Raw genomic sequence first — 56,935 nt, forward strand, 5'->3', positions numbered from 1 at the left:
AAACGACCTTGCACTTGTAACCAAAACAGTCGACGCCCTAAGCGAGAGAGCAGATCTCACCGGTGTTCTCCTGCACGCCGATCAAGGATTTCAGTACACCTCTAACGCCTATAACCGCAAGCTTGAGAAGCTCGGGGCCATTGGCAGCCACTCTAGACGTGGAAACTGCTATGATAATGCCTGCATCGAGTCGTTCTTTTCACATCTGAAAACGGAAAAGATTTATCTTGTTCGTCCGCAAACGATGTCTGAATTGGGACAAGCGGTCGAAGAATACGTGTCGTTCTACAACAACGAACGCTTCCAGAAGAAGCTAAACGACCGTTCCCCGGTGGAATACCGTGAAACCGTCGCAGCATAGAGTTGTCTTTTGATAGATGTCTACTTGACGGGGTTATGACCATCATCGCGGCCTTTAATGAGATAATGTTCTTGTCATCCGACAACAACTATTCCTTTCATTAGACGAACGATTATTTGCCCATCTGCAACGCTTTGATCGTGGAGTCAATTCCCTTCCGGAACGGCGTTGCCACGACCGGACCGACGAACCGTTCGTACTTGTCGCGGCTTAGCGTCAGCGGTTCTTCGGTTAAGTACAGCATTTCCACGACCTCTTTCATAACGGGCAGGCCGATTCCGAGCAGGGATAAGCCTACCTTCTTCAACGATATGACCGGCTTGACGCTGCCGCTTGACGCTTGCGCGATCTTCACGATATCCCGCCCGGCGATTAACCCGGACCCCGGGATATTCCAATTCTGCTCGTAGGCGAAGTCCCTGCCGGCCAACTCGACGATCATGGCCGCCGCGTCCGGTAAATAGATAAACTCGCGGGGAGTATGCATGTTGCCGATATAGAACGCCATCTTGCCGGCAGCGATCGCTTCCAGCGTCGAGCCCAAATACGAGGCTTCGTTGGCCGTAGGGCCGTAATAATCGGGCAGCCGGGCAATCAGCACCTTGGCCTTGTTCCACCGCTTGCTGAACAGCATCCGTTCATAATCCAAGCGAACTTTACCCTTGCGCGTATGCGGCTGCTTGGGATGCTCCTCGGTTACCAAATCGGCTTGTCTCCTGCCGTATGGGTAAATGCCGTCGATCGCGACGACTCGGACGGCCATCCGCTCCGCGGCTTCCATTACCGATTCGCCCAACGGAATCAGCTTGCTCGCCATTTCGTGGTAAGGTACATTCGCGCAATGGAACCATACGTCCGCGCCGTTTGCTTGAGAAACGATATCGTCGGGCCGCATCGCATCCCCGACCGCAAGCGTCAAATGTCCGGGATGGCCTAGCCGACCGGCGAACTGCTCCAATTTCTGACGGGAACGCCCGAACGCTATCGTATCGATCCCTCGTCTCACCAGTTCCTCCGTAATCGCGGCTCCCGTTCCGCCGGTTGCTCCAATTACCATCGCCTTCATCTTAGTCATATCGCCACGTCTCCTTCAATTTTTTTCAGCTCGTGTATGCTGCTCGCCTTACGGATTCTCGGTTTTTGTTTTAGAGGTCGGGAAGATTGCCTGACTTGGTGCCTACCTGGTACGGCGTCGTGACACCCTCGTAATTGAGCATCATGCTCATGCCCGTCGAGGCATGCTTGAGATTGTGGCAATGCGCCATCCAGAGGCCCGGATTGTTAGCTTCCAAATACAGCTCGTAAATCTCGCCTTTCTTCGTTAAGAGCGTATCTAGATACACCGGGCTGCCATGCAAAGCAACGCCATTTCTGCTCAGGACGCGAAACACATGCCCGTGAATGTGGAAAGGATGGTCGCCCCCGCCTTCGTTGGAGACGGTAATGAGAATACGATCGCCTTTCTTCACGGTCATTGGAGGAATCTCATGGAAGGACTTTCCGTTAATCGACTTGGTGAATAGCGTCTGGCCCAGCTTGAGCTCGAAATGCCGATCGGGCGCGGCCAACGGGGCGAGATCGTCAAGTAATGGCGTGCCGTAAGCGACGAACGAGAACAGCTGCCCGTCTTCCGAATGCTGCGGTTGGCTTCCGCTGCCGATCGTAATCGGCAAGCCCTCGGCCGCGGGACTATTGACGACGACTTGACCCGACACCGGAACTTTAATGAGCAAATCATAACGCTGTCCGGCTCCTATCGGAATAATCGTTCCGTCCAGCAGCCCGGGGTCGTGCACATCATGTCCATCCATAGCCAGGACCCGGAAAGGCGCCCCGTCGACGTCGAATGTCATCGTTTCATTGCCCGCATTGATCAACCTGAGCCTGATATATTCGCCCGGTTTGCCCGGGACCGCCGGCCCCTTCGCGCTTCCGTTCGCCAGCATGGCTGAGCCTAGTTGTTGATAAAGGACTGTCGCCTCCGATGTCGAAGAATCGGGTTCCGGCCGTTGCTTAGGGGCAAGATCAACGCCCCCCAGAAGTCCTTTGCTTGCCTGAATCGAACTCATCTGGTGGGAATGGTACCAGTACGTGCCCGGGGTCGTTGCGATAAACGCATACGTGAACTGTCCTCCCGGCCGAACGGCGTCTTGCGTGACTCCCGCAATGCCGTCCTGCGAGCACGGTACCGCGATCCCGTGCCAATGGATCGTAACGCCGTCCTCGATATCCTTGTTACGCAGCGTAACGACGACTCGATCACCCTCGGTAACGCGAAGCTCGGGACCTGGAGACGAGCCGTTGAAGGTCCAGGCCTCGACCGTCTTGCCGTTATCCAACCTCACCGTCGTCCGTGCCGCCGTCAGATCGAACTTACGAATCGGACCCGACGATTGCGGGGCCGTGAGCGCGGCACAAGATACCATGCCCGCTTCGGAATCGGAAGGGGCCATGCTCGCCATATCCATGTGTTCCGTGCGCGTCATTCCCGCCATGTCGGCCATGTTAGCCATGTTGACCTCATCCGGATTCTGAAGCCGCATCTGCCAAAAATACGTGCTCAATGCCGCTGCGGTCAGAAGAACCACGATTAAAGGCAATCCAATATAAACCAGTCGTTTTGCGCCTTTTCTTCTAGCCAAGCGCCATCCCCCCTTAAAATAATGAAATTTTCGCTTATCGTTGTTCTTTGCCGGATCGCGCAAGAAGCGTTAACGAATCAGTTCGCCGCCTCGGCTGTTGTCTTGAGCACAGCGAGCCAGGCTTCAAGCGAGGATGCGAGTGCTGCCCGCATCCCATCGGGGTCGGCTGCCACGGGCGGGCCGTCCCAAGACTCCGTGGTATGTACGATAACCCCTGTAGGCGTGGGCGTGAAGTTCCACACGTGAATGCCCTCGATTCCTAACGCCGGACCACCCCATACAATTCTTCGCACCGGGACGACCTCGCGGATGGTCGAGGCAATCTTCAGCCCATGAGTCTCCCAATGGAACACGCTTTCGACCGCAACCGGACCGGATAGCCGCGCTTCAGAGATGTCTTTCTGCCAAGTCGGCCACTGCTCGATGTCCGTCTGGATCTTCCATACAATCTCTGGAGCCGCATTGATTTCAATGGAAAGGTCGACGATGACCGGCGCTTCCCGGTCGACATCGACCGTGCTCGCCTGTAAATTGACTTCCTTCATCATCTCCGATCCCTTCCCGTTGCTTGCTTCATATCCCATCGATTTCCCCATTTTCCTCTACCTCGATTCGTTTGATTGAATTTTTGTTAGTGATTGATCAATTACTAATGTATAAAGAAGGATGTTCGCCTCACCATTGCGCGGACGGCTCCTTCCCTTGTGACCTGTATCGTCTCGCTTCGCTTATTCAGCATTGTAATTGATCAATCACTAATATGTGATTTCACTATAACGAATAGTTAGTGATTGGTCAATAACTAATTTTGAAAATCTGCCGCTCAGCCCTCCATTAATTCGGGCAGATTAATCGCGACGGCCACGTTGCACAGCACTCCGCGTGCGAGGAACAGCATCGCTCGTTCTTCGGCATTCTCCATGCCCGCATCGCGAAAAGCCGCTAGAACCATATCGCGGATTTCCTTATATGCGTTGCGCATCGTTTGCCGGATGGCGTCCTCTCGAATGGTCTGAGCCTGCATCTGCAAGAGCATCTCGTTCTGGTACATCGCCTGAATGTTCACGTACTCCTGAACAAGCTTAGTTTCCAGCAATTCAGGTGGAGTCGTCTCCATCACCTTGCGGAACGATTCGATAACCCGGTTCCAAGATGCCTCCAGTGCGGCTAACAGGAGCGCTTCTTTGGTCGCGAAGAATCGGAATACATAAGGCTGCGAGATGCTCGCTCGTTCGGCCACCTGCGCGGTCGTAGCCCGAAAATAGCCGACTTCGGCGAACACTTCGATCGCTGAAGAAATGATATCCGATTTGCGATTTACCGAAGTCGCTTCGATTTTATCCAATGTTGTTCTCCTCCCGTCGAAAGTGATTGATCAATTAATAAACTCAGTATACATAGGCTGCCGCGACAATGCAACCGTCTGGCGGTTGATTACCGATTCAGAACCGCCGTATTCTACGCTGAACATAAGAAGCGCCTCCACTATTCGTCACCATGGGGGGCCGCGAAGCAGATGCGTCGCCATGCCGAGAATATCCGTGCCGACGCCTTCCGTCTCACCGGGCAAATAATGCCCTCCACTCTGGACCGCCTCGTTCACATCAGGTAACATCACATAAAGCAAAACGACAGCCTGTTTTAAGTCAGCTGCCGCCGTGCTAGCGCTATCGTTCCGTAATCGATTTAATTCTGCTGGTTATTGGTCTGTACAATACCTTTCAAGATGACATCAATCCCCCAATAAAACCGCTCTTTTGAATCGGTATCTCCCGAGAACAGCTCCTCTTTCAGACTATGAATCAGTGGGAAGCGAACCGAATCCGAAAGTTGGTAGGAGCGCTGGATATCTGTCATCTGTTCGTCCCCATGCTTGGATCTAGCTGCATGTTCGAAAGCGATTGAAGAAACATGCAACAATAACAGATCCAATCCCCATGCCGCGCAGGTGGACGTAACCCCGCCCTTTTGCAGGATTGCAAGCAAGTGTTCGCTTAACCGAAATGCATGGTTTCCGATTGGTATCGCTTGAAGCGACAACTCGGCAAGACCGGGTTGCTCGATTAGAAGCATTACATATGCATCCAGTGCCTGAAACAGCTGCTCCTTCCAATTTTCATCTGTGCGCTCAGGCAGGATAAGTTGCCCGAGTCCGTGATCCAGCACATATGAACTCAGCTCCTGCAAATTCTTCACATAAACATAGAGCGAGGAAGGTCCGGTATCAAGCGCTTTGGCCACTTTCCGCATACTCATGCCCGAGCCGCCCTCTTCTTTTAGCAACTCGTAGGCCGTTTTCACGATCAATTCATGGCTTAATGGTTCTTTAGCCGGACGATCCCGACGACTGATAATTACTCGTTTTGGCTTCATCATACTTTCCTTATAACATGCCCACTTCGAATCGTAAATCTATTCGGCAGGTACAGATTCGTTAGACCGTTCAAGGTATGAATTCATCAAATCACTAAGCTTCCGGGCTGCATTTTCCGAGAAACACAGAATGAGATTGTCATTTGACTCTCGCGCCTTCTCCGAAGAATATTCGTACATTTTCTCTTCATATTCTTCGATCGCTTTAGCCTGATCCTTATTTCGTACGATCGCAACCGCAAGTTCCATTGCATCTTGCATGGCTAGATTAACGCCTTCTCCGGCAAACGGGGACATTACATGAGCTGCATCGCCGATCAGTGTTACACCTTGATTCCGTTGCCATGTGAAACCCACTGGCAGCATGTAGATTCGTCTAGGGAGAATGGAGTCTTCCGCATAGCGAATATAATTTTGAAGTGACTCATCCCAATCTTTGAAGATCTTCAGCAGCTGTTTTTTTGCTTCTTGCGGTTGATCGGCTCTTATGCCGCTTTCTTCGATCCAATGACGTTCAGCCTTGAAGCTTGCATAAACCTTAATCCTTCCGTCTCCATTCAGTTGACCTAAAATGCCTTTGTTATCGTCCAGTGCAAACATCTTGCCTCGATGATTGAATGCGGCAAGATCCGGGTGAAGATCGGCAATAACATTTAGTTCAAGCATTGTAAGACCTGAATAGCTTACGTCCGTATTCGAAAGCAATGGACGAACACGGGAGAAGGCACCGTCCGCTCCGATTACGAGATCAGCCGTTTCCACAATACCATTCTGAAAATGGAGCTCGGTTGTACCATCCGGAAGTGACACTGCCTTATCCAGCTTATATCCGAATCGAATGATTGCCGGATCTATTTTGCTTAACAGCAAATCGCAGAGTACGCCGCGGTCAATCTCTGGCCGGCCATGACCACCTGGCACTTCCTCATCGACCACTTCATCGATGTAGGCTTTCCCCGTCTTATCGAATAGCCTAAAATCTTCTCCTTCATAACGAGCCGCTTGCTGAAACTCATCATACAATCCTGCTTCTTTCAGTGCCTGCTGACCAGAATCCTCATGAATGTCAAGGGAACCTCCCCGTTCATGGCTTTTGTCTTCTCGTTCACGTTCATAAATAACAGAAGGAATTCCATTTCGCTGAAGAATCAGCGCAAGTGTAAGGCCGCCAGGGCCTCCTCCAATAATGGCGATGCGTTGTTGGTTTTGGTTTGTCGTTGTCATAATAATCTCTCCTTGGTTGTTGGGAAATTTACGAATGAACATCGTTCTTACAGCTGATAGCGATAAGGCGTATGCGGTAATAACCCATTGGATCGTGCTGAGGTTTGCATCCAGGCATCTACCAAAGATAACAAGGAACATCCCTGAAGCAACAGCAAGCCAAATCGGTATTATGTGTTTTAACTAAAAATAGGTTTGCGTTTTTTCCGTGCTATTTTTTGACGACATACCGGGCACTCACTCCTCTTTTGATTCAGTTAATTCGCTTGCTGTGGTTTTTAATTAGGTATTTCGGGAAATCCCAAACTCCACATACCCGAAGAACAGAGTTCGTTACGAACGGTGTTCGTTCATATATAAATAAAGACTACCCAAGCTTTATGAACTGAATATGAATTCGGCAATGACATCAAGTTCTTGTCACGAACCAATGACAAGAACTTGATGTCATAACATAAAATAGCTACGATTTGCGCGTCTTTTATGGGGTACTGTTCTCGTCACCCGACACGTGCCGCCTACTAGCCGACCCAAAAGGGTCGGCCAGATTAGTTTTATGACTGGCATCATCATAAAGACTGAACAAAGTCATTGTTGACTTGCCGCTCCGGGAATATTTTCCGGGCACCTGGGCACCCTATCCAATTGACATAACCGCCAGCGCTACTCGGTAAGCGCCGGAGGTCCGCGGCCTTTACCGCTTAGTCCATGCCCGAAGCAATTCATAGGCCCGACCCGTACTTACCGTCACTGGTCAGGCTCGACCGAGCAGCCGCCGCGCCGGCCGGCCAGGCCCGCCCCTGTCGGAGCCCTCCCGCGCTGGGTCAGCCCGGCGCCGAGCCTTGCGGATTGCCGCTGCCCGAGCGGCGTTTCTTCGACGCCCAGAACCGACGAAGCAACTGTCGTCCATTGATGAAGTACCAGACAATCACGGGCGCCAGCACGTTCGTGCCCAGAGTGACATAGATGACGATCCACATGAACCAGTGGGTGTTAATGATAGCGCGATACAGCCACGAATGATAGAAATCCATCGTCCCAGCCTCCTTGACAGCATTTACGAGGCTAGTATCCGCCAACGGTTTACGGCTTATACCATTTCAGGGAGGGTACGCGTATGCCGGACTCGCAGGCAGCACCGATCAAACGATTCGAGAAGGAGCTTGCCGGTAACGCCGCCGCGCTCGACGCGATTTTGGGGCAAAGCGCGGACGTGCAGCGCCGCGAATTTCAGCTATGCGGCCATCCGGACTTCCCCGGCCTGTGCTGCTTCTTGGACGGCATGGTGGACACGTCCGTCGTGGAAGAGCTGCTGAGGGCCTTGATCGTCAGCGGCAGCGAGCTGAACCGCGACCCGTCCTCCATGACGACGGCGGATGCGATCTGCGCGCGGCTGCTGTTCAACGCGTCGGCGAAAGCCTGCATTTCGGTGAAGGAAGGCATCGCGGGCATCGTGTCCGGCGATACGCTCGTCGTCATCCAGGGCATCGAAGGGGCGATTCTCGTCAGCTCGAGAGGCTGGAAGGCGCGGAGCGTCGAGGAACCCTCGTCCGAGAACAACGTCCGCGGGCCGCGTGACGGCTTCACGGAGAGCATTCGCACGAACACTGCGCTGATCCGCAGGCGGATCCGGGATCCGAAGCTGCGCATCGACGGGATGGTTATCGGGACGCGGACGCAAACGGATATCAACATCGCCTACATCCAGGACCTCGTAAAGCCCGGGCTCGTCGAGGAGGTCAAGCGGCGGCTGGCCCGCATCCGGATCGATTCGATTCTCGAAAGCGGCTACGTCGAGGAACTGATCGAGGACGCCCCATTGTCGCTGTTCAATACCATTCAGAGCACCGAGCGGCCGGACAAAACGGCGTCCGCCCTCCTCGAAGGACGGGTCGCAATCTTCATCGACAACACGCCCGTCGTGCTGATCGTGCCGACGTTTTTCTGGCAGTACATCCAGGCTCCGGACGATTATTACAACCGGTATTGGGTAGGCACCTTCTTCCGCTTCGTCCGTTACGTCGCCTTCATGATTAGCCTGTTCCTGCCGTCGCTCTATGTCATGCTCGTCTCGTTCCACCAAGAGATGATCCCCACCTCGCTGGCGCTGACGATCGCCTCCGGCCGGGAAGTCGTGCCGTTCCCCGTACTGCTCGAGGCCATCATGATGGAGCTCGCCTTCGAGCTGATGCGCGAGGCCGGCCTGCGGATGCCAAAGCCGATCGGCCAGGCGGTCAGCATCGTCGGCTCGCTCATCATCGGCCAAGCCGCCGTGCAGGCAGGCCTAGTGTCGCCGTTCATGGTCATCATCGTGGCGATTACGGCGATCTCGTCTTTCGCCATTCCCAGCTATTCGTCGTCCCTGGCGCTGCGCATCTTCCGCTTTCCGATTTTGCTGGCGTCTGGTATTTTCGGCTTGCTCGGTTTCGCGACCATGTTCTTCATGTTGGTCCTGCATGCGCTCTTGATCCGTTCGTTCGGCGAATCCTACCTGGCGCCGGCGGCTCCCTACCGCGCCTCCGATCAGCGCGACATGCTGCTGCGCCTGCCCATCTGGATGCAGGATGAACGGCCGGAATTCGCGCAGGATACGCAGCGGATGGGCGAAGGAATGAAGCCGCGGACGCCTAGCGGTGACGGGTCATGATGCGTTCCCTTCGGCTGCTGCTCGTCAGTGCGTCCCTGATGTCTCTAACCGCCTGCATGGGCGTGCGCCAGCTCAACGAATTGGCCATCGTGACGGCCGTCGGCCTGGACCTCGGCGAGAAGCCTGGCACGACCCGGCTGTCCGTTCAGATCATCCGTCCCGCGGACGCGCGCGGGCAAACCGGCGCGCCCTCCGGCGGCACCGGCGATCCGATCTATACGATTAGCGCCGAGGGGTCAAGCATTTTCCAAGCGATCCGGAACCTGGGCAGGATTTCTTCGCGAAGGGTGTACTGGGCACATAACTTCTTGATCGTCATGCGGGAGGAATACGCCAGGAAAGGACTCGAGGATATGGTCGACTTCTTCACCCGCAACCATGAGCTGCGCATGAATACATGGGTCGCGGTAACCCCCGACAAGCCGGAGGAGGTCATCTCGACCGTGACGGGCTTGGAGGTCGTGCCGGGCTCCGCCGTGGATCGGCTGTTCCGCGACAATCATATCGCCGGCCAAGCATCCGGAAGCAACATGATGAATCTGGAGGAAGCGTACTTAAGCCGGTCGACCAGCCCGCTGTTGGCCAAGCTCCAGTTGGCGTCTCGCGGCGTGTCGAACAAGAAGCCCGGCGAACACGGCTCGTTCAAGCAGGTCGAGCTGGCCGGGGCAGCGGCGTTCAAGGACGGAAAGATGGCCGGGTGGCTGAACGTCCAGGAAACGCAGGGCTCGCTGTTTTTCCTGGAAAGCTTGGAGAGCGGCATTCTACCGGTCGATTGTCCGAATAAGAAGGGAAAAGTGACATTGGAGTACAAGCGCGCGCGTCTGACAATCGATACCCAGATTCGGAACGGCCGTCCGCGGTACGCCATTCGCTTGAAGGCGGAAGCGGATATCGTCGAGAACGGGTGCAAAATGAATCTCGCCGGCAGCAAGCGCGAAATCGAAAAAGAGCTGGCTGCGGTGCTCCAGTCCGAGATCGAAAGCGTCCTCGACAAGGCACAGCATCAGTACCGGTCGGATTTCCTGAAGCTGGGGGAAACGTTTCGCAACAAGTATCCCGTGGAATGGCATCAGGTGAGGGGCAAGTGGGATACGGTGTTCGCCGAAGCGGAAACCAGCGTGCACGTGCAAACCGTCATCGTCAGCACGGTGGTCAAGGCCGCGGGAGATCGGATCCGATGACCCCTATCCGCATCTCGAACGGCATGCTCATCGCGATGATCGTCAATCTCATCTTCGTCAAATCGATCGGACTCACGCAAGGCACGCTGGCGCGCATTGTCACGCAGGACATGTGGATTGCGACCGTGCTCGGCACGCTGCAGGGCCTCGTGATCATGTACGTGACCTATCTAGCGATGCGCCGCTCGCCGCGGCTCGACTTCATCGCGCTCGGCGAACGGTTGGCGGGCAAATGGTTTTCCGTCCTCGTGGCGTTGTTGATCTTCGTTTTTTTCCTGGCGGGAAGCGGCCCGATCATGATGGCGTTCGTGTATCATTTGCTGGATTATTTCCTTCCCGAAGCGCCCTTGCCGGTCTTTCTCGTCGCCGCGCTACTCGTCGGCATGCTGGGCTGCTTCTACGGCGTGGAGGTCATGGCGCGATCCGCGTTGATCGGCTTGGTCTTCCTGTTCGCCTTGAACGTGCTGATCATCATCGGATCGACCCAAGAATTCGATATCCGGAATTTGTTGCCGGTCATGGAATCCGGCCTTCCCCGCAACTTGAACGCTAGCCTGCATTACGATGCGGACTGGGCCCTCGGTACGATGTTGGCCGCGCTGATCATGCCCATGATGAAGGATCCCGGCAAAAACGGCGGCAAAATCGGCATGCTTGGCATCGCGGCGAGCGGCATGATGATCGTCATTTGGGCTATTCTGGAGGGTGCTGTGCTGTCAGCGGAGGTGACGGGCCAATATACCCTTTCCTGCATGAAGCTGGCGCGCAACGCGCACATCGGCAATTTCCTGCAGCGGTACGAAATGATCATGATCGCCTTGTACGCCCTGCCGAGCCTGTTCGAAATCATGTTCTGCGTCTACGGCATATCCGTCAGCGCGTCAAGGATCTTCGGCATGAAGAGCAACAAAGCGATGATTCCCGTGTCAGCCGTGCTAATCGGCGCTTTCGACTACTGGTTGCTCAAGGACCACTATCGCGCGCTGGATTTCATGGAGCACCAGTGGCTGTACATCGCGCTTCCGATCGCGTTCGGATTGCCGCTGCTGATGCTCGCTATGCGACTGATGCTGGGCAAGAAGCTGGCGAACGCGCAGGCGGCGGGCGGCGGTCAAGGCCAGCAGCGGCCGGGCAGTGTCAAAGACATGCAGCCGAGTGACAAAGGCAAACAGCCAGAGCCAGCCGGCAGTACGGCCGATGGTGCGGACGGCGGCAAGGCGTACAAATGAGAGAAGCATATGAGAGAAACATAAAACAAGCCATCGGAAAATCCGATGGCTTAATTTCTTGAGTCGTAATCTACTTAATGCACACACGCTCTTCGCGCCAGGCTTCATCCCATGGCCTCAATGGCAGCCCTTTAAACGATTATAACGGCATTGTCCAAACAATTTCAGCGATCCGTACGCAAGCCTGCCGACTGTGCAATTGCAGAAGTACGTGATCAGGTTTGACGTCAATAATGGTCCCTTCAATTGCCCCTCTTGTTGTTTCGAAAAGTACACAACGGCCAATTAAGCGGCTAAGCGCCTCAACTACATAGGGATCGATGGAGGAAACCATTTTCACTTGGCTCGGGCTAAACGCACTAGGACTCACCTGACTAGGGCTAACTTGAGTTGGATTGTATGGATACAAACATTCATCACTCCTCGGGCTAGGTTCGAACCCATATTATGCATTTACGCCTGCAATGGACTGGGCGGAAATCCGCTTACCATTTTCTAAGCGTTAAGCAAATGCGGCACTTCTATTATGCCCGACAGCGGATTATGGGTTTTCTGATTCTAACCTCACCAGCCCGCCGCTCATCACGGTACCTGCATGTTACTTCCAATTCTGCTCGTAGGCAAAGTCCCTGCCGGCCAACTCGACGCCTGGTGACCAGCACCTTTACTTTGTTCCATCGCTTGCTGAACAGCATCCGTTCAATTCGACGAACTTTACCCTCAAACGTTGACCCAGTTCAGCCAAGCTCTGCTTGGTAAATGGTTTGGGCGAATCTTGTCCTTCCGTATCTCATTTCCTGGTATATCTTCTGTGCCGGTCTGCTGCGTGAATATCCGGGCTTTTTGCAACCCATTCTTTTAGACAGAACGCCCTTATGGATCATCATGCTGCTCTTATTGGGGTTAATGATCTATTTAACCTATACTGCAGGTATTACGGGAATCGGTCGTTTATCCGAATTCGTGGGGCCAGTTATTATGATTACGTTAGTCGTCAGTTTCATTTTAAATATAGTCAATGCGGATTGGCATAACCTGCTTCCGGTCTATGCCGATTCCGAGTGGAAAAACATTCTAACAGGATCGCTTGGTCCCGCTTTTTGGTTCCCGGGTCCGTTCACGTTATTGGTTGTTATTGCTTTTATGCATAACCCTAAAAAAGCACTTTCAAAATCCATGCTGGGCGTAGGCATTACCATTTTCATGGTTTTCGCCTCCACGCTTATGGTGCTTATGGTGTTTGGACCGGATTTAGCAGCCAAAATAAGATTTTCTTACTTTTTGTATGTAAGAACCATTAATATATTGAATTTCATTCAAAACATCGATATATTCTTTATGTTTATTTGTATTTTTGGGGTGACCGCCCAATTATCGTTATATTTGTTTGTCGCCAGCTATGAATTGGGACAATGGTTAAATAATAAAAATTGGCGGAGAATCATTTTATACATCGCGCCGGCGATTTTTATTATGGCTGTTTTGATCCCGGATGAGACGGCAATAACAGCTTACGATAAATTTTGGTCGTCTGTGATATTCCCCGTGTGCGGAATTGGAATTCCCCTTTTATTATGGATCATTTCGATTGTCAAAAAGAAAACGGTGCACGCATAAATTGGCAACCTCGGAAAATCTGCGCGGCGCCATTGTAGCTTGGGCCTTTGTGGCCAAGTCTCAAACAAGTCCACTCGTTTTCGCAAGCGATGAAAAGACCGACATGGCTGCATCGGATCTGTGGCCGGGCAAGGTCGTCGCCGAAGTTGCGCCTGTCGGTGGAAAAACGGAAATACGCAGCTAAATCATTCGAGGAGTTTCGTAGGGAGTATAAATCATAATGAATTCATTAAGTATCAAAGAACAGCTAAACCTTGTGAACCAAAATACGGCATGTTGGTCCATGCAGCCACCTGCAAGTGGTCGAGATTGCCATCATCATTGATATGAAATACGGAGACGGTTCCCTGATTGCCATTAAGGGTGTAAAAATAACGGCCATCCTTACTTACTCCAATATCAATTGGACGCCCTGTTGGCATACCTGCAGGCGTACTGGCAATATTCCGGACGAACGTCAATGCTCCGTTGCTATCTATACGGTAAGTTGCTATTGTGCCGCTTAAGGTATTGGAAGCGTAAGCGAATTGTTCATTCCTCGTAGTGACTACCCAGCAAGTAGCCTTCTGGCCGGTTGGCACAGATCCGCTGATAACAGTAAGTCGTCCATCGCGGCTCATTGAATACGATGAAAGCGCATTGGAGCCTTCTTCTGTAACCAAAAAGACCCCCGATGATAAAAATAAAGAGCCGAAAGGATGCAGACCATTAGATTCATTTATTATCGGCCCCGTAACCGTACCATCTTGATTGACATAAAAAATACTGAGATGACCTGTCGTTAGTTCAGAAACAACGATTCTACTGCCATCCAGATTGAATAGAATCTGCGACGGTTGAGCATTAATCGTGCTCAGAGAATGGGTGGACCCGGAAATAGGATTAAGATGGCCGTTGTTATCTACCCGAAACCCTGTGATATTCGAGGCATAATTGTTAGCGGCATTCCCAACATTGGAGACATAGAGCAGATTACCGAACACGGTTATACTATTGGGCTGGGCACCTCCAGACGGTTTTACATCCGCCAGAACGGGTATCCCGTTGTTGGTTAGGATGAAACTGCTTATACTATTACTGCCTGCGTTAACTGCAAAAAGGAAACGACCTACAGGCGATAAAGCGAGTGAGCCCTGCGAAGCAAGGGGATCGATGCCATCGTTTGTCGTAGCAGCGGAAACTTCCCTTGCACCGGTGCCTATTCCATGTGTGGGGGAAGACCCTACAAAAGTGAGCATTCCATTCTTATCCCTATAAAAAGCAACGACTTGGTTCGTTACTTCCATATTGGTCATCATGTAAACCATTCCCGGCATGATACGCTGTTCCCCCTTCCATCGGGCTGGATTTAGCCTTTCTCTGCCATCGTCTAATCGTATTCACTAGCACTAGAAATAATGAAGAGATCGTGGGCAGGTTTTAAAGTTGAACGAATTGAGTATACCGAAACGTATACTCCCGTGGAAGGAGGTCGAGCTGGCTTCTCAATTATAGAGACTTGACAATTTCCAATGCTTCTAACGGTTCCATTCTCGTTCTGTGATTAATATCTGTGACGCTTGCAATGATACGGCCGTTCTGATCGATCACATAAGTAGCAGGGACTGGCAGTTCAAACGAATCATCTCCATTTATTTCTGGTAACTTACTTAAAATGCCATGCATGAAATCGGGGAGTGTATATTTTAAGTTGTACATGTCAGCCACTTTATTTTGGTGATCACTTGCCACAATAAAACTCAGTTCTTGCTTTTCTTTTTGCGATAATGAGTGATCTGGCGTCTGAGGACTGATTGCGATAAGTTGAGCACCTGCTGACTTAATATCACTCATGATGCGCTCATAGGCTTTTAATTGCAAATTACAAAATGGACACCATTCTCCTCTGTAGAAAATGAGAATGATAGGACCTTTCTTCAATTCCTCCGACAACGTGATCCGCTTTCCGGTTGCGTCTTCCAATGTAAAATCTGGTGCCACATCTCCGAGGTTTAGTCCCTTGCCTGCACCTTTGTTACGAAGGTCCTGTAAATAATTTTCAAACACTGTCGCTGCATGCGAATTGCTTGCGTTCATATTCGCCTGAACTTCCAACTCTGACTTCAATGTTGGTTTCACAACTTATCGCTCCTTCACGGCTTAATCTACCGTTTTCCCATTTTCCGTCCTTCTCCTTCTTCTAGGGCGCGGCAAGTTTGACGCCTGTTCCATTGGTGTCCAAATGTCGAGCACCTAGCCGTTCCAGATAGATATAAAATTCACGAAGAAAAGGTCGTAAACAAATCTCTTAATTCATCAAGAATAACATTCTGGTACTCGTTGCTAACTTGATAGAGCTCTCCGATCTCCCCATAGGTTTGGTTCAATTTCTCCTTGTAACCGGTTTCCTCCTTGTCAGGATTGTTCGTTTTAAAGCGATCCATCACAGCCTGGATATAAGCCGGGCGCGCTCCCCATCTGCCTAGAACATCTCCGGACGCATTCAAGAAAACCGCGATCGGCTGATTTCGCCCGCCATTTGTGAGAAAGAGATCCATGGTTTCCAGGTGCTCTTCCATGAGCAATACTTCAGTCGAAATGCCGCTCTGCTCCATCACTCGAAACAGTAAGGGAACGTTCCAGATGACGTCTGGGCACCAATCCGTGCACAGAATCAAACAATGCAGGTCGGAGCGACTATTTGATCCGGTAAAAAATAATTTTTGTTCTTCCTGCGCCCATGTGAAATGATCGTAAATGGAGATGAACTTTTCTTTGGTATTCAGAATTTTGCTGTTTTCCATGTTTCGATTCTTCATGCCATCCATGAACTGTTGAGGCGAAATCCCATGCCCGATTTTGTGTTTCAAGTTCAATCGTGCTTTCATTTCTTCACGCACCCTCTTCATTTTTGGGACACTGCAGACTGTGGCTCGCTAGTTCGTTCAACTTGCGGCCAACTTAACTAAGGGACTGTCGTGAAGACAGCCCGATAGGTTAATTTTATTTATATACTCTTATGCGTTCTTGTATCGGATTGAATTTCTTTTCACCTGCTGAAGCAGATGGTTTACCGAACGGCATTTGGGCAGTCAGTTTCCAGCTTTCCGGCAATTTCCACTCTGCTTTTACTCGTTCATCAATCAGTGGATTGTAATGCTGCAGGTTTACGCCCAGCCCTTCTGCCTCCAGCGCCATCCAGATCACCAACTGGTGCATGCCATTTGTTTGCTGTGACCAAATCGGAAAGTGCTCTTGGTAAGAGGGAAATTGTTTCATAGAAGTATCGATGGTCGACTGATCTTCGAAGAAAAGTACTGTACCGTATCCGTTCCGAAATCCGTTCATTTTTTCCTGAGTCGAAGAAAATTGTTCGGCAGAAACGAGTGCTTTTAGAACTTCGGTTGTAATATCCCATAACTTGTTATGTTGCTCACCTAGGAGCAGAACTACGCGGGTAGTTTGATTGTTAAACGCCGATGGTGTATGTTTAACAGTTTCTTCGATTATTTCTTGGATCCTTTGATCGGAAATTGGTGACTCTTTGCTAATTCCATAAATGGAGCGCCGTTCGCGTAGTGCAGTAAATAAATCTTTGTCCAAGGTTTTCATGAGATCTCTCCTTACCCTATTTTCAATTTTCATCGATTGAATCCGATTGCGATCTCCAAAGCGGAAAAGCAGGAAACACATAGTAGCGATAGATGCGAAGTTGATTGCCGAATCAGGCTTGAATGACAACTACCTCGCGAACACGGACGCCCACTACCTTTACCTTAAGGACGAACGCGGATGATCGTTTTTCCCTTGATCCGCTCAGTCGGGTTGAAGGCTGCGATGGCTTCGTCGAGGGATGCCACCTTGCCGATGTTTGTCCGCAGCCGTCCGTCACGCACTCGCCGGGCGATCTCAATCTGTTGAGCACGGTCGGATACGACAACGAATTCGACCGCTAAGCCGTTGGCGGGCCTCACCTCGGGCGGGCCGGCAACGGTCACTAGCATGCCTCCATCCCGTACCAGACCCACAGATCGCTTCCTAATGTCGCCGCCGAAAACATCAAAAACCAGATCGACTCCGCCGACATCTTCCAACGCGTCGTTCTCAAGGTCTACGAACTCTTGCGCACCAAAATCGAGTGCCGACCGACGGTGAGCTGATCGTCCGGTGCCGATAACATAGGCGCCGGCCTGACGTGCGTGTTGTACCGCCATCGAGCCGACTGCTCCGGCCGCACCGTGCACGAGGACGCTCTGACCCGCCCGGAGGTGACCGTGCTCGAACAGACCTTGACATGCGGTCAAGCCCGTCATTGCGACGCCAGCGCCAACCGTGAAGTCAACATCGCTCGGAAGCGGCGCGAGATTGCGTGCCTCGACGACTACATACTCCGCGAGGCTCCCGTCGCGAGTCCAGTCCGTAAGACCGAACACCCGCTGTCCCACCGTCAGGCCAGTTGTGCCATAGCTGAGAGCTGTGACCACTCCGGCCACCTCATGGCCAGGGATAGACGGCGTCCTGTCCCGCCCGAGGCGATCGATCCAGGTCGAAGGCCACATCAGTTCATCCCAGGTGAATCCCGACGCATGAACCTGAACAACGACACCTCTCTGCTTAGTCTTGTCTGTTTCTCTTCCTATGATACGCCGCTAACCATTTACCGGGATTTCGATCATTTACTACAAGGGGGTTAATCGTCCTCAATTTGCACATAATTCAAGTATAAACTTTACGGATAAGAGTTCTGTAATGTAAATTACAAACTCAAATTAACGGAAATCATTTACTTGCAGAAGGCTAAAACGATTAATGACGATGCCGGGCGGTGGTTAATGTCAAAACCCTCCTCAACACATCGAGGAGGGTTTTAAAATAGGAGCTGAAGCTAAGATAAGCTTTCGAGATGAAATTTTGGCAACCCAGCTTCCTGTTGTCAAACGGCGTCTATGCCGCTTCGTAATTAAAGGGTGATGATTTGATAATCGTCCGCAATCAATTTCGAAATGCTGAGATGTCCTTCCACATCCGCGAATGTCGGGAGGCCGGCAGAGTTGACGTCCTCGGTCACGCCGAATACGTTCGCGCAGAAATTGCAAACTCCGGCTATAAGGCCCAGCCCTTTCGCGGCTTTGTAAAGGGGATTGAACATGTGGGATGGGTCCTCCAGCGCTTTGACCCAGGTCGTACCTTGGCCGTCGAAATAAATTTTCACATCGACATTAGCCTCGTGCAGCTCTTGACCATATAACAGGGCATGAGACACTCTTCCCCCTTCATTCTCCGTGGCGTGAACGATAATTGCTACTTTTTTCATGCGTGAACACTCCTTATGGTTATGATGTCTATTTCATGAGCTTATCTTAGCCGGAATGAGACGAATCCTTCTGTAATGTAGTTCACATTAAGGATGTTATTTTTCGGGTTATGCGACGACGAGTAATGCTCCGTACCCGGAAATGAGCTGGGCGGCGAAATCGACGTTGAGATTAAAAAGTCATCGCATGCTTTTCTGCATCCGATATACCCTTGCGAATAATTTCATCCGCTCGCGCTCGGTCAAAATCATGTCCTTCCACATATAAAACTTGCACATCCTGTATACCTATGATGTTAAGCACTTGTTTTAAATAAGGATGACTATGATCCATTTCAGCCAAAGGCCCATGCGAATAAATACCGCCGCTTACTTGAATATGAATAGCCTTTTTACCTTTCAAATGTCCAACGGGACCATTCTCGGCGTAATGAAACGTTTTTCCCGCGACTACAATGGAATCGATAAAGGCTTTTAGTCGAGGTGGAATACTCCAGTTCCACATCGGAGATACAATTACGTATTTATCAGCGCTCGCTATCCGATCTATAAATTGATTTAAAGCATTGATTTTTTGCTGTTCGACTTGACTCAACGCTGAAAATGGCAGTCCCCCTCGACGGATTTTTTCCCAGCCGCTAAGGATATCTCGGTCCACGATCGGAAATTCCGCTTCATATAAATTTATTTCTTGAATCTCGTCATTGGCATGCGTTTCGCAATAAGCTTTAAGGAAAGCTTGTCCGACTCGATGACCCACTGAGCGTTCAATAGGTTTTGGATTAACAGTAATGTATAGAATTTGTGCCATGTTAAATCAAAGGCTCCCTTTTCTTAAATTGATGAAATCTCAAATAAATGACATGGAGGCGCTCGAACCTTGTATGCAATGGTTATCTTCGCTTCCGATTACTTGTCGCGCTATAGGATGGGCATGTACAAGGTTGAGGTTATGTGACGCCTGCTCGGCTTACCAGTTGCCAGCATTTTGACCTCCGTCAACATATAGAATCTCTCCTGTCACGAAATGCGCGGACTCCAGATACACAAGTGCGCCAACAATATCTTGAACCTCTCCAATTCGGCCTATAGGGTGCAATTTAGACAGAAAGCCATGTGTCTCGGCCGCGTGCATAGGTGTGTTGGTTACCCCAGGCGCGATGGCGTTCACGCGGATCCCCTTATCCGCGTACTCGATCGCTAGCGATTTTGTTGCTGCGTTCAAACCTCCTTTGGTCAGTGCGGCAAGTACAGACGGCAAAGACTTGTGCGGATGGACGACAACCCCGCTTCCTGTGATGTTTACAATGTGGCCGGAACCCGCCTTCCTCATCTCCGTCACCGCACGCTGCGTAACATGGAAAAATCCCGCCAAATTAATGTCCAACATCGATGTAAAATCCTCTTTCGTGAAGTCCGTGAATGGTTTCGCAATAAAAATGCCAGCATTGTTCACCAGTGTGTCGATCCGGCCAAAGCGGGATAGCCCTTCGCCGATTAAGCGGTCTGCGATTTGGGAATCCGAAATGTCGCCGGCAACATAAGCGACATGTGCACCTGTCGGATCAATTTCACTCGCAGCCTCCGCAAGCACTTGTTCGCGGCGGCCATTAATAATTACGTTTGCTCCTCGTTTCACCAGTTCAATTGCCACTGCTTTTCCTATACCGCTGCTTCCGCCTGTAATCACGACGACTTTTCCTTGAAATTCCATCTCCCAGTCCCCTCCAATTTAGGTTTTTTCAATCACCTTGTTAGATACCCGTTGTAACTATAAAAAAGGAGTTGCCTCACCCGCAGCAACCCCCCATTTTAATACTCAAGCACGGTGCTTAGAATTATCCTCTTATGTTTATCGCCACTCCACAATCTCATTGAGATGTTGTCTTGTTTGCGGACGTTTGGGATCCTTTTGACGATATCCGAAAGCGACCATACAGGCTACACCGAAATCGTCGCCGTTAATGATCCCCTCATTTTGTAAAATAGCGGTCAACTGCTTTTTATCAAAACCTTCGATCGGACTGGAATCAATACCGATCTGAGCCGCGGCTGTCATCATGTTTCCCAATGCGATATAGGTTTGTCTGATGGACCATTCAAAAATGAGACGGTCATGATTTTCGAGTTCTGTTTCGACGAAGGATTTGTAGAAATCGTACCAATCCTGCACGACTTCTTCGGGCATATGATGAATGTCTCTCCACATTTTGTTCACGTGAGCCGAGTCGGGACGTAAGTCATCTTCTCTTCTGGCCAATATAACTACAAAATGGCTGGCAGTGGGCAGCTGTCCCGTGGCACCGCCAGAAACAGGCAGTAATTTTTCGCGAAGGGCTTCATTTTGGATCACGACAAACTTCCACGGCTCGAAACCAAATGAACTTGGAGACAATCTTCCGGTTTCCAAAATAAAGTGAAAATCATCATCCGAAATCTTTTTTGTGCTGTCGAATGCCTTGCAAGCATGTCTAAACTGGTAAGCTTTTAAAATTTCTTGTTTTTTACTCTCCGTTGCTATCATGCGGAATCAACCTTCCTTCTTATTTGATTGGCTTTGAAAACCGAAACCGTCTGTTAGGGAGCAGTCATCATTTCAACGGCGTTGACGCTGACTTTCACTCCTGAGTGGCTATGCACATGAACCGGCTTGTCTTTGGGCAGGATTTAAATACCTTCGTCGTTCAGAGTCCGATGGATTTCCGCTCCCGCATCCGGCTCCCGGCTCATGAGTTGTTACTCCAGGCTCGATGGTCGTCGCGATTGCAATTCGATCGTTTTCGACGCGGTGCGTGTTCACATGAGAATCGATCACGGGGCCGATCATACCCTGCTTGCGCTGCCGAACCTCCGTCGGGTCGATCCGCCTTCAGGAAGCACGTTATCCATCCTAACATGTAGAATTGGATTTCATTAGATCCACTTTTATATTAAAATGGACATACCACTTATATATATGGGAGGCTTGCTTTATGCCCCGGCGCACGTTATCTGCTCCTATTGAATCGAAAACGAAACAAATCTTTACTTTATTGCGCGAACAGATATTTCAAGGTGTCTATCCGGCCGGCGTTAAGCTCCCGTCGACACGGGATTTGGCAAACGAATTCGGAGTATCGCGGGCACTCATCGTGGACGTCTTTGAACAGCTGATCGCCGAAGGGTACTTGGAGGGCCGTCAAGGCTCTGGCAGCTATGTCGTTGATTTGGGCGGCAGTAAACGACAATTCCCTTCTACGCTTCAAGAAATCGATGTACCTGAAGCGTCCGTTGCGGAACCCCCGGCTCGCTTCCAAGGCATTGATTTTCGCCCGAGTTTTCCGGCTTTGGAGTACATCCCTTTCAAGAGATGGAAAGAAACCGCCATTGCCGCATTTGCCAATACTCATTCAGGAGAATTTGGTTATGACGAGGATCCTGCAGGACATTGGCAGCTTCGCGCGAATATTTGTCGGCTTTTGCTGCATACCAAGGGGATTCGGTGCCAGCCTTCCCAGGTGGTCATAACCGCCGGGGCGACCCAAGCCATATCCTTACTGACCCGGCTTTTATTGAAACCGGGCGACGCAGTAGCCATAGAAGATCCAAGCGCTACCTTCATTCAACATATTTTTGCGTCGACGGGTGCTGATCTTATACCGGTTCCCGTAGATGAACATGGCCTGCGCGTTGACGACATGCCGACTCTTCGGCACCCCAAATGCGTGTTCGTCACGCCTTCGCATCAATTTCCATTAGGCAGCATTCTTTCCATCGGGCGGCGCATGCAGCTTCTCGATTACGCCCGACAAACCGGATGTTACATCATCGAAGATGATTACGACAGCGAATTCCGTTATACAGGAATGCCGATACATGCACTGCGAGAACTCGACGCGGAACGTATCGTCTATGTCGGAACGTTCAGTAAAAACTTGTTTCCTGCGTTGCGTATCGGTTATATGGTCGTTCCGCAGGAGCTGCTAACTCCGCTTCTTCGTTTGAAGAAGCTGACAGACATGCACTGTCCGACCTTGCCGCAAATCACATTGGCGAGATTTATCTCCCAACGCCACCTGGAGCACCACATCGCCCGTATGAAGCGCATTTACAGCAAAAGACGAAAATGTCTCATTGCCGGTCTAGCCAACGTTTTCGGCAGCGGTGTGAAAATATCCGGGGATGCCGCAGGCCTGCATTTGGTCGCGGAAATGGCCGGAAGCTTATGCGACTCCCAAGTAGCCGCTCAACTCGAGGAACGCCATATTAGAATATATCCCGCAGAACGATACACCATCGTCAAAGGAAGGTACGAAGATCGGCTTATTATGGGATTTGGCAATTTGGAAGAAAATAATATTTTGGAGGGAACCAAGGCGATTGCGAAAGTCTTAAGACATAGGTTGTAAATTGGGGGTTCGAATTCAGGGAATTGCGAATCATTTATGGAGATGGTACAGAAGTTGTTGCTTCGCCGACAATGACGAAGTCATCGATGAGCACCTTGAGCCTAGGGGGAGCACGCTAATTCCATATGGGGGAGACGAACGCGTTAATGGTTGAAAATATTGGATTTAGAGATGCCGAAATTGAGGATTTACCAATTATTGTTGACATTTATAACTCGACCGTTCCAAGCAGAATGGTAACTGCCGACACTGAACCAGTATCGATAAACGATCGATTAGCCTGGTTTAATGAACATAATCCTTACCGTAGACCTTTGTGGGTTGTAGAGTATGGGGATGAAATTTTTGGTTGGGTAAGTCTTCAATCTTTCTATGGAAGGCCAGCTTATAATGCAACTGCCGAAATAAGTATCTATCTTCATGAACATTATAGAGGAAAGGGGCTGGGGAAAAAGATTTTAAACAAAGTTATAGAGGAATGTCCTAAGTTTGAAATTGATACCTTGCTTGGATTCATCTTTGGGCACAATGAGCCCAGTATTGGACTATTTTTAAGTTTTGGTTTCGAGAAATGGGCTCATTTGCCGGAAGTTGCTAACTTAGATGGGATGAAGAGAGATTTAATTATTGTCGGAAAAAAGATTTCATAACTGAAGAGCCCGCGTGGGTTAAGCCGGAGGAACCTAAGTTCATCCTGCTTATCGGCAAGTATTATCCGGGGAGAAGGAATGAACTGAATACCTCTCGGGATCCAACTCCCACTCATTCATGAAACTTGTTTTCAAGCATCGTTTTTGACAATAGTACGGACATGTGTGACGTTTTGATGATGCCATCATTGACAAGCTCGTTCATCACGCCGCTGACAGCTTCCTGGGAGGCACAGAGCATATTGGCAATCTCTTCTTGCGGAAGCGCCAGGTTAATGAGCACGTCCCCTTCTCGAATGACGCCAAATTTGACACTCAACGTACAAAACAGATGAAGAACGCGAGTTCGAAGGCCATGGATTGCGAGCTTCTCCAACTGGTCATCTCGTTCCTTCAATCGATCGCTTAGAATCTTTATTAATTTTTGCGCAAGCTGCGGCCGATGGATCATCAGTTTCTTGAACTGGTCCTCGGATAAAGAGCAAATAAGCGATGATTCCATTGTTTCGATATAAACCCGCTTTGTCCCGAGCGAGAACGAGTTTAGCTCTCCAAATAAATTCCCTCTTTCCAAGATATCAAGCGTAATTTTCTTCCCCCGTTCGTTCAGCATATAGAGTTTAAGCTTACCTTCTTTGACAAAAAAAAGTCCCTCGCGGACTTTCCCCGGGGTTTGGACCAATGTATTTTTCGGAAACCAATTGAAATGATTGATGGCATCCAGTAAATTAATCTCAATCATATCTTCGTTATTCATTCCTTCAAATATGTTAATTTGCGATAAATACCAGACCTTATTCATCGGAAAATCACTCCTCTTGTATTCTTGATAAAGCTGATAAACTCATATCCGTGCATCTCCTTAAATGTATATTCGCTCATTCTATTTTATTTTACCAACCAACTTTTATCTTATCTGTAAACCAGATTACATTTGGGGAGTGCTACTGGAAGATTGAATGTATCTGCTACTTTACGGACCGGCCGAGGCGTATCGCCAGTTGACGTCTAGGTTCGTTATTTTCGGTTAAACCAGCTTGTTACCAAAAATTAGGCAGTTGCATAGGATAAAAGGTCTTCTGTAACCTGAACTGAAAGGAGCTTGAGTATGTACCCTCACGTGCATCAATGGCAAAAAACAAGCCAACACCATTGGCCTTCGTACGAATACAACGACAACCAACGAACTTTCCAACAATATGGAAGTTTACCATTACATGATTATGGAACAAGGCCATTGGTTGTGAATATTAACCTTGCTGCCAAGCAAAACAACAATTACCGTACTGCTTTATGGACGGGGCAATATTTTCAAATCACTTTAATGAATATTAACGTAGGTGAAGACATCGGTCTGGAAATGCATCCTACAACTGACCAGTTTATACGGATTGAACAAGGTCAAGGGCTCGTTCAAATGGGCGATTCCAACGATCATTTAGATTTTCAAGCTATGGCCTATGATGATTATGCAATTGTTGTACCGGCTGGAAAATGGCACAATGTCACCAATATAGGTAAGGTTCCTCTTAAGCTTTATGTCATTTATGCACCACCTCATCATCCGTTTGGAACCGTTCAGGAGACGCGTCCATTCACCTGAGAAAACAATAGCGATCGAATAGCGGTCGATTGTCGAATGCGTGCAACGGCATAGCCTACAGCAGGAAAACTCCAAAATGTTGGCTATCCGCCCATATACATTTTGGAGTTGTTTGTTATTGGACGGATATAAACGTAGGAAATAAAACGCGACAATTTCGAACACAGATGCAAAGCTGCAATAATTAGTGTGATTACGTAATTATCTTAGCGACCAAAAACGCGATTCCCGCTGCGGCGCCGCCGACAGACGCGGTTTGAACAGCGCTTTTGAGCGGCTTTGAACCCGTGAATTTACCTTTGACATAACCGAAAATGAACAAAGCAATTAAGGTTGAGACGACGGAAACCAACAAGGCTGTAACGGCACGATGGATGAGCATATAGGGAATTAACGGAATGAGACCACCCACAATATAGGAAATCCCGATCGTTAAGGAACTGTTTCGGGCTCTTTTAGGCTCGGGTTTTTCAAGTCCAAGTTCGAGCTTCATCATGAAATCAACCCACCGATCGGAATCTGCGCTAATTTCACTTACCGCCAGCTTGACATTCCGTTCCTGAAGCCCCCACCCCCGCAATACTTCTGCGACTTCTTCCTTTTCGCGTTCCGGCATCTCGATGATCTCCCGCTTTTCTCTCTCCAATTCGTTAAAATAATGCTCCCGTTCTGTTCTCGCGGCCAAATAACCGCCGAGTCCCATGGCGATCGAACCGGCTGCAATCTCAGCAAGTCCTGCGATGACGACGATGTTCGTACCGGGGACGGAACTCGAGAGACCGGCGGCGAGCGCAAACGGAACCGTCAGTCCATCCGACATTCCGATTACGATGTCCCGAACGGCGTCAGATGCGGTGAAATGATGTTCACGATGAATGGAATGATCTGAATGGCTCATACGATTCGCTCCCTACAGTCTTAGCTTTGGTTTGAATTACTCTTGAACGGTTTGCTTTGTTCGATTCTTTTCCAGCAGATAAACGATGCCTCCGACCGCGAGCGTTGCCGCAGCGGCAAGAACCGCCGAGCCTCCGGCATGCAGCCAGAGCACGGGAAGCCATAACAAGCCGAGTGTACGGTGCACGGATCGCATCCATTTGTTCCGGATCTTAGCGATGAAATAGCCGTAACCGGTCAAGGCGAGCAAAATGGCAAACCCGGCAAGACCGGTATATACATGCTCATCGTTTATTTTCGTGACTAAGAAATAGCTCCCATGGACGGCGATCAGGATGAACGTTGCCCAGCCAAGCAGCTTATGCAGCGAATACAACAGTTTTCCGGCTTGTCGGACGAGCCTCGACGCCGACTTACGCTTCTTCTTAAACCAAAACCACGAGAAGCTCGCTGCTCCCGCAAATAAAGCGATCGTACCGAAAGTCGAAAAATAACCGCTTACTGCAGGATCTTCGCCTCTATCTGGCCGTAGTCCCCCCGGAGACGACGTCCCGTTTCCGCCTTTCGGGAAAGGATGAAGTTCTCCCTTGGATGGGGCGTAAATGTAGTAGCATACGACAAGAACGGCCGCTACGATGAGAGCGATGAACGCCGGAATCCATACTTTTTTGCTTTTGCTCATGGCAATCACCTCTGAGAAGTGGATATTGGTTTCGACGGCCGTTTAGAGGACGAATTTGGCCGGTTCACGGATAATCGCTGCTTTACCACATGAAACACATTTCCGGCCATCAGCCCGATAAAGAGATACATTAAGCCGCCATAAAGCCCATATATGATGGCTCCTGTTGCCGCTACGATTACACCGAACAAGATTTGATCCCTTGACTTGACCGGCGAAGTCGGGGGATCCGTCAACATGAAGAATCCGAAAAACAATGTTGCATTTATAAACGGTGGACGCAATGCATCCGCGGCATCCCCTAGCTGAACATATCCCAACAACAGCTGCAGCAAAAAGTATGTCCCGAAGAAGGCGAAAATTTGCGGATATTTCCGTACTCTATTCGTAATCAGGTACCCGCCGATGAGAAGAAGCAGTACGCTCCATGCGGGTAGATCACCGAAAGCTCCCCACCAGCTTTCTTCGGAATGAAACACCATCACAGCGAGAAGCAATCCGAACGCCGCTGGGTTCAATACAGGTTTTTTCATGTAGACGAGCATGTGCTTGGACGAAATGGCGAACACCGCCGTTGCCACGATTATCAGCGGTGCGGTGTGCGTACCTAAAATCAATGCGATAAGGAGCCCGGTAATGACGGCGCCATCCGGCATCATTCGTTTTCGCTTTTCGAGCAAGCAGCATACGACGTCCAATGCCAGTGACGCAATAACGCCAAGCAGGCTATTCTCGACTCCCTTTATATCTTGCGACAAAACGGAGGCCATTAGTAAATTGACAATTAAGGCCGTGATTACATAGCTCTTCGGCGTCTTTATCCATTGACCCACTGTCATTGTATGCCTCCTCCAATTCGGACAACCTGCAGTCCCGGAGTGACCAGCAATCCGTCTAATTCGGCATCTTCAATGAACCGTCGTCCCTCTTCGGCACCTAGGACAAATGCGGCGGTCGAGTACAAGTCAGCCATCATCGCATACGGTGCGATCACGCTGCAGCTGATCCAATCGTTTGGCGATTGCTTTGAAGAAGGGACGATCAAATGGTGGATCCCGTCCGTTCTGGGACTTTTGCGTTCGTAGCTCCCGGATGTACATACCGCCGCCTGGCTGATATCGGTCGTGGCAATGAAATGATCCAGATGGATCGGGTGCCGAATGCCGACTTTCCACGGCAACTCTAGTTCGTTGACGCCCTCGGCGTACAGATCGCCGCCAGCATTAATAACATAACCGGCCGCGCCGTCCAGCTTTTTCAGTTCGTGAGACGCCAGGTCGACAGCAAATCCCTTGGCTGAAGCGCCTAGATCGAGGATTATCGGTTTAAGCAAACGTAGGGTCCGGTCCTGCTCATCCAAGATGACATCTTGATAGGACACGTGCTCCGCAGCCCGGCTCTCGATAACCCCGCCCGTTAAATAATGACGATTAAAGCCATGTGCTTCCATGATACTCCCGATCGTCGGGTCGAATCTTCCTTCCGTCATCCGAGCCATCTCCAGAGCAGCATGAAGAGGTTCATACAAAAGCGGGCTGATTCGGACCGCTATTTCGCTCTGTAAGCAAGCCTTCATCAACTCGCTGTCGGCGGAAAACCGGCTGCACGCCTGCTCGACGCTGCGAAATACCTCAAAAGCACGGTCCATGGCAAGCACCATCTCCTCCCTGCTTGTCAGCTCGTTATATACGATTTTCATATCGACGACGGTACCCATCATCAGTTTGGCTTTGTGTATCGTCTTCATGCGTTCATCGCTTGCGACAGGGCATCCTGTACCGCATCCTCGAAAGCAGCCGTGCTATACGTAGCGCCGGAAACATTATCCACTTGCGGGTTTTGGGTCTGCACCACTTCGTTTGGTAAATCAACGACATCGCTTTCGGAATAGTGCATCTCGAAATCGCTGATTTCAACATCCGTGATCCGATCTTCCTTGATTGTTACCTTCACTCGTATCGAACCTCGGCGGTTGCTGCCCATCCCCATAAAGACACCGTCATTATACATCCGATTAGACGGGCTGGTGTCAATTTGGACTTGCGTCTGCGGTAGCGGCTCCATGGACGCTTGAGATGCCGTAGTAAAATAGCCCGCGGCATAAACCGCCGTAATAGCCGTTGAACAGAGTACAACCCATTTCTTGCTCATGTTGGCCACGCCCACTCCTCCAGTTCTTTCAACGTTGGTACGTCTGCTCCTCAGTATAAGCGGGCAACCTTTAAATTTTTTTAAAATCCGGCATTCTGCTACAATTAAACAAAAGCTATCTAATGGAGGTGCCGGCCTTGCGCGTGTTAATCGTTGAGGATGACGCACACCTGCTTGCTTTAATCCGCAGCGTCTTTGAGGACGGAGCTTTCCATACGGACGGCGCCGAGAATGGCGATGATGGCTACTATTTAGCGCAGCAGGCAATTCACGATCTAATCGTGCTCGATGTGATGCTCCCGGGCATGAGCGGCATTGAAATCATTCGTAAGCTACGAGCCGCTCAGGTCGGCGTTCCGATCATTTTGTTAACTGCCAAAGATGCGGTGAAGGACCGCGTGATCGGGCTAAATGCAGGTGCGGACGACTATATGGTCAAGCCGTTTGCCGTGTCCGAATTGCTTGCCCGTGCAAGAGCTGTTCTCAGAAGACGTGGCACGGTCGGACTGGATGGCGATTTGACATATGGCCCGCTCCGTCTCTCCATGGCATCGAAGAGCGCATATTGCGGCGACACCGAGTTGCATTTGACGGCCACCGAATATGAGCTGCTGGAGTTTTTCATGATTCATCGGAATCAAATTTTGACGCGCGAACAAATTTCCGACCGAGTTTGGGGCTTTGATTCGGGGGCGGCGCTTTCGGCTGTCGACGTTTACGTTCATCATCTGCGCAAAAAGCTCATGGTGAAAGAAGCGGGCGGGCTATTGCGTACGGTGCGGGGAATCGGATTTATTTTCAAAGGTGAACCGCATGTTCAATAAGGTCCGGCGAAGGCTCGTCATTCTTAATGCCGTCGTCATTTTTATCGTTCTTGCAATGCTGAGCTCGCTCTTATATGTACATCTGAGGTACAGGCTTTACCATGACACGGATGAAGTATTGAAGATGGCTCAGAGCCGCATCGCGGGCTTCCGCGATTTATCGAATATGCTCCGTTCCGATCACCCGGATCCCGAGCAAGATGAAACAACCACGTATCTGTTCTGGGACGGCGAGGGCAATCTGATCGGGCAACTGCCGGAACAGTCGTTTTCAACGGATACGGCGTTGTTGTTCAAGGCCGCTCCCAGGGGTGAAACGATTATGACGGTTACGATCGGCAATCACAGCTTCCGAGTGTTCGAGTTTCCGAATGCGCGACAGAATCCTGGCTCGATCGTCACGATCGGGATCGTTCGCAGTTTGGACGATGCGAATAGCACGCTGCGAACCTTATTGTGGGATATCTGCTCGGTCATCATCGCCGGCGTCCTCATTTCCGTACTAGCCGGCCTGTTTTTGGCTGGAAGAGCGCTTATTCCGATCCGGAATTCCTGGGATAAGCAGCAGCGTTTCGTCGCCGACGCCTCACATGAGCTTCGAACGCCAAATGCGGTCATTCACGCGCAAACGGAGATGCTTCTGCGGCAACCCGACCATACGATCGATCAGGAAAGTGCCCCTATCGCCCTCATTTTGAAAGAAAGCAAACGAATGAACAAGTTGCTGGATGACTTACTAACGCTTGCCCGCTCTGACTCCAATCAGCTCCTGATTCATCGCGCCGCGGTTCCGCTTGGTTCCCTGATTCGGGAAATCGTGGAGCAGTTCCGATTATTGACAAGCATCCGCGACGTTGATTTGTCGGCGGAGCTGCAGGAACCTCTGACCCTTTGGGGAGATGAGGGGCGGATCCGCCAGCTGCTACTTATTTTGCTGGATAATGCGCTGAAATACACCTCTTCTTCGGGGCGAATCGCTATCGCCGCCCGGAGCGAAGGCCAGCTCGTCTACATTAGCGTGACAGATAACGGGAGCGGCATTGCGGATGAAGATCTGCCTTATCTTTTTGAGCGGTTTTACCGAGGGGATAAAGCGAGGTCACGAGCAGAAGGCGGTACAGGGCTCGGTCTGTCCATAGCGCAATGGATCATGAACGCCCATGGCGGAAGCATCCGCGTTGATTCAAAGCTTGGGGAAGGAACAAAAGTGGACCTGTTGTTTCCTCGAAGAGCACGGTAAGGAACAGCCCGGCATGTACAAACGGGCTGTTCTCTTTAAACGCAGACTGTCATCTATTGTGGCTTCAATGGACAACGGCGGCCGATCCATCGTGCATACTTCTTGCGGTTCGCGCACGTCCAGCAGGTTGAGCTGCTCACCGCGTTTCAGTTTTGTCGCCACATCTCGAGAAGGTAACGTTTTCGTTACGTTGAATGCCTTGATGTTTCTCTCCTTGGACTAGTCGAATTTTTTCAGCAGCAGGATTAGCGGCTCTTCACGAGCAGTTCGACTGCTTCCTTTACCATTTTTCCCATATCGTGGTTACCCGCGGCCTGCTCGGCAAGAATGCATTGCTGCAGGTTATCCGCTACGATCTGGGCAATGGCTTTGTCCGAAGCGTTTCGTACAGCCGACAACTGTGCGACAACTTCTTTGCACGACTTGCCTTCCTCCATGAGCCTAAGCACGCCTCGTACCTGCCCCTCGATTCTGCGCAGACGCGTCTTCAGCTCATCCGTGTAGTTGTAGTCCATATTAACTTCCTCGCCTTCTCCTTTTATACCGGTATGGGTATAGTATAGAGTAAAAAAGTAAGGTTTTTCAATGTTTAGATAAACAGATTGACCTTGCCGTTCGATGCGTCGCCCAGATACGCGGCAACGCCGGCATACTCAATCCCGTCGATGAGCTCCTCCTGCTGCAGGCCGAGCAGATCCATCGTCATGGTACATGCAACGAGCTTAACCCCTTGCTCTTGAGCCAGCTCAATCAGCTGCGGCAGCGAAAGCGCATTGTGCTTCTTCATCACATGCTTGATCATCTGCGGTCCCAGGCCGCCGAAATTCATTTTGGACAAGCCAAGCTTCTTGGGTCCGCGCGGCATCATCCAGCCGAATGCCCTCTCCAGCATCCCCTTCTTAGTTTTGATTGCTTCGTCTTTCCTAAGCGCGTTCAATCCCCAGAAGGTAAAAAAGATCGTTACCTCATGGTCGTATGCCGCAGCACCGTTAGCGATGATGAACGCTGCGATGGCTTTATCCAGCTCGCCGCTGAATAGGACGATCGTTGATTTCTCTTTCATTATGAGCTTGGACCCTCTTTCTTATGAATTTATACATATACCCCTATAGGTATTATATTGGCCTGGATGAAGTGCGCCAACAACCCTCTTGCGAAAAGCCCGATGCATTTACAGGATGCTCGACCAAACTTTGACCGCGGTCAAAGCGATAAGGACGACGAGCCCATAACGAAGTACCTTTACGTTCATTTTCGCACTTAGCTTGGATCCAATCGGCGCCCCGGTCAGGCTGCCGATCACGGTGAATACTGTGGGCCATAAAGGAATGCCGCCGCCGCCGAGTTTGCCGATGACACCGCCAATCGCCGATATGAAAACGATGGCCAGCGAAGAAGCAATCGTCGTCCGTGTTGGAATGCGGAGTACGGTCAGCATGATGGGAATGAGGATAAACGCACCTCCAGCGCCCACGATGCCAGAGACGATACCGACGACGAATGCTGATCCGATGGCGACCCCTTTATTAAAACGCAGTTCAGCGGCCGGCTGATCTTCCTTTCCTCTGGCAGGAATCAGCATCAAAACGACCGCCAGTACCGCAAGAATGCCATAAATGAGATTGATTATATCCCCTTTTAGCATGCCGGAGACGAAACCGCCGATTAGGCTGCCCGCCAGGATGCTGCTCCCCATATACAGAACCAGCCCTTTGTGTACGACGCTTTCGGATCTTTTTATGGACTTATTGCGAAAAGCGATCACGCCGGCCAGCGAAGCGAAAAAGACCTGGAACATGCTGATCGAGGAAACCTCGTGGGCCGAAAAATAAGCCGCGCCCAGCAGCGCAGGCACGTAAAGCAACAGCGGATAGTTGATGATGGCTCCGCCGATTCCCAGCAGGCCGGAGAAGAAGGAACCTACCAATCCCAGTACGACCATGACGAGAAACAGCAGCATATCCACGTTTTACTCCTTCCAACCAATTTTGGAAACTACAAAAACCTGTATACGAAAAAGCTGCTGATGCGTATAATAAGACCAAGTAAATTCATATGAAATGAGTGAATAGACGTGCTTAGGATGCTGAAAAGCTTGTTTATCGATAAATGCCCCGTGTGCGCGGAGCGGCTGATTGCACAAACCGATGCCGTCTGCTGCACTAAAGCATGCCCGGATGGTCATTATAAAGAAGAGAGCTACCGCACCCTCGGCGTACGGGTGGTCTATGACGGGCTAAAATAAGCGATTACGCCATGCGTGTTCGCTTATTTTATATTCCTTATACCTTCTTCACGTAAAACTTATAGATGCCGTTCTCTTCCTCGTGCTTGATCAGCTCATGTTTCGTTTGTTTGACCCAAGCTTGAAAATCATTCACGGAACCTTTGTCCGTGGACAGCACTTCCATCACTTGCCCGGCTTCCAGCTTATCAAGCGCCTTCTTAGCCCGGACGATCGGCATTGGGCAGGCAAGCCCCTTCGTATCGACTACCAGATTTGCTTGCATCTTCTCTATTCCTCCCTTATTGATCGTGCACTGCGCAGCGGTTCGGTCCAATTTCCATTTCGCGCTGTTCGTCTTCGCTGGGCGTTATTTTACCCATATTCGTGTGGCGGATTTCCTGATAGGCATTCGGCTGCGGCGGCAGATTTTCCGTTACCGTCCGGCGGAACGCATCCTCCTCCTGAATGTTCAAGCCGAGGTTATAGCGGTACAGATCCGACAGTCGGGCCATCACGCGTCCGCCTTCGCCCAATTCAGTCACCTTGCCGAAGTGAGCTGGCAGCACAATCAGGTCCCCGGACAGCTTCTTGTACAGGTTGTAGAGCGTGTTGCGAAGGTCGCTCACCCAGTCCTCGGCTTTGCCAGCCAGATCGGGACGCCCGATCGACTCGATAAACAGACTATCTCCCGTCAGCAGGTACCGCTCATCGACGATGAAAGAAGTACTGCCGATCGTGTGACCCGGCGAGTAAATCGGCTGGATCCCAATATGCGTCCCGCCTACAGTGATATCGTGGCCCTCTTCTAACTTTTCGTACGGGAAAGTGACTTCGTCAGCGTCCTTCGACGGGAGCCAGTACGTTGCACCCGTTTGCTCCGCCAGTTTGCGGCCGCCCGAAATGTGGTCGGCATGAAGGTGCGTATCGAGCGTATGCTTGATGACCACGCCCAGTTCGTTGGCAAACCGCTCGAATACATCGGTCATCCGAAGCGTATCGATGACGGCGGCTTCTCGGCCGGAAACGACCATGTAGGATAGGCAGCCTTTGCCGATGCGAACAAATTGGTACAGCGAGCCGCCGTCCTTCAGGTCGCCGATCTTGACCGGCTCCAAATGCTCGCTCCACGACTTCATGCCGCCTTCCAGGTAGTGCACGTTCATACGTCCGGCCTCGACAATCTGTTCCGCGATGAATTTGGACGAGCCTTCTTTCGCACACACGACAAGCACCTTTTTGTCGTCCGGAATCCGGTCCAGTGCTGCGTCGACGCCATCCAGCAGTTCAAAATACGGAATATTGTTGATTTCAATGCTTTCGCCTTCGATCTTCCAGTCGTTAAAATCGCTTTCGTTACGCACGTCCAGAATGAACAATTCTTCTTTACCCAGGACGATTCGGGTGAGTTCCTTGGCTGTCATCATGCTTGGTTGTCCTGTCGTAATATGCATCGTGCGGTTCCTCCTCTTCGTTTTAGAATGTCATGGACGCGTTCGCATCCTTCGGCAAAATGCTCGTGGCCGGCTGGCAGCGGCAGCCGGGAAGATCTTAGTGGTTTTGTTCAATCGGCCCATTCCATTCGGACATGCCTTGCACGACGTTCTTCACAAGCTTGAAGCCTTTCTCGGCAAGCAACCGGCATGCCATATCGCTCCGGTTACCCGTTCGGCAAATGACATGGATTTCTTCCCCCGGGTTCAGTTCTCTCATGTGACTTTCCAGTTCCCCCAGCGGAATCGACAGCGCACCCGGAATACGGCTAAAGGCATATTCGGCGGGCTCGCGGACATCAAGCACCTTCACCTTTTCGCCGTTTGCCAGCTTTTGCTTCAGTTCCTCATTGGAAATGGTGTTCGCAAACTTCTTCGGTTCCGTAACTTCGTTGGCGGTCGACTTGCGAAGGTAATGCTTCAGCACCTCCCCATCCTGAACCGTCCCCAGATACTGATGTCCGGTATTCTTGGCCCAGCCTTGAATATCCGCAAGCGACCCTTTATCTGTCGCCTGCACTTCGATAACCTGACCGGCCTGCAGCTGATCCATGGCCTTTTTGGTCCGTACGATCGGCATCGGACAGGCCAAGCCTATACAATCCAGCGTTTGATCTGCTTTGATTTCTGGCACTGAGCAACCTCCTTGAATGTATATGACTAAATGAACACTTTCGGGGGCAAACCAATACAGATTCATTTGACGATTGATTATAAAGCTTATAATACGTATACCCCTATGGGTATGATTATATGATGAGGAAGACCCGCTTGTCAACTTATCAGAAAACCGAAATCCATCGGAAAACAGGTCCCCTGCACTTGCTCGCAAGCCATACGTGTAGCGCCGGAGCTTCCTAATAAAACGCGGCTATTGCTGACCGGTATCGCCAGAAGTTCAAGAGGCTATTAAGTGGGATGGGCATATTCGGAAACATCGCCTCTTGATACTTCCCGCGTTATCCTCCTTTAAATCCATGAGCTGAAATCATTCGTATGCCTGAAAATAAACAGAAAGAGCCTGCTGTGCGCAGGCTCCTCCATGATTAATCCGATTCGGTTATTCACCTTTACTCATACGTTACTTTTTTGAGCGGGGGTCACGATAATAGTCCATTCTTAGTCCGAGCGCATCGCTTCTGGGGATCATGATGGCAATCTTCGTATGCAGGGCTCGCTCCGAAAGCGTATTCAAGCGGCGTTATATGTCTTTCTCGTTCGCTTTCCATTCTCATCCCGGCGTCGGAATGTCGGTGATCCGGTCTACTTGGACGAACAGCGTATAATTGCCTGCGCCGAGGCGATTATCGTCCTTGTAATTGAGCGAGATGATTCCCCTGCCCCTTGGCGTCACCGTCTGCACGATCTGCTCGCACGCCTCATAGGTCAGCAGAAGCACCTGAGGATGGAAGACGTAATTGTCCGTATCGCCTTCCCTAACCATGCCGATCGGCCTGTCGCCCGCGGTTCCGATGACGGAGGAGATCAATTTCCGAAGGGCGGGAAGTCCGAGCTCAAGTCCGTTCCGGATATAATTATCGGGCTGCATCCCGGTCGCAATGCCGGCGATCGCGCCGCCGATCGCCGCTCCGTTCTCGGCTAGGGCGCGAGACCAGGTCGTCAGCAGGTCTTCCCCGCCGTCATACTCCCAGATCGAAGGCGTAATCGCAACCGCATTCCTTCCCTGCACCAATACGCCTTCCCAGGCGGCAAGGGGCAGACGGTCGGCATAAATCCCGGTAGTATGCGCCCAAGGCGTATTCGTCGGAACATTGTCGCCCGTCCGAATGCCTCCCTTATTCGACAGGCTACCCGCTTGCACGCGGTTTGGTTGATTGTTGGTGTCTCCGAGCACTTTCGTGCGGTCGCTGTAAGGCGGGCTGATGAGACTGCCGTCCATATTCACCATTCTGGTTTCATAGGCGATATATATTTCGTCTCCCTTGCCGTCTACTTCCAGTATGTGGTCGCTCGTCTGTTGATTGACGGTAAAACCGTTGATCGTAACCCGGTACCGGGCACTTCTCCGTTCGGTCTTTCGTTCCAGCAGCACGGCCGTATTCGTATTTGCATGCCAGTACAGCCCCCCGCCTTCGAATAGCTGGTACCTGTGCTGCGCATAGGGTGCGGGCACAGGAAGTTCGTCCGTAACCGGAAATCCGAGTACGCCCTGCTCCCATCTCAATCGGCTCCAGGTATCCCGTATCGTGCCAATAATCATATGCGCGCCCGTAGCGGGCGACCAATATACCGAGCCCCGTTCGAAATGCTGGTACCACCCCTGATCGCGCGGCGGCGGCGTCTGGCGCGGCTCGGGCGTATCGCGAGTTGGGTTTCCGAGGTTAAACTGACGGGCTTTATCGGCGATTTCATCAAACTGCGGCAAGCAAACACTTCCCTTCATCGAATTAGACCCATATCAATATCGACCGCTTGGCATCCCTGATTCCGTCGGTCGCTCGTCTCGGTCTAACCCAACTATATAGGTCCGCAACTGCCACCCGCCATGTCAAAACGGTACCGATTCACTCCCACTCCGCGCTCAATTCCTCTATGCACGCCGCCAGCCGCTTCAGCCCGTTCTTCAAATACCGGAAATAGGTGGATAAGGGCAAATCCAAGCGGGAAGCGGCGGCCTCGTGCGAACCGGCCTTCTGGATATACACCATGCGGAGCACCCGTTCCTGAGACCGGTCAAGCCGCGTTCCGTCCGCCATGCTCCTGAGCCCTTCCTCAAGCAGTTCCGGCCAGCCTCGGCTCGGGCGAAGCCGCAGCTGCGGGTTGTTCCCGCAGTCAAGCTCCCTTCCGCGCTTGAGCGCCTGGTACTGCCCCAGCGCCTGCTTGATGAGCAAGATCCGGTCTTCTTCGTTCAGCAGGTTGTAAGGGTGGCCCTTACTGGAAGGCCTTCCTTCGGAATCAATGCTTGCTGATCTCCAGTCCAGCCTTGCCGCATAGAAGTGAAGTCCGCCCGGCGAACGCCATTCCGCCCAAGGGATCCGCTTGAAGCCGAAATAGCGGTAAGCTTCGACGACATCCGGCATCGGAATGATGATCGTGGCTAATTTGCCCCGGACCGTCGGGAAGAAGATATGGCGCGTCATATAGCCGATGACTTCCGGATCCATCGGAGAACGCGTCGCGCCGATCCAGAACAAATATTCATCCGGCTCCGGTTCCGTGCAGCCGATGTACGGCTGCGTCATCGGATTCCGGGCGAATACGGCCCTTGTGCGCTCGTTCAATGGAATCAGGCTGTGAAACCCGTCGATGGCCCCCTGTCTGCACATGACATGGATGCTGTCCGGTTCGAGGCTCCAGATTTCCGGCAGGTACTGTTCTTGGTGCGTATCGTCGTTCATATAAGGACTAAGCGAAGCAAAGCTGTCCGTATACATCTGCTGCAGCAGCGGGAGTTCTTGCTCGGCGGCGCTTCGGACTTCATACCGTTCATCGTTCCCGTATACCGTATAGTGGTGGAGGAACTCGTTGTCGTTCAAGTAAAGCTGCTCGAACCAAAGCTCCAGCTCCTGGCCATCGCCGGTGCCGCGGGCCGATCCCAGTCTGCGCTCAAGAGCTGTCCAGGCTCTTCGCTGCAGCTCCTTGTAGGTCTCCGGCTTCCGTTCCTTGAGGTTGTTTCTTAACCAATGCCTGAATCCGTCAACGACCGTCCAACCGTTCGGCGCTTTCACGGAAATATACGCGGTTTTGCAGAAATCCCGGAATTCGTCGTCGTCTAGCCTCCTATCCAGAACCTCTTCCAACAGCTCTTGGTCGAAGCGGTAAAACAGCGAAGCCGCGGGCAAAAGACCTAAGTTTGTGGCAGAAAGCCGGCTGTCTTGAAAAAGCGCGGTTTCCATGTCCTGCGATACGCTGCGGAGCCATGACGGACTTCGGTATTCGTCTACGCTTCTTTGGCGAATCGCCTGGCAAGCAATGGACAGCGCGAGCGGAATGCCGGCCGCTAGCCGCCCGATCGCATCCAGCTGCCGGAAATCCGTAATGCCGACCGACGACGTATACTGCAGCCATTCTTCCTTGCGAAGCGGCGGAAGCGGGACATTGGCGGCCAGCCCTGTCCATCCCGAGGCCGTAAGCCAGCTTCCGCCAAGAGGAAGGCGACCGGCCGTAAATACGTTGATCTGGGAGGATAACTTCGGAAGGAACTGCTCCCGCAGCCATTCCTCGATCGGCCGGCAGCGATCTAACCCGTCAAGAAGCAGCACAACTCCGCCCGCCTCGTCGGCGAGCTTGGAGAGAAGCGCCGTCACCTCCGCGACGGACAGCTTGCCGTCCGCGATGGCCTTGGTTTCCAGCTGCTCGGCCAGCTGATCCATGAACGCGTCCGGCTGCTCGAACCCGTCGCGATGGCCGTCGATGTAGAGGACGGGCTTTCCGCCGTATTGCATTTCCCCGAAACGCTTAAGCAGCGACGTCTTCCCGATCCCAAGCGGACCGTAAACGTGAAGCAGCTGCCACGCGCTGCTGCCGTCCGTAATCCGCCGCATTCGCTCCAACTCGCGGTTTCTGCCGACAAAATGCGATTTCCAGGCTTCCGATAACAGGTCGTCGATCGTCCGCATTCGCTCCCCCCTTAGTATGCAACGAACGGCAGCCCGGAACATGGAATCATGCTCAAGACTGCCGTCCCGGATGAAGAAAGGATTCGTCGGAATACGGAAAACTTCCTTTAACGCGGCCAAATTTGATGCCGTCCTAAACTTCGGCAGGAAGTGGACGTTCAATTCCTCCGACGTTCCATAGGGCATTTGTTCAACCCGGTGCAGTTGCCTGCACGCATCGAGGCCGTTCATGCCCCCGGAAGCATGATATCCAATACGATTAAGACATAATCATGTTTCAACGCACTCCCTAATGCTTTCGCTCCATCCACGGCCTTATCCGCAAAAAACCGATGTCGCTGAAGGACATCGGTCTACACGGGTTTTTCCTTATTTATTAGCTGGCCCGCTCGCTTAACTTATCCAAGCGCGGAGCTTTGAAATTCGCTGTATCACGATCCAAATGTCGGAACAGCAACGCCTCGGGCGACCCGGCTTAGCTTTCCGGCGAGCAGTGTCTACTCCTTCACCGATCCGAGCGTTATGCCGTGAATAAAGTACCGCTGCAGGAACGGATACACGAACAAGATCGGCAGCATCGTCAGCGAGATTTTTGCCGCATCGAGCGTCTGGTTCGATATTTCCGACAATGAACCCCCTGCCTTCGAAATATCCTCGGGACGCGTCGGATCGATCGTCACCACGATCTGCTGCAAGTACGTTTGCAACGGCATCAGATGCGGATTGTTAATAAAGACGATCGCCTGGAAATACTCATTCCATGTGTTGACGATCGTAAAGAGCGATATTGTGGCCAGCACCGGCAGCGACAGCGGAAAGTAAATATGCGTCAGCTTCGTCCAGGGACCGGCCCCGTCGATGTTCGAGCAGTCGTCCAGCTCCTTCGGCAGGTTACGCCAAAAATTGAAGACGAGCAGAATGTTGCCGAAGTTGAACAAATACGGCAGGACAAGAATCCAGAAATTATCGTACAAGCCGAGGTTTTTGGCGTTCATGTAGCCTGGAATGATGCCGCCGTTGAAGCTGCTGACAATCAAGAGCAGCCAGAGATACACGTTCCGCATCCGAAAGTCTCGGGTTTCCCGGGAGAACGGGAACGCGGCTAAATAGGTGACGACGGTGCCGAGCGCCAGCGTAATGACGATCCGCTCCACCGACACCCAGAGCGAACGGAAGAACTGCTTGTCGTCCAGGACGCGCGTATACGCACTCAGCGACAGCCCCTTGGGAAGCACGGTAATCGTGCCGGAACCGGCGATGGCGGGGTTGCTGAACGAGACCGCGACCGTATGCAAAATCGGAAACAACGTCACCGCCGAGATGACCGTCAAAATCAATATCAACGCAGCATCGAATGCCCGTGAACCGAACGACTTGGAAATAATCATGCGTTGTTCTCCTTCCGGGCTAGAATATGCGGTAGTTGGCAAACCGATAGGCCAGTGTATACGTAAGCGCGATCAGCGACAGCCCCATCACGCTATTAACGAGCCCGACCGCGGTACCCATTTCGTATTGCGCGCCGACCAGGCCGTTGCGGAAGACCCAGGTTTCGATAACGTCGCCGGTATCGTACACGATGACGTTGTACAAATTGTAGATCTGATCGAAGCCCGCATACAGAATGCCATTTAAGCTGAGCGTCGCCAGCAGCGCGATGACCATCGCGATGCCGGGAATGGAAACGTGCCAGATGCGTTGAAAGCGGGTCGCCCCGTCGATCTCCGCCGCTTCGTACAAAGCAGGATTGATGCTCGTAAGAGCGGCCAAATAAATGATGGTCGAAAAGCCCATTTCCTTCCACATGTTCGAGATGATGATGATCGGACGGAACCAGAAATTGCTGCCGAGATACATAATCGGTTTCAATCCGAAAATCGACTCTAGTAGATGGTTGATTATGCCATGGGTCGATAGAATGTCGCGGAAGATCCCCGCCAGAATGACCCACGATAGAAAATGCGGCAAGTACGTAATCGTCTGCACCGATCGCTTGAACCATTTGACGCGCAATTCGTTCAGCATCAGCGCGAGCACGATCGGGAGAATAAGCAGCGTGATCAGCTTGCCGACCGAAATGAGAAGCGTATTGCGCAGCACGCGCCAGATCTCCGGATTCTGCATCAGAAATTCGTAATGCTCCAGTCCCGCCCATGGCGACCCGACGATCCCTTTCGTCGGGATAAAATGCTTGAATGCGAGCAATATGCCGTATATGGGCAGCACATGGAACAGGATGAACAAGACAAAAATCGGTAGCAGCATGATGTGATAATGAAATTGATCGTTTTTGAAGAGCTTCGTCATCCTATCGTCCACGCTCCTGCCGCCGTTTGGGCGCGGCTGGCGACAGGCTCTAAACCTGCCGCCAGCCGGCCAAGCGGAATGTATTCGTTAGCTGCCTTCTTTGGCGACCGCGTCGTTCACTTCCTGCGTGATTTGATCGCCGCCCTGCGCTTTCCACTCCTTGACGAACGCGTCAAAGTAGTCGATCGGCTCCTTGCCCATAATGATCTTCGTGAACGCCGTCAGCTGTTTGTCCATGAGCGAGCCCATCTTGGCATCGTAGGTCGGCGTCGAGCCGTTGAAGGCGTTCCACTTGATATCGAGCGTGGAATGCGCGATCGCCGAGAGCGCGGACATCCAGTTGATGTAATCTTTGTACTTGCCCGGGTCCTTGCGCGGGTTGTCGTGGTTCGGTTGCAGCGAGCCTTCGAAGATCTGCCGCTCGCCGACCGTCAGATCGTCCACCTTCGCCTTGCCGGCGAAAATATCCTCAAATAGCTTGACGCTGCGCAACGTCGTATCGAGATAGGCGATGCCGAAGTTCGGAATGATCGTTGGCGCATCGACCTTGTCGCGCCCGTACTGGGTGTCCAGTTCATTGCGGCGGTCCACCGTTTCCTGGTAGCCGGAATGGCTGGACTTCGTGGCGAAGTTCAATATTTTCACGGCCGCTTCCGGGTTTTCGAACCCTTTCTTCACGACAAGGAACTGATTCGTCGGGAAATCCATGACGGCGTGGAGCGTATTGTCGGTCGTCAGCGTATAGGCTTTCCAGTCCGCCTTCGGATCGTTGTCGATGTTGAACGTCAGCGGGTAGCTGCCGTTCCACCACGAGCCGATTTGCATTCCCGCCTTGCCCGACGTAATCAACTCGGCTTCCTTGTTGCCGTCCTTCAGCGCGAATTCCGAATCGAGCAGCCCTTCCTTGTACATGTCGGCCAGCACCTGCAGCGGCTTCTTCGTCTCTTCCTGAATGCCGCCCCAGACGACCTTGCCATCGCCGTCCTTCACCCAGTTTTTCGGAAACGAGTTATAAGCGTTGAAGATCGAGACGGCGTCCGTAAACGACGGGTCCATGAACTGGTTCTGCATCGCAAGGCCGATCGTGTCCGCTTTGCCGTTGCCGTCCGGGTCCTTCTCCTTGAACGACTTGGCGACGGCGACGAGATCGTCGACGGTCTTCGGCGGCTGCAGACCGAGCTTATCCAGCCAGTCCTGGCGAACCCACAAAATCTGTACGTTCGCATACGTGTCGCCCTGAGAGGGCAAACCGTACATTTTGCCGTCGAAGGCGGCGTAATCGAGCGCTTTGTTCTCGAACGTCTGATAGTACTCCTTGACCTCGTCCGACGCATACTTCGCATAGACGTCCGTCAAATCCTCGACCATGTCGGCGTCGACGAGACGCTTCAGCATGCTGCGGGCGGACTGCTTGTTATCGGTCGATTTCAGGATGAAAACATCCGGAAGGTCGTTGCTCGCGAACATCAGGTTATATTTCTGGTTGAACTGGTCTCCGGACGGAGCGCTCCATTTGACGACCGGCTTGATGTTCAACTTGTCGAGCCAAAAATCGTTCGTCCAGTTCGATTCGTACGTGCTCCCCGGAATGAACGATTTCTCCGACTCCGGGTTGCGGTCGTAGATAACGCTGAGCTCCAGCGTCTCCGCATACTTACCGAACGGATCCGGCGTCTCCTCCGGCTCTTTGGTGGCGCCGGACGCCTGTACGTTGCCGGTTCCGCTGGCACCGCCGCCGGCGTTGGCGTTCGTCCCCCCGTTCCCGCCGTTGTTCGCATTCGAGCACGCCGACAGGACGAGCAGCGCCGCCGTCGTCAGCGCAAGGCCCGCGCGCAGCTTTTTCATGGCCTACCCCTTCTTTCTATTCAGAATGTGGAAGAGCTGAGTCCAGCTTACCCGATTCCGCTGTCCATCGATCAGGGAAGACCGTTCGGAGAGACGGCGAAATCCGTTTCCGGTTCGATCGGGATCGGACGTATTTCACACGGCCTTCGGACAAAATTAATCGGTTCGCTTCCGGCCATGGGTCTGCCGAACCCGAAATTCGGAAGGCAGCAGGCCGGTACATGCGCGGAATACGCGGCTGAAATACCGTTCGTCTTGAAAGCCCGAACGTTCCGCGATCCAATAAATCGGATAATCGGTCTCGGCCAACAGCTTGCGAGCCGTACGAATGCTGCAAGCGCGCGCGTATTCGTTGAACGACATGCCGATCGTCTCCTTGAACACCTGGCTGAAGTAGCTGCGGCTGAGACCAACGAGCCGTGCGACCTCGCCTTGGTGCAGTCCGTCCTTCAATTGCGCGCGTATGATATCGAGCGACCTCAGAGCGCACGCATAGATCTCCTTGGAATAATGCAGCTCCGTGAATCGGCGGCCGAGCGCCGACCGCGCCTGCCGAAGCAGCTCCATCCACTGCTCCCAGGAGAAGGCAGGCGCGGCAATAGCCGGCAGGCCTGCTTCCTTCATGCCTACGCTGAGCGACCAACCGTGCAGCGTCTCCGTAAGAAACTCGCCAAGCCTGCGGATCGGCGGCTCGCCCTCCCGCACTTGGGACGACCATTCCAGAAACTCATGCTCCGCGAACACCCAGGCGTAGGTTTGCCACCGCTTCTCGATGTCAGCCAAGCTGTCTGCGCGCTGCTTAGTCGTCCGCCGCTTCGCATCGGCGAGCGAGACCGTCAAGAGACCGCGGTCGGACTGGCAACGATATGGCAACGTCTGCGCAACTGCATCCGCGAGCGGCTTTTCCATGCCCCGAATCTCATCGGCGCGGCAGTTCGTGACTTGGATGGCCAACCAGCCTCCTGCCGCCGCCTCGGCCGCGATCCGCTCGTTCGCCGCCTCGCCTTGATGTTCGGCGATGTGCCAGCCGGATTCGCCCGCCCGCGCCAAGCCGTGCCCAAGTTCGGCGCGCAGGCGATCCGGCCAGTCCGGCTGCGCATCCGGCAGGGGGGCGAGCAGCAGCACCGCGTCCTGCTTTCGTATAGCGGCCCGCAGCTCCATCAACCGGCCCTTGATTCGGCCGAGCGACCGTTCGATTTCTTTCGTATCGAGCCGGGTTTTCACAATATAGTCCAGCGCCCCTAGCCGGAGCGCCTCCTGAATATAGTCGAAGTCGCGGTGGCAGGTCAGTACGACGGCCGGCAGCCCGGGATAACGTTCTTTCGCTTCGAGCAGCAGTTCAAGCCCCGACATGACCGGCATTGTCAAATCGGTGATCAGCAAATCGACTTCGCGCTCCCGCAGGAAGCGAAGCGCTGCCTCCCCATTGTCGGCCTCTCCGATGATCCGGATGCCGTAGCTCTCCCAGGGAAGCGAGTGAACAAAGCCTTGACGGACAAAATATTCATCTTCCACAAACAGCGTCTTGATCATAGTTCCCCTCCGGTTTCATCCGGCAGCCGCATTGTAATCGTTGTGCCGACACCGGGCTCGCTCTCCACCTGCATGCCGTACTGCTCGCCGTAGAAGGAGCGGATGGTATTCTGCACATACGCCAGTCCGATGCCGAGTCCGGCTTTCTTCGCTGCGTCCGCCGGCTTGTCAAACAACTGGCTCCGTTTCTCCTGCGACATGCCCTCGCCGTTGTCGGCGATCCGTACGCAGACGAATCCGTCCTTCTCCCGAGCAATCGTCACGCGGATAAAGCCGTCCTTGTTATGGAAGCCATGGTACAGCGCGTTCTCCACGAGCGGCTGCAGCAGGAAGCGGGGAAACGGAATATCGAGCGTGTCATCCTCAACTTCGAAGTCGACGCGGAACGCATGCTGATACCGGATCCGCTGCAGGCTCACGTAATCGCCGACCGCCTTCAGCTCCTGCCGGATCGTAACGACCTTCCCTTCTTTGCCGAGATTGTAGTCCAGCACCTCGATGAAATAGGACACCAGCTCGAAAATGTCTCTTTGGCCGTTCATTTTCGCCAGCCACTGCACCGTATTAAGCGTGTTATGGATGAAATGCGGATTGATCTGGTACAACAGCTTCTCCACTTCCAAATCCCGCTTATTGCGTTCCTTCAGCTCGATTTCCTTCAGCAGGCCCACGATTTCGCCTTTCATGAAGCCGAACGTGCCGAGGAGCTCGTCGAATTCCGTGACGCCCGTCTTGCGAATCGGCTCATTGAAGAGGGTCGCGGCGGTATGCTGCAAATACCGGTTAAGCCGAACGAGCGGCCGGTAAATCGTCCGCCAGATAAACCAGGCGAGAAGCAGGCTAGCGCCGATCGAAAGCAAGCCGACGGCGGCGAATCTCGCGATCCACTCGTTCGTCTCATGAAAAAATTCCTTGCGCGCGATTACCGTGAGCAGCGTCCAGCCGGCTTTGCCCTCGGCAGCGAACACGACATCCTCTCCGCTCGCGAAATAAGAGCGGCCTTTCGCCCGTTTCAGATCGGCCTGGCGATTCAGCGGGAACACGTCCATCTGCTCGCTGTATACGGCCTCTCCCTTTGCGTTTAAGAGCACATGCTTAATCGGCAGCCCGTATGGAATGCGGCTCAACCGGTCGCTGAACACTTTGAAATTCGTCTCGATATAGACGGCGATGCGTTTCTCGCCGGCCCCGCCGCCGACCGTGCGCAGCACGGAGAGCACCGTATTGTCGCTGTATGGATAGAGCGTCCGGTGCGGACCGAGAAACTCGAGCCCGGCGTACGGTGTTGCAATGCGGGGAAACTGAAGGATATGCAGCTCCGGATTCACATTCATGTTGGAGAACAAAAAGGACCCGTCATCCGGCAGGTAGTAGCTCATGAATCCAAGATCGGGATTCGTGTAATTGACGATCGTTGTATATTTATAGACGTCCTTCTCGATTTCGCTACGTTCCAGCGGGTCCTTACGGTGGATGTAGGCCTCGTAACGGTTGCGTATATCGCCGATCAGCGCCAGCTGCTGCGAAGCGTAATCCAGATTGCTGAGCGTGGCGTCAAGGCTTGTCTTCTCTTGGTTCAGCGTGCTATGGATGCCCTTCTCCAGCTTCCCCGAGAGCAAATTGTAGATGGTGTAATAGGAGATGCCGCCGATCAGGGAAACCGGTATGACGGCAGCCAGGAGAAGCACAGCAATTAGGCGGAACTTCAGCGAATGCGGAAGCGGAATGCCGAAACGACCGAAACGCATAAACGTCATCCCTTCGCATTATGATTGAAAGCGTATTCAGAATGAGCAACAGCAAGAGTCGCAAGTTGTCCGAATGGCTCTTGCCTCCCGCAGCGCAAGCGCGATACGGCTCGTGCAAAAACAACAGGCGCTCCCCTGACATGATGTGTTCAGACGTTCATGCATCATCCGACCTCGAACACCGCTTTTCCGGTCGTGCCACAGCAGGAGGAGGACCCCGAGGGGTCCTCCACTGCGCTGCAACCTATCGGATATACCCGAGCAGCTTTGCTAGCGCAACCGCCGCTTCGGCCCGGCTAACCGACGCCTTCGGTCTGAATCTCCCTTCGTCTGCCGTCATCATCCCGGTTACGATCGCGCCCTCGACCGATGCAAGCGCCCCGTCCGAAACCTGTTTCCCATCCTGCAGCCTGACCGCGTCCGGATGCTTGATCGTCCGGCCTGTTTCCGCCTCGTACACGCGCATCAATCCCGCCGCAAGCCGTTCGCGGCTAACCGCCGCATGGGACGAACCAGAACCGCCTGCGGCCGCCTGCATCGCAGGCACGGATGCTGCCGCGTCCGCCGTTCCCTCGGCGCCGTTCCGAGCGTCGGCGAACCTCGAGAGCTTCGCCGACAGGTCGTCCAGCTCGCCGGCTTCCAGCGCCTTATTCGGCTGGAAGCGGCCGTCTCCGCTGCCCACGATTCCGTTCGCGTACAGCGTCTTCACCGCTTCGGAGGCGAAATGTCCTGCTGGCACGTCCGAGAACGGCTCCGCGTTCGTGCCGAGCATGGACTCGAGCGCACGGTATTTCGGCGTCTGGAGGCCGCCGAAGAGGTCCTCCGTCGCTCCCCACATGCCGTACCGGCTGTAGCCGCTCGTCAGCGTGAAGTACATGAACATGTCGCCGTCCTTGGCGAGAAAATTGTTGCCGATGTCGTATGTTACGAGGTCGCCCATCCGCTCCGAACGATGGGCGGCGATCCGGTTCGCGACGTTAATCGTACTGCCGCCGCCGGAATCCGGCCCGCCCTCATATGTGAACGAATGGAGCCCGTATTGCGCCGCGAGATCGATCAGCTTCATTTTGCCGTCCTCCGGCAAGCCCCGGCGGGCGCTATCCGCCTGCATTGCGGTCAGTACTTCCGTCTTCGACGCCGCGTCGCTCGCTTCGGACGAATTGAAGTAAGGCGCGGTCGCGATCGCGTAGAAGAAGTTTCTCGGATCGCCGTACGTCTTGTCGACCCAGTTCAGCATATCCTCGTATTGGTCGGGAAACAGCACGAACCAGCTAAGCACCGGCCGGATCCGGGTATTCAGCGCATCCTCGCCGAAGACGGACTGGAACGTCCGCCCGATGTCCACGACCCGCTTGGCTACGCGGTGGCGCGCCCAAGAGCGCTGCTCCGGCGCATAAGAAGCATCGTTCGGGTCGTCGAAATAGGAGGTCATGACGTAACGGCTCAGATCGGAGCCCGCGCCGCCCTCCGCGATGGCGGCCGCTTTATTGTAAGCCTGTTGGCTAAACAGATCGTTCCACACCTCGTTCGAATACTCGACGTAAATAGCGAGCTGCGGATCGAGCTTCTCCTTCAGCAGCATGGCAAGCTCGCGTACGTAATCATCGGAGGCAGCGGCCGGAATGTTGATCCAAATATCCTTATGGGCTTCGTTGGCGAGCGCGATGAGGTACTCCCAGGCGACGCCCTTCGTGCCGTTCTGCTCCAGCTGGGTAGCGTCCGTCGGCTTCTTCCTGTCCTGCCATTCCGTACTGGCCGGATAGGACGGGTTGTTATTGTTCGTGCTCAGCCAATCCATAAAACGAAGCGTGCCGAACGGCTGAAGCGCCTGTACGAATTCGCGCGTGAATAGCTCGCCGCCGTCTGCTGAATAGCCCGGCCGCATCAGCTTCACGTCGCGAACGCCGCCAACCGTCTGCGTGAAGCTGACATAGAGCAGACCCCCGCCTTGGGGCAGCGTGATATCCGCCGTCGTCGTGCCGCTCGCTTCGTCGTAACGTTGATTGGCGATTGTGAACGGGCTGGAGGGATCCATGTTCCCGAGCACGGCCTTTCCTTTGAAGGAAAGCTTGTACGTGCCGCTTATATCGGGAATCCTCCTTTCGGGATCGTCGATCTCGTTCAGCCAGGCGGCCACCGGGCGGTGATCGAAGAAGACCGTCGCCGCATCCTCGAGCGGCCAGCCGTCGGCGTCCGTCTTCACGACCGCGGAGCCGTCCGGCTTCGACCAGGCACGAAGCGTCTTCGCGGCGTCCGCAAATTCGAAGCCGCGGCCGCCGATGCCCTCAAGCCCGACACCGATTTGCCCGGGGTAGATAGCCTTCGTCAGCGCCGGCAGCGGCGTACTCGTCTGCACGGCCGCGGTATTCGTCGGGAACGACAACAGACCTTCTTTCTCGGCAGCGACCTTGAACGCATAGGCTTGTCCGGCTTGCAGCCCATCCGCGGCATAGGTCACCCCGCTCGTTTGACCGATCGGCTTGCCGTCCCGGTAAACCGTATACGTCAGGCCATCCTTCTCCTGCGGTGCGTCCCAAGCTAGGTCGACGCGGGTTTCCGTATTATCGATGGAATGGAGGAATGACGGCGATATTGCTTCCTTCCGCAGCTCCTCGGCCGTGGAGACCTTCTGCAGCATCACGTCGTCCAGGTAGAAATCCGAATTCGACCATTTGACGAGCGTCAGATTGGAGTTGGACAGCTTCGTCAGCTCCTCCGGTGCCGTGAACTCGATTTCGGCATAGTGGTAGCTGCCGTCCGTTTCATTGAAATCGAGCTGCCGCGAAAAGCTCTTGCCGAGCGTTAGCTTCAAATTGCCGCCGGCTTCACCGTTCTCGTACTTATACCAGGCGCCGAAACGATACATGCGGCCTGGCTCCAGCGCGCCGAAATCGAGCCCCGACACCCCGAATCCGCCCGTGATTTTCAGCGCCATTACGCCTTCGTGCTGTCCGCCTTGGCCTATCGCGATGTTGGTCCAGTTCGGCCAGGCGATATCGCCGCTCTCAAAATCGCCGTTCGGAACGAGGTTGGCGCCGTACGTTTCATTCGCCGTCGCATCGGCGAATGCGTCGAGTGCCGTGGCGTTCACCGGCATGAGCAGCAGCAGCGTTGCAAGAACGGCCATGCGTATGCGTTTGTTCACGTGAATCCTTCCTTTCGTCTTATCAATCATGTTTGCGCTTTCATTCTAGCGAATTCCCGTCCCATAACTCCGATTGTTCTCAATTTTCATCGCTTGCCCGCCTGCCACCATCACGCCCCTTCGCCGCTCGGCTTTGATATCGCTTTTCTTCTGTCTATCCATCATTATAATGAAAGACAGTGTGATGCAAGGTTGCCGAACAGGACAAGTTCATGGGCAGTTCATGACAAAATCGCCGACTGGAGGCAGGATGCGATGAAGCCCGTTAAACGTGTATTGGAATGGAAAACGTTGTTTTCAGAAGGGCTGCCGGTTCATGTTACCCGGACGAAGGAAGGGTTCTACATCGAGCAGCACGTTCATGATTTCGTGGAGATCGTCTATGTCGAGGAAGGCGAAGGCTTCCATTACATTGAGGACGAACTCGTCCGCGTTCGCAGGGGCGACGTATTCTATCTGCCCGTCGGCACCTCGCATGTGCTGCGGCCGATCGGTCAACCGCCGTCGCCGCAACTCGTTGTTTATAATTGCGTCATCGATCCCCTTTTTCTGAAGCGGCTTCAGGATCTGCATGAGCTTTCGCTCCCATTCTGTCCTGCGACGGGCGTTCCCCGGCAGGGCGTACAAGACAAGGGTTGGTATGCCTTCTCGGATCGCAGCGAACAAATCGGAGCTATTTTCCACACCATGTTTACGGAATACGCACTTCGGGGAGCAGGGTGCAAAACCGCGCTCACGGGTTGGCTGCTGCTGCTGCACGTCAAGCTGTTTCAGCGGGATCGGGTTGCCTCCGCTGGCCAGCGGAATGCCGGTAAGCAGCTCGATGTCGCGTTTGAATGGCTCGATCTCCAAATCGATGGGCCCGTATCCCTGGCGAAGGCGGCAGCGAAGGCAGACATGAGTCCCCGGCATTTCTACCGGCTGTTCAAGGAACGGACGGGGCAGACGTTTCTCGAATACGTGCAAAACAAGCGGATCGCCAAAAGCTGTCTGTTGTTAGAAACGACAGACCTGGGTGTATCGGAAATCGCGTATGCCACGGGCTACAAGGATTTGAAAAGCTTTTACCGGACGTTCCGCAAGCTGGCCGGTTCCACGCCGACCGCTTATAGGCGTATGAAATCGGCTCCTTAACGAAAGCGGACAAACAAAAGGGCAAGTGTCATCGCGATGCCATAAAAAAGGCCGCCTCTTCGGCGGCCTTCAAATGAGCTTTAGCGGATGTCGTACTTCGACGGAACGGTCATGGTTCGCATGATGGAAGCTGCAGCCTGGCAAATGCGGTCCGGCGCGTTGGCAGTCGCCGCCTCCAGCGGACGAACAGCCTTCTCTCTGCTCTATCGCTCAGCTAGGACGATCCGATCGTCCGATAGCGGGCTACCGCTTATCCGCTCGAATTCGCCGAGCAGCTGCGAGACGGTGAGACTGCCCTTCCGCGATTCCGGAATGTCCAGAATTATGCGTCCCTTGTCCATCATGATCAAGCGATTGCCCAAGCGAATGGCTTGCTCCATGTTATGCGTGACCATCAGCGTCGTCAGCTTCGTCTCACGGACGATCTCTTCCGTCAGCGCCGTAACGAGCTCCGCGCGCGCCGGATCAAGCGCTGCCGTATGCTCGTCCAGCAGCAGAATTCGCGGCTGCGTGAACGTCGCCATCAGTAGGCTGAGCGCCTGCCGTTCGCCGCCGGACAACAGGCCTGCCTTGGCGCTGAGCCGTTCCTCCAGCCCAATGCCGAGGCGGTTCAGCTGCTCGCGAAACAGCCTGCGGCGGGAAGCGTTCACGCCCCAGCCAAGTCCCCGCTTCTTGCCGCGTCTGTACGCCATCGCCAAATTCTCCTCGATCGACATCGTCGGGGCCGTGCCTGCCAGCGGATCCTGGAACACGCGTCCGATCCATCGGCTGCGCGCATGCTCAGGCAGCTGCTGAATCGCTTTACCGCCGATGCGCACCTCGCCGACATCCGGTTTCATGACGCCGGAAATGATGTTCATCAACGTCGATTTGCCTGCCCCGTTGCTGCCGATGACCGTCACGAAATCGCCGGGGTTCAGCTTCAGCCGAACGTTCATAAGCGCAATTTTCTCATCCGGCGTCGCCGGGTTGAACAGCTTCGATACGTGGTCGATTTCCAGCATTACGCTCGACCTCCCTGATTGCCTGCCCCGCCCAACAGCTCTTCGGTTCGCCTGCGGGCTAACGACTTCTGTCTTATGGCACGCCTTGCGGTCGGAATGACCAAGGCCGCAATGACAATTAGCGCCGTCATGATTTTCAGATCGGACGCATCCAGCAGATCGATGCGAAGCGCCAACGCATGGATGATCCGATACGCGACGGAGCCCAGAACAACCGCAAGCGTGGCTTGGAACACCGAACGGAAACCGAAAATCGCTTCGCCGATAATGACGGAAGCCAAGCCCAGCACGATCGTGCCGACCCCGCTGGCAATATCGGCGAAGCCGCCTTCCTGCGCTATGAGCGCCCCGGACAAAGCCACGAGCCCGTTGGAGAGGCTGGCACCGAGAATTTTAGCCGTGTCGGTATTTGCGCCCAGGCTGCGAATCATGCGGGCATTGTCGCCGGTCGCGCGAAGCGCCAGACCCAGGTCTGTATGGAGAAATGCGTCAAGCAGCAACTTTGCGACTAGCACCATGGCCACGAGCACAAGGATGAACGCGGCGCGGTTATCCGAGATCGCCGAGAACAACGTATCCGAGCGCAGGAGCGAGATATTCGGCCTTCCCATCAGGCGCAAATTAATCGAATACAGCGCGATCATCATTAGAATACCGGCAAGAAGGCCGTTGATTTTGCCCTTCGTATGCAGCAAACCCGTACATGCGCCCGCAGCCAAACCGCAGATAAACGCGCAAAGCGTCGCGATAACCGGGCTATGCCCGTGCGTGATCATCATCGCGGTAACTGCGCCTCCCGTGGTATAGCTGCCGTCTACGGTCAAATCGGGGAAATCCAATATGCGAAACGTGATATAGACGCCGAGCGCCATCAAGGCGTACAGCAGCCCCAGCTCTACCGCTCCTGTTAATGCGATTAGCACCAGCCCAGCCTCCTCATGGAAACGGGGCAAGCGCCTTTACCCGCTCGCCCCGATCGTGGTTACTCGTGGTTACTCGATGATGTTGGCCGATTGATCCTTCACTTGGTTCTTCATCTCGTCCGTCACCGTGATGCCCTGTGCTTGCGCGGCCTTCAGATTGAGAATCAAATCCAGCTTGTCCGGGATGGTTACTTTCATATCGGCCGGTTTCTTGCCGTTCTTGAGAATATCGACCGCCATTTGACCGACTTGATAGCCGTGGTCAAAGTACTTGAAGCCGACGGTTGCAAACGCACCCGCTTCCACCGTATCCCGGTCGCTTGAGAAGAACGGGATTTTGTTGTCGTTTGCGACTTTGATGATGGAATCCACGCTGCTGACGACCGAGTTATCCAGTGCGATGTACAGGGCATCTGCCCGTCCGACAAGCGATTCCGCCGCCTGGCTGACTTCGGAGGTTCCCGTTACGGGCGCTTTGAGAAGCTTGATCCCGTGAGCCGCAAGCGCCTTCTCCGCATAATCCGCCATGATAACCGCGTTCGATTCGCCCTCGTTAATGACCATGCCGACAGTCTTCACGTCCGAGAAATTGCTCGCGATAAAATCCATCAACTGCGTGATTGCTGCCGGATTCGTATCGGAAGCGCCGGAGACGTTGCCGCCCGGCTTGTCCAGACTGCCGACAATCTTATCCTTCAGCGGATCCGTGACCGCTGCGAACAGAACCGGCTTTTCTTTCTCCTGCTGCACGATGGCGAGTGCGGACGGAGTGGCAATGCCGAGAACGAGGTCATAATCTTCGGATGCGATCTTTTGGGCTATCGAGAGGTTGTTGCCGGCATCGGCCTGCGCGTTGTTCATATCCACCTTGAGGTTATCGCCTTCTACGATGCCTGCGTCCTTCAGCGCCGCAAGGAAGCCCTCCCGCGTCGCATCGAGAGACGGATGCTCCACGTACTGCGAAATCGCAATGGAATAGTGTTTGGCGCTTGAACCGGAAGCGCCATCGTTCTTGTTCCCGCAGCCGGTCACCGCCGCTAGCGCTGCCCCGAATAAGAGCAGAACGGTCAGCATCTTCTTCTTCATTCCGTTACCTCCTTCAAGTTCGTTCACTACCACGCTAACGCACTTCGGCTTGACTTGGCTATAGGTCGTGAGGACACAATTTCTCAATAATTACCACGCGCCCTGGTAGTTAGGACGCACGCCGTAAACCCCGAGAATGCCCCACCCCGGCGCGCCCGGAAACAGGCAAACGAAAAAGCCGCCCCAGGCGAATTGCGATGCGCTGGGGTCGGCAGAAAGCTGAGCGTAAGCCGGCCAATCAGGCCAAGCAAACCCAACTTCAATTGGTATTGGCAAGAACTTTATTTCATGAAACAAAAAAACCGCGATCACGCGGCATTAATAACAATGGTTTCTGTCATCTGATATATACTTTGCTTTAATTTTTGAAGAGGCCGCATTACGTTTAACGCTTGTTGCCACGGGAACCGTTGTTGCCTCGGGACCTGTCGTTGCCACGGGAACCGTTGTTGCCACGAGACCTGTCGTTGCCGCGAGATCCGTTGTTGCCACGTGATCTTTCGTTGCCACGGGAACCGTTGTTGCCACGAGACCTGTCGTTGCCGCGAGATCCGTTGTTGCCACGGGACTTGTCGTTGCCGCGGGATCCGTTGTTGCCACGGGACTTGTCGTTGCCGCGAGATCCGTTGTTGCCACGGGACTTGTCGTTGCCGCGGGAACCATTGTTGCCACGAGACCCATTGTTACCTTGTGACCGTTGTTCTGGCAAATAAATCAACTCCTTTATCATGAGATCTTTATAAGTTATGTAAAGAATCTATTAAATGATTTAGGTTTATGCTCATTTACTAGAATATAGGGCAACAGACGACATCAATCGGCATGGGTTTTGAGGATTCTGCGAAATCGAACAGCATTGTACCAAGGTCGAACTCGATAGTCCGTCTCGGCATTTCTCCCTCAACATAGTCCAACAAGAGAACCGCGTATAAAACCCGCTTGGAGCTTCAGGTTGACAATACCGTTAGCCGCTGGCAGGCATGGCCGAGCGGCCGACCACGTAAACCAGCCTGTGCGGGTTGCGGATGCGCAGCTTGACGTTGAACGCCAGCGTTACTAGCGATGCGTTTGCGAGCATTTAATCAACTCACTCCAAACGAACGTTTTGTCTCTCTGGCAGCACTTAGCCTCCAAGAGCCAGAGACACTGCAATTCTTTGAATATGCACTTTCTACCACTGGACATACTAACCGCGGAGGCGACTTACCATAAAATGCATGTACCGTGAAGACTTTCAGCAACTCAAGGGAATGAAACGTAAATGCTGCATTTGCTCCATCATTCACCGGTAAGAGTGCCCTCGGGCACCCCACTCTTCCTCCATAAACTTTAAGGAGTGATCGTTCATGAAAGATACTGAAAAAGAAGAGCCTACGTTTGCTCCGGGTATGAACACTCACGATCCGCTTGAAAAGAAGGCTACCGAAGAGGAAATTGAAAAAGGCGACTCAACTTCCGTAACCCGTCTATATCTGGATCGTACCCCAGAAGACTAAATGGGTTGTGAAGTCATCGCTTCTGTTAGGGCTCCAACTCGCCTTGAATCTACAAAGAATAAAAACAACATATTCACGCCTCGCCAGATGCTTCAGCCGCTCATGCAACGGCGCTGCTGACAGGCGAGTCATTTAAGTCGTCATGCGATGGTGATTTGTAAGCTGGAGCGTTTGCTCGATCCTCCGGACGTGGACGGGTTTAGAAAAATGGGGTCAACCTAACCAATAAAACGAACGATACTTGATTAGGGGGGATGAACATAAGATTGAAACGAAATAACCGCTTATACCCGTTCACGTTTATGATGCCGAATTTTCTCCGGTTTCCAGAGCGCTCCCAAATCGCAAAAAAGAGACAGCGACGAATCGCTGTCTCTTGAACGTGCAAGCGCTATATGATTAAAGTTAAATGCGTTCCGTCTGTTGGCCTGCGTGCATGGCCTGCTGTTCATTGGCGAACTTCGGCCGCAGCGCGAGGAACAACGACCCGAGCAAAAGCACTTGAATGCCGCCGATGATATAGCCGAAGCCGACCATCTAGCCCGAGTTCGTGTCTTTGAAATCTACTTCCATCGACAATACCATTTCCGCGCAAATCATGCCTTTCATGAACGGTTCATTTCAATGCCTTCATTATATTCAAGCCGGCCACTTATCCAAGTTTCATTATGAATGGGTTGTAAAATTTTCAATACATTCATTAGCAGTCCCTCATCAATAGGCTCGTCCGTCCACCTTGCGTTGTTGCGAATGTTCGCCGGATTCGCCGTACTAACCAGCGTTGTTGGAATGCGTTCATGGCCGGTCGAGAATTGGACGGCCAGCTTGGCGATGTCCGTACCGTGTGCCGCGCAGTATTCCGCTGCTTTCATGCAGGTTTCTTTGATCTGTTGACTCGCCGGATGCCAATCGGGCGTTCCGCGCGTTCCTAGTAGGCCCATGGATAGCGGGGACGCATTTACGAGACCGATTCCGTTCTCTTCGAGTAAAGGCAGCAGCCCGAGCAATGAAGTATCGTTCAGGGAATAATGGCAATAGGAGATAATCGCATCCACGTTTACTTGAGGCAATAGCTTCTCGAACAATTGAACGGGAAGTCCGCAAATGCCCGCGAATCGAATTTTGCCTTGTTCCTTTAGCTTCAAAAGCGCAGGAACAGCCTCCTCGATAATGATGGCTGCCGGCACGAATTCGATATCGTGCAAAAACAAGAGATCCATGTAGTCCGTATGCAAGCGGTTCAAGCTCTCATCCACGCTGCTCACGATCCGCTCTCGGGAAAAATCAAAGTCGTTCATGCCGTATCGGCCGGCTTTCGTCGACAAGAGGAATCGATCCCGAGGCAGCTCCGCAATCGCCTTGCCCAGCACGGTCTCCGCCTTCGTTAATCCATAGTAGGGAGACACATCGATCAG

57 protein-coding genes (1 of these 57 cut by a window edge) are annotated in these 56,935 nt (G+C 52.8%); 14 read left to right on the forward strand and 43 right to left on the reverse strand.

The features are described 5' to 3' along the window. On the forward strand, positions 1-361 hold a 361-nt coding region (locus BMZ79_RS19665), incomplete at its 5' end, for an IS3 family transposase (RefSeq protein WP_143089000.1). 112 nt (positions 362-473) lie between these two features. On the opposite strand, the gene BMZ79_RS19670 is transcribed toward BMZ79_RS19665, so the two are convergent. The 8 genes from BMZ79_RS19670 to BMZ79_RS19700 form a co-directional block, all read right to left on the reverse strand. Continuing rightward, positions 474-1,436, reverse strand: coding sequence for an NAD(P)H-binding protein (locus BMZ79_RS19670; RefSeq protein ID WP_090642763.1), 963 nt, complete (start codon positions 1,434-1,436; stop codon positions 474-476). A gap of 70 nt (positions 1,437-1,506) precedes the next feature. After that, positions 1,507-3,003 carry a multicopper oxidase family protein gene (locus BMZ79_RS19675; protein ID WP_090642768.1) on the reverse strand — a complete coding sequence of 499 codons (1,497 nt, stop codon included), beginning with the start codon at positions 3,001-3,003 and terminating at the stop codon, positions 1,507-1,509. 77 nt (positions 3,004-3,080) lie between these two features. Further along, complete coding sequence (locus BMZ79_RS19680) at positions 3,081-3,551, reverse strand: SRPBCC family protein (protein WP_218154731.1); 471 nt, start codon at positions 3,549-3,551, stop codon at positions 3,081-3,083. Positions 3,552-3,826: 275 nt separating this feature from the next. Further along, on the reverse strand, positions 3,827-4,348 hold the full coding sequence (locus tag BMZ79_RS19685) for a TetR/AcrR family transcriptional regulator (RefSeq protein ID WP_090642772.1): 522 nt from the start codon (positions 4,346-4,348) through the stop codon (positions 3,827-3,829). A gap of 147 nt (positions 4,349-4,495) precedes the next feature. Beyond that, positions 4,496-4,621 (reverse strand): hypothetical protein, encoded by a 126-nt coding sequence (locus BMZ79_RS35185; protein ID WP_256252884.1) that lies wholly within the window; start codon positions 4,619-4,621, stop codon positions 4,496-4,498. A gap of 68 nt (positions 4,622-4,689) precedes the next feature. Further along, positions 4,690-5,379: a TetR/AcrR family transcriptional regulator gene (locus tag BMZ79_RS19690; protein ID WP_177222223.1), complete on the reverse strand. Its 690-nt coding sequence runs from the start codon at positions 5,377-5,379 to the stop codon at positions 4,690-4,692. Positions 5,380-5,415: 36 nt separating this feature from the next. Next, positions 5,416-6,600: an FAD-dependent oxidoreductase gene (locus BMZ79_RS19695; RefSeq protein ID WP_090642778.1), complete on the reverse strand. Its 1,185-nt coding sequence runs from the start codon at positions 6,598-6,600 to the stop codon at positions 5,416-5,418. Between the two features lie 824 nt (positions 6,601-7,424). Then, entirely contained in the window at positions 7,425-7,634 is a 210-nt protein-coding gene (locus BMZ79_RS19700; protein WP_090642781.1) for a hypothetical protein, read from the reverse strand. Between the two features lie 83 nt (positions 7,635-7,717). On the opposite strand from BMZ79_RS19700, the gene BMZ79_RS19705 reads away from it, so the two are divergent. The 3 genes from BMZ79_RS19705 to BMZ79_RS19715 are packed head-to-tail and all read left to right on the forward strand — an operon-like array spanning position 7,718 to position 11,657. Beyond that, positions 7,718-9,247 carry a spore germination protein gene (locus BMZ79_RS19705; protein WP_090642784.1) on the forward strand — a complete coding sequence of 510 codons (1,530 nt, stop codon included), beginning with the start codon at positions 7,718-7,720 and terminating at the stop codon, positions 9,245-9,247. Further along, positions 9,244-10,428: a Ger(x)C family spore germination protein gene (locus tag BMZ79_RS19710; RefSeq protein ID WP_090642786.1), complete on the forward strand. Its 1,185-nt coding sequence runs from the start codon at positions 9,244-9,246 to the stop codon at positions 10,426-10,428. The genes BMZ79_RS19705 and BMZ79_RS19710 overlap by 4 nt, the downstream gene beginning before the upstream one ends. Next, the gene (locus BMZ79_RS19715) at positions 10,425-11,657 is read left to right on the forward strand and encodes a GerAB/ArcD/ProY family transporter (RefSeq protein ID WP_090642789.1); all 1,233 of its coding nucleotides are present in this window, start codon (positions 10,425-10,427) and stop codon (positions 11,655-11,657) included. Before BMZ79_RS19710 ends, BMZ79_RS19715 begins: the two co-directional genes overlap by 4 nt. A gap of 139 nt (positions 11,658-11,796) precedes the next feature. On the opposite strand, the gene BMZ79_RS19720 is transcribed toward BMZ79_RS19715, so the two are convergent. Continuing rightward, on the reverse strand, positions 11,797-11,991 hold the full coding sequence (locus BMZ79_RS19720; RefSeq protein WP_090643542.1) for a DUF2642 domain-containing protein: 195 nt from the start codon (positions 11,989-11,991) through the stop codon (positions 11,797-11,799). Between the two features lie 425 nt (positions 11,992-12,416). On the opposite strand from BMZ79_RS19720, the gene BMZ79_RS19725 reads away from it, so the two are divergent. Further along, entirely contained in the window at positions 12,417-13,274 is an 858-nt protein-coding gene (locus BMZ79_RS19725; protein WP_090642790.1) for a GerAB/ArcD/ProY family transporter, read from the forward strand. A gap of 1 nt (position 13,275) precedes the next feature. Continuing rightward, on the forward strand, positions 13,276-13,458 hold the full coding sequence (locus BMZ79_RS33675; RefSeq protein WP_143089001.1) for a hypothetical protein: 183 nt from the start codon (positions 13,276-13,278) through the stop codon (positions 13,456-13,458). Positions 13,459-13,510: 52 nt separating this feature from the next. Here BMZ79_RS33675 and BMZ79_RS19730 read toward each other — a convergent pair whose 3' ends face one another. The 9 genes from BMZ79_RS19730 to BMZ79_RS19770 form a co-directional block, all read right to left on the reverse strand. Next, on the reverse strand, positions 13,511-14,590 hold the full coding sequence (locus tag BMZ79_RS19730; RefSeq protein ID WP_090642793.1) for a lactonase family protein: 1,080 nt from the start codon (positions 14,588-14,590) through the stop codon (positions 13,511-13,513). Positions 14,591-14,762: 172 nt separating this feature from the next. Continuing rightward, the gene (locus tag BMZ79_RS19735) at positions 14,763-15,392 is read right to left on the reverse strand and encodes a peroxiredoxin-like family protein (RefSeq protein ID WP_090642795.1); all 630 of its coding nucleotides are present in this window, start codon (positions 15,390-15,392) and stop codon (positions 14,763-14,765) included. A 140-nt stretch (positions 15,393-15,532) separates the two neighbouring features. Beyond that, positions 15,533-16,141, reverse strand: coding sequence for a thioredoxin family protein (locus BMZ79_RS19740; RefSeq protein ID WP_090643545.1), 609 nt, complete (start codon positions 16,139-16,141; stop codon positions 15,533-15,535). 115 nt (positions 16,142-16,256) lie between these two features. Next, complete coding sequence (locus BMZ79_RS19745) at positions 16,257-16,856, reverse strand: nitroreductase family protein (RefSeq protein ID WP_090643547.1); 600 nt, start codon at positions 16,854-16,856, stop codon at positions 16,257-16,259. A 173-nt stretch (positions 16,857-17,029) separates the two neighbouring features. Further along, the gene (locus tag BMZ79_RS19750) at positions 17,030-17,896 is read right to left on the reverse strand and encodes an NADP-dependent oxidoreductase (RefSeq protein WP_371263762.1); all 867 of its coding nucleotides are present in this window, start codon (positions 17,894-17,896) and stop codon (positions 17,030-17,032) included. A 317-nt stretch (positions 17,897-18,213) separates the two neighbouring features. Further along, a complete protein-coding gene (locus BMZ79_RS19755; RefSeq protein WP_090642800.1) occupies positions 18,214-18,567 on the reverse strand; it encodes a DsrE family protein in 354 nt (117 codons plus the stop codon). 172 nt (positions 18,568-18,739) lie between these two features. Beyond that, positions 18,740-19,378, reverse strand: a complete 639-nt coding sequence (locus BMZ79_RS19760) for an FMN-dependent NADH-azoreductase (RefSeq protein WP_090642803.1) — start codon at positions 19,376-19,378, stop codon at positions 18,740-18,742. Between the two features lie 159 nt (positions 19,379-19,537). After that, complete coding sequence (locus BMZ79_RS19765; RefSeq protein WP_090642805.1) at positions 19,538-20,281, reverse strand: SDR family NAD(P)-dependent oxidoreductase; 744 nt, start codon at positions 20,279-20,281, stop codon at positions 19,538-19,540. Between the two features lie 138 nt (positions 20,282-20,419). Beyond that, positions 20,420-21,091, reverse strand: a complete 672-nt coding sequence (locus BMZ79_RS19770) for an NAD(P)H-dependent oxidoreductase (protein ID WP_090642807.1) — start codon at positions 21,089-21,091, stop codon at positions 20,420-20,422. A 448-nt stretch (positions 21,092-21,539) separates the two neighbouring features. Between BMZ79_RS19770 and BMZ79_RS19775 the strand changes: the two genes are divergently transcribed. Continuing rightward, on the forward strand, positions 21,540-22,955 hold the full coding sequence (locus tag BMZ79_RS19775) for a MocR-like pyridoxine biosynthesis transcription factor PdxR (RefSeq protein ID WP_090642809.1): 1,416 nt from the start codon (positions 21,540-21,542) through the stop codon (positions 22,953-22,955). 146 nt (positions 22,956-23,101) lie between these two features. After that, the gene (locus BMZ79_RS19780) at positions 23,102-23,605 is read left to right on the forward strand and encodes a GNAT family N-acetyltransferase (protein WP_090643550.1); all 504 of its coding nucleotides are present in this window, start codon (positions 23,102-23,104) and stop codon (positions 23,603-23,605) included. A gap of 112 nt (positions 23,606-23,717) precedes the next feature. Here BMZ79_RS19780 and BMZ79_RS19785 read toward each other — a convergent pair whose 3' ends face one another. Further along, positions 23,718-24,407, reverse strand: a complete 690-nt coding sequence (locus BMZ79_RS19785) for a Crp/Fnr family transcriptional regulator (RefSeq protein WP_090642812.1) — start codon at positions 24,405-24,407, stop codon at positions 23,718-23,720. A gap of 306 nt (positions 24,408-24,713) precedes the next feature. Between BMZ79_RS19785 and BMZ79_RS19790 the strand changes: the two genes are divergently transcribed. Next, positions 24,714-25,208 (forward strand): cupin domain-containing protein, encoded by a 495-nt coding sequence (locus tag BMZ79_RS19790; RefSeq protein ID WP_090642814.1) that lies wholly within the window; start codon positions 24,714-24,716, stop codon positions 25,206-25,208. Positions 25,209-25,401: 193 nt separating this feature from the next. Here BMZ79_RS19790 and BMZ79_RS19795 read toward each other — a convergent pair whose 3' ends face one another. Genes BMZ79_RS19795 through BMZ79_RS19815 form a run of 5 tightly spaced genes read right to left on the reverse strand, consistent with a single transcriptional unit; the run spans position 25,402 to position 28,938 of the window. Then, on the reverse strand, positions 25,402-26,106 hold the full coding sequence (locus tag BMZ79_RS19795; RefSeq protein ID WP_090642817.1) for a VIT1/CCC1 transporter family protein: 705 nt from the start codon (positions 26,104-26,106) through the stop codon (positions 25,402-25,404). A 36-nt stretch (positions 26,107-26,142) separates the two neighbouring features. After that, positions 26,143-26,787: a hypothetical protein gene (locus tag BMZ79_RS19800; RefSeq protein WP_090642820.1), complete on the reverse strand. Its 645-nt coding sequence runs from the start codon at positions 26,785-26,787 to the stop codon at positions 26,143-26,145. A gap of 5 nt (positions 26,788-26,792) precedes the next feature. Next, positions 26,793-27,626 carry an RnfABCDGE type electron transport complex subunit D gene (locus BMZ79_RS19805; RefSeq protein ID WP_090642823.1) on the reverse strand — a complete coding sequence of 278 codons (834 nt, stop codon included), beginning with the start codon at positions 27,624-27,626 and terminating at the stop codon, positions 26,793-26,795. Next, positions 27,623-28,534, reverse strand: a complete 912-nt coding sequence (locus BMZ79_RS19810) for an FAD:protein FMN transferase (RefSeq protein WP_256252888.1) — start codon at positions 28,532-28,534, stop codon at positions 27,623-27,625. The genes BMZ79_RS19805 and BMZ79_RS19810 overlap by 4 nt, the downstream gene beginning before the upstream one ends. After that, positions 28,531-28,938, reverse strand: coding sequence for an FMN-binding protein (locus BMZ79_RS19815; RefSeq protein WP_090642826.1), 408 nt, complete (start codon positions 28,936-28,938; stop codon positions 28,531-28,533). Before BMZ79_RS19815 ends, BMZ79_RS19810 begins: the two co-directional genes overlap by 4 nt. Positions 28,939-29,060: 122 nt before the next feature. Between BMZ79_RS19815 and BMZ79_RS19820 the strand changes: the two genes are divergently transcribed. Continuing rightward, the gene (locus BMZ79_RS19820; RefSeq protein WP_256252890.1) at positions 29,061-29,762 is read left to right on the forward strand and encodes a response regulator transcription factor; all 702 of its coding nucleotides are present in this window, start codon (positions 29,061-29,063) and stop codon (positions 29,760-29,762) included. Next, entirely contained in the window at positions 29,752-31,002 is a 1,251-nt protein-coding gene (locus BMZ79_RS19825; protein WP_090642830.1) for a sensor histidine kinase, read from the forward strand. Before BMZ79_RS19820 ends, BMZ79_RS19825 begins: the two co-directional genes overlap by 11 nt. A gap of 245 nt (positions 31,003-31,247) precedes the next feature. On the opposite strand, the gene BMZ79_RS19830 is transcribed toward BMZ79_RS19825, so the two are convergent. The 3 genes from BMZ79_RS19830 to BMZ79_RS19840 all read right to left on the reverse strand — a co-directional run bounded on the left by BMZ79_RS19830 (position 31,248) and on the right by BMZ79_RS19840 (position 32,968). After that, entirely contained in the window at positions 31,248-31,517 is a 270-nt protein-coding gene (locus tag BMZ79_RS19830) for a metal-sensitive transcriptional regulator (RefSeq protein WP_090642832.1), read from the reverse strand. A gap of 74 nt (positions 31,518-31,591) precedes the next feature. Further along, complete coding sequence (locus BMZ79_RS19835; RefSeq protein ID WP_090642835.1) at positions 31,592-32,065, reverse strand: DsrE/DsrF/DrsH-like family protein; 474 nt, start codon at positions 32,063-32,065, stop codon at positions 31,592-31,594. 108 nt (positions 32,066-32,173) lie between these two features. Next, positions 32,174-32,968, reverse strand: coding sequence for a sulfite exporter TauE/SafE family protein (locus tag BMZ79_RS19840; protein ID WP_090642837.1), 795 nt, complete (start codon positions 32,966-32,968; stop codon positions 32,174-32,176). Positions 32,969-33,097: 129 nt separating this feature from the next. Here BMZ79_RS19840 and BMZ79_RS34335 point away from each other — a divergent pair, with 129 nt between their 5' ends. Further along, positions 33,098-33,247: a hypothetical protein gene (locus BMZ79_RS34335; protein ID WP_177222221.1), complete on the forward strand. Its 150-nt coding sequence runs from the start codon at positions 33,098-33,100 to the stop codon at positions 33,245-33,247. Between the two features lie 37 nt (positions 33,248-33,284). Here the strand turns inward: BMZ79_RS34335 and BMZ79_RS19845 are convergent, their stop codons facing one another. The 11 genes from BMZ79_RS19845 to BMZ79_RS19895 all read right to left on the reverse strand — a co-directional run bounded on the left by BMZ79_RS19845 (position 33,285) and on the right by BMZ79_RS19895 (position 49,877). After that, complete coding sequence (locus BMZ79_RS19845) at positions 33,285-33,512, reverse strand: sulfurtransferase TusA family protein (protein ID WP_090642840.1); 228 nt, start codon at positions 33,510-33,512, stop codon at positions 33,285-33,287. Between the two features lie 16 nt (positions 33,513-33,528). Further along, complete coding sequence (locus BMZ79_RS19850; RefSeq protein ID WP_090642842.1) at positions 33,529-34,680, reverse strand: MBL fold metallo-hydrolase; 1,152 nt, start codon at positions 34,678-34,680, stop codon at positions 33,529-33,531. A 97-nt stretch (positions 34,681-34,777) separates the two neighbouring features. Beyond that, positions 34,778-35,299, reverse strand: a complete 522-nt coding sequence (locus tag BMZ79_RS19855; protein ID WP_371263763.1) for a sulfurtransferase TusA family protein — start codon at positions 35,297-35,299, stop codon at positions 34,778-34,780. A gap of 651 nt (positions 35,300-35,950) precedes the next feature. Beyond that, complete coding sequence (locus BMZ79_RS19860; RefSeq protein WP_218154733.1) at positions 35,951-37,105, reverse strand: LGFP repeat-containing protein; 1,155 nt, start codon at positions 37,103-37,105, stop codon at positions 35,951-35,953. Between the two features lie 139 nt (positions 37,106-37,244). Beyond that, complete coding sequence (locus tag BMZ79_RS19865; protein WP_090642850.1) at positions 37,245-39,299, reverse strand: AAA family ATPase; 2,055 nt, start codon at positions 39,297-39,299, stop codon at positions 37,245-37,247. Positions 39,300-39,796: 497 nt separating this feature from the next. Then, positions 39,797-40,687, reverse strand: coding sequence for a carbohydrate ABC transporter permease (locus BMZ79_RS19870; RefSeq protein ID WP_090642852.1), 891 nt, complete (start codon positions 40,685-40,687; stop codon positions 39,797-39,799). 19 nt (positions 40,688-40,706) lie between these two features. Further along, positions 40,707-41,606, reverse strand: a complete 900-nt coding sequence (locus BMZ79_RS19875; RefSeq protein ID WP_090642854.1) for an ABC transporter permease — start codon at positions 41,604-41,606, stop codon at positions 40,707-40,709. A gap of 87 nt (positions 41,607-41,693) precedes the next feature. Continuing rightward, positions 41,694-43,451 (reverse strand): extracellular solute-binding protein, encoded by a 1,758-nt coding sequence (locus BMZ79_RS19880; protein ID WP_090642857.1) that lies wholly within the window; start codon positions 43,449-43,451, stop codon positions 41,694-41,696. A 156-nt stretch (positions 43,452-43,607) separates the two neighbouring features. Beyond that, positions 43,608-44,984: a helix-turn-helix domain-containing protein gene (locus BMZ79_RS19885; protein ID WP_090642859.1), complete on the reverse strand. Its 1,377-nt coding sequence runs from the start codon at positions 44,982-44,984 to the stop codon at positions 43,608-43,610. After that, positions 44,981-46,732 (reverse strand): sensor histidine kinase, encoded by a 1,752-nt coding sequence (locus BMZ79_RS19890; protein ID WP_177222225.1) that lies wholly within the window; start codon positions 46,730-46,732, stop codon positions 44,981-44,983. The genes BMZ79_RS19885 and BMZ79_RS19890 overlap by 4 nt, the downstream gene beginning before the upstream one ends. Positions 46,733-46,976: 244 nt before the next feature. Further along, on the reverse strand, positions 46,977-49,877 hold the full coding sequence (locus BMZ79_RS19895; RefSeq protein WP_177222226.1) for a carbohydrate binding domain-containing protein: 2,901 nt from the start codon (positions 49,875-49,877) through the stop codon (positions 46,977-46,979). A gap of 255 nt (positions 49,878-50,132) precedes the next feature. Here BMZ79_RS19895 and BMZ79_RS19900 point away from each other — a divergent pair, with 255 nt between their 5' ends. Next, entirely contained in the window at positions 50,133-51,011 is an 879-nt protein-coding gene (locus BMZ79_RS19900; protein WP_090642867.1) for an AraC family transcriptional regulator, read from the forward strand. A 203-nt stretch (positions 51,012-51,214) separates the two neighbouring features. On the opposite strand, the gene BMZ79_RS19905 is transcribed toward BMZ79_RS19900, so the two are convergent. The 3 genes from BMZ79_RS19905 to BMZ79_RS19915 form a co-directional block, all read right to left on the reverse strand. After that, complete coding sequence (locus BMZ79_RS19905; protein ID WP_090642870.1) at positions 51,215-52,015, reverse strand: ABC transporter ATP-binding protein; 801 nt, start codon at positions 52,013-52,015, stop codon at positions 51,215-51,217. Continuing rightward, positions 52,015-52,887: an ABC transporter permease gene (locus tag BMZ79_RS19910; RefSeq protein ID WP_371263764.1), complete on the reverse strand. Its 873-nt coding sequence runs from the start codon at positions 52,885-52,887 to the stop codon at positions 52,015-52,017. Before BMZ79_RS19910 ends, BMZ79_RS19905 begins: the two co-directional genes overlap by 1 nt. A gap of 120 nt (positions 52,888-53,007) precedes the next feature. Next, positions 53,008-54,024 (reverse strand): ABC transporter substrate-binding protein, encoded by a 1,017-nt coding sequence (locus tag BMZ79_RS19915; protein WP_090642872.1) that lies wholly within the window; start codon positions 54,022-54,024, stop codon positions 53,008-53,010. 1,346 nt (positions 54,025-55,370) lie between these two features. Here BMZ79_RS19915 and BMZ79_RS34340 point away from each other — a divergent pair. Then, entirely contained in the window at positions 55,371-55,520 is a 150-nt protein-coding gene (locus BMZ79_RS34340; RefSeq protein WP_177222228.1) for a hypothetical protein, read from the forward strand. 405 nt (positions 55,521-55,925) lie between these two features. Here the strand turns inward: BMZ79_RS34340 and BMZ79_RS35190 are convergent, their stop codons facing one another. Together BMZ79_RS35190 and BMZ79_RS19920 are read right to left on the reverse strand one after the other, a co-directional pair. After that, positions 55,926-56,057 carry a hypothetical protein gene (locus BMZ79_RS35190; protein ID WP_256252899.1) on the reverse strand — a complete coding sequence of 44 codons (132 nt, stop codon included), beginning with the start codon at positions 56,055-56,057 and terminating at the stop codon, positions 55,926-55,928. A 68-nt stretch (positions 56,058-56,125) separates the two neighbouring features. Beyond that, positions 56,126-56,935, reverse strand: the 3' portion of a protein-coding gene (locus tag BMZ79_RS19920) for an aldo/keto reductase (protein WP_090642875.1). It continues 144 nt past the right edge of the window; 810 of the gene's 954 nt are visible here — the last part of the coding sequence; its start codon lies beyond the right edge, outside the window — the gene reads right to left on this strand; it ends in the stop codon at positions 56,126-56,128.

This window comes from Paenibacillus sp. UNC496MF (genome assembly GCF_900113915.1).
In the GTDB taxonomy this organism is placed as follows: Bacteria; Bacillota; Bacilli; order Paenibacillales; family Paenibacillaceae; genus Paenibacillus_Z; species Paenibacillus_Z artemisiicola.

What these genes read in the sequence shown, in the direction of transcription:
- BMZ79_RS19780 (WP_090643550.1), top strand. Translation starts at nt 23,102, where the DNA reads ATGGTTGAAAATATTGGATTTAGAGATGCCGAAATTGAGGATTTACCA.
- BMZ79_RS19880 (WP_090642857.1), bottom strand. Translation starts at nt 43,451, where the DNA reads ATGAAAAAGCTGCGCGCGGGCCTTGCGCTGACGACGGCGGCGCTGCTC.
- BMZ79_RS19695 (WP_090642778.1), bottom strand. Translation starts at nt 6,600, where the DNA reads ATGACAACGACAAACCAAAACCAACAACGCATCGCCATTATTGGAGGA.
- BMZ79_RS19710 (WP_090642786.1), top strand. Translation starts at nt 9,244, where the DNA reads ATGATGCGTTCCCTTCGGCTGCTGCTCGTCAGTGCGTCCCTGATGTCT.
- BMZ79_RS19810 (WP_256252888.1), bottom strand. Translation starts at nt 28,534, where the DNA reads ATGAAGACGATACACAAAGCCAAACTGATGATGGGTACCGTCGTCGAT.
- BMZ79_RS19835 (WP_090642835.1), bottom strand. Translation starts at nt 32,065, where the DNA reads ATGAAAGAGAAATCAACGATCGTCCTATTCAGCGGCGAGCTGGATAAA.
- BMZ79_RS19740 (WP_090643545.1), bottom strand. Translation starts at nt 16,141, where the DNA reads ATGAAAGCACGATTGAACTTGAAACACAAAATCGGGCATGGGATTTCG.
- BMZ79_RS19865 (WP_090642850.1), bottom strand. Translation starts at nt 39,299, where the DNA reads ATGCGGACGATCGACGACCTGTTATCGGAAGCCTGGAAATCGCATTTT.
- BMZ79_RS19890 (WP_177222225.1), bottom strand. Translation starts at nt 46,732, where the DNA reads ATGCGTTTCGGTCGTTTCGGCATTCCGCTTCCGCATTCGCTGAAGTTC.
- BMZ79_RS19785 (WP_090642812.1), bottom strand. Translation starts at nt 24,407, where the DNA reads ATGAATAAGGTCTGGTATTTATCGCAAATTAACATATTTGAAGGAATG.
- BMZ79_RS34340 (WP_177222228.1), top strand. Translation starts at nt 55,371, where the DNA reads ATGAAAGATACTGAAAAAGAAGAGCCTACGTTTGCTCCGGGTATGAAC.
- BMZ79_RS19730 (WP_090642793.1), bottom strand. Translation starts at nt 14,590, where the DNA reads ATGCCGGGAATGGTTTACATGATGACCAATATGGAAGTAACGAACCAA.
- BMZ79_RS19795 (WP_090642817.1), bottom strand. Translation starts at nt 26,106, where the DNA reads ATGAGCCATTCAGATCATTCCATTCATCGTGAACATCATTTCACCGCA.
- BMZ79_RS35190 (WP_256252899.1), bottom strand. Translation starts at nt 56,057, where the DNA reads ATGGTCGGCTTCGGCTATATCATCGGCGGCATTCAAGTGCTTTTGCTC.
- BMZ79_RS19715 (WP_090642789.1), top strand. Translation starts at nt 10,425, where the DNA reads ATGACCCCTATCCGCATCTCGAACGGCATGCTCATCGCGATGATCGTC.
- BMZ79_RS19775 (WP_090642809.1), top strand. Translation starts at nt 21,540, where the DNA reads ATGCCCCGGCGCACGTTATCTGCTCCTATTGAATCGAAAACGAAACAA.
- BMZ79_RS19720 (WP_090643542.1), bottom strand. Translation starts at nt 11,991, where the DNA reads ATGGTTTCCTCCATCGATCCCTATGTAGTTGAGGCGCTTAGCCGCTTA.
- BMZ79_RS19760 (WP_090642803.1), bottom strand. Translation starts at nt 19,378, where the DNA reads ATGGCACAAATTCTATACATTACTGTTAATCCAAAACCTATTGAACGC.
- BMZ79_RS19800 (WP_090642820.1), bottom strand. Translation starts at nt 26,787, where the DNA reads ATGAGCAAAAGCAAAAAAGTATGGATTCCGGCGTTCATCGCTCTCATC.
- BMZ79_RS19900 (WP_090642867.1), top strand. Translation starts at nt 50,133, where the DNA reads ATGAAGCCCGTTAAACGTGTATTGGAATGGAAAACGTTGTTTTCAGAA.
- BMZ79_RS19815 (WP_090642826.1), bottom strand. Translation starts at nt 28,938, where the DNA reads ATGAGCAAGAAATGGGTTGTACTCTGTTCAACGGCTATTACGGCGGTT.
- BMZ79_RS19700 (WP_090642781.1), bottom strand. Translation starts at nt 7,634, where the DNA reads ATGGATTTCTATCATTCGTGGCTGTATCGCGCTATCATTAACACCCAC.
- BMZ79_RS19910 (WP_371263764.1), bottom strand. Translation starts at nt 52,887, where the DNA reads ATGGCGCTCGGCGTCTATATCACGTTTCGCATATTGGATTTCCCCGAT.
- BMZ79_RS19850 (WP_090642842.1), bottom strand. Translation starts at nt 34,680, where the DNA reads ATGCATATTACGACAGGACAACCAAGCATGATGACAGCCAAGGAACTC.
- BMZ79_RS19705 (WP_090642784.1), top strand. Translation starts at nt 7,718, where the DNA reads ATGCCGGACTCGCAGGCAGCACCGATCAAACGATTCGAGAAGGAGCTT.
- BMZ79_RS19885 (WP_090642859.1), bottom strand. Translation starts at nt 44,984, where the DNA reads ATGATCAAGACGCTGTTTGTGGAAGATGAATATTTTGTCCGTCAAGGC.
- BMZ79_RS19765 (WP_090642805.1), bottom strand. Translation starts at nt 20,281, where the DNA reads ATGGAATTTCAAGGAAAAGTCGTCGTGATTACAGGCGGAAGCAGCGGT.
- BMZ79_RS19845 (WP_090642840.1), bottom strand. Translation starts at nt 33,512, where the DNA reads ATGCAAGCAAATCTGGTAGTCGATACGAAGGGGCTTGCCTGCCCAATG.
- BMZ79_RS19805 (WP_090642823.1), bottom strand. Translation starts at nt 27,626, where the DNA reads ATGACAGTGGGTCAATGGATAAAGACGCCGAAGAGCTATGTAATCACG.
- BMZ79_RS19825 (WP_090642830.1), top strand. Translation starts at nt 29,752, where the DNA reads ATGTTCAATAAGGTCCGGCGAAGGCTCGTCATTCTTAATGCCGTCGTC.
- BMZ79_RS19830 (WP_090642832.1), bottom strand. Translation starts at nt 31,517, where the DNA reads ATGGACTACAACTACACGGATGAGCTGAAGACGCGTCTGCGCAGAATC.
- BMZ79_RS19915 (WP_090642872.1), bottom strand. Translation starts at nt 54,024, where the DNA reads ATGAAGAAGAAGATGCTGACCGTTCTGCTCTTATTCGGGGCAGCGCTA.
- BMZ79_RS19855 (WP_371263763.1), bottom strand. Translation starts at nt 35,299, where the DNA reads ATGCCGATCGTACGGACCAAAAAGGCCATGGATCAGCTGCAGGCCGGT.
- BMZ79_RS19755 (WP_090642800.1), bottom strand. Translation starts at nt 18,567, where the DNA reads ATGAAAAAAGTAGCAATTATCGTTCACGCCACGGAGAATGAAGGGGGA.
- BMZ79_RS19870 (WP_090642852.1), bottom strand. Translation starts at nt 40,687, where the DNA reads ATGATTATTTCCAAGTCGTTCGGTTCACGGGCATTCGATGCTGCGTTG.
- BMZ79_RS19820 (WP_256252890.1), top strand. Translation starts at nt 29,061, where the DNA reads ATGGAGGTGCCGGCCTTGCGCGTGTTAATCGTTGAGGATGACGCACAC.
- BMZ79_RS19905 (WP_090642870.1), bottom strand. Translation starts at nt 52,015, where the DNA reads ATGCTGGAAATCGACCACGTATCGAAGCTGTTCAACCCGGCGACGCCG.
- BMZ79_RS19790 (WP_090642814.1), top strand. Translation starts at nt 24,714, where the DNA reads ATGTACCCTCACGTGCATCAATGGCAAAAAACAAGCCAACACCATTGG.
- BMZ79_RS19725 (WP_090642790.1), top strand. Translation starts at nt 12,417, where the DNA reads ATGGTTTGGGCGAATCTTGTCCTTCCGTATCTCATTTCCTGGTATATC.
- BMZ79_RS19680 (WP_218154731.1), bottom strand. Translation starts at nt 3,551, where the DNA reads ATGATGAAGGAAGTCAATTTACAGGCGAGCACGGTCGATGTCGACCGG.
- BMZ79_RS19770 (WP_090642807.1), bottom strand. Translation starts at nt 21,091, where the DNA reads ATGATAGCAACGGAGAGTAAAAAACAAGAAATTTTAAAAGCTTACCAG.
- BMZ79_RS19875 (WP_090642854.1), bottom strand. Translation starts at nt 41,606, where the DNA reads ATGACGAAGCTCTTCAAAAACGATCAATTTCATTATCACATCATGCTG.
- BMZ79_RS19670 (WP_090642763.1), bottom strand. Translation starts at nt 1,436, where the DNA reads ATGACTAAGATGAAGGCGATGGTAATTGGAGCAACCGGCGGAACGGGA.
- BMZ79_RS19690 (WP_177222223.1), bottom strand. Translation starts at nt 5,379, where the DNA reads ATGATGAAGCCAAAACGAGTAATTATCAGTCGTCGGGATCGTCCGGCT.